The following is a 57,671-nucleotide window of genomic DNA, read 5'->3' as shown; positions in this document are numbered from 1 at the left end:
GAGAACTCGTCGGGCGAGCGGACGTCGACCAGGTTCAGCGAACCGATCGCGGCCACCACGTCGTCGCGGTACGCGCGGATGGACGGGTCCTGCTCCTTGGCCTGGTACGTGGTCGCGGGCCGCTCGGGCACCGCCGCCACCAGGTCGCGGGAGTCGAGTTCCCACTTCTTGCGGCCGCCGTCGAGCAGCTTGACCGACTCGTGGCCGTAGAGCTTGAAGTACCAGTAGGCGTAGGAGGCGAACCAGTTGTTGTTGCCGCCGTAGAGGACGACGGTGTCGTCGTTGGCGATGCCCTTGGCGGAGAGCAGCGCCTCGAAGCCCGCCTGGTCGACGAAGTCACGGCGGACCGGGTCCTGCAGGTCCTTCTGCCAGTCGATCCGGACCGCGTTCTTGATGTGGTTCTTGTCGTAGGCCGAGGTGTCCTCGTCCACCTCGACGATGACCACCTTGGGGTCGTCGATGTGGGCCTCGACCCAGTCGGCGTCCACCAGGACGTCACTGCGGCTCATGTTGTTCTCCTCCGGGGCAGTGCGGATGTGCGGTGCGCGGGTGCCGCGCCGGGGCGCGACGGCATGCGGGGGTGCTGTGCGGTGTGCGCGGGGGCACGGGCAGAGCGGGGCCGGCAGGGGGCCGGGGGCCTGTGCGGCCGACTCCGGCGCGGGCGGCTGCCGCCCCTAGGGCATGCGACAGAGCATGGCGGCCACGCGGCACAGGTCGACTGCCCGCCGCTTGGTGAGGTCCGCCTGTCGCTTCATGCACCGATCGTAAGGAAATGAACCGCTGGGTGTCACCGGCGTATCAACTATCGAGACAGGATTGTCCGGATGTTGGAATAGACATGCGAAAACGCGCCCGCGGGTGCGAACGCGTTTTCGGAACGGCCGTCTCAGTTGGCGAGAACGACATCCTTCCCGGCCGCGGCCACGGTTATGCCCTCGGGGCCCGTGGTCACGTCGGTGAGCGAAATGCCCGAGGGGAGGTGCGTCAACTGGGTGGTGAAGTCGATCTGCTGGCGGACCTGGTCCTCCAGGCCCAGCGCGGTGAACGCCTTCGGCAGCCCCTCGGCGTGCAGCCCGATCTGGTCGGCGCCGCGGACCGTGACCTGGCTCAGCACGCTCAGCTGCGACTGCATGAACGAACCGGTGAGCTTCACCATGGCCCGGCCGTTCTTGTCCGTGCCGCCGTAGCCGACGGTGATGCCCTTCGGGGCGGACTTGGTGAGGTCCGCGTAGGTGATGAACGCGCTGCCGTCGGCGGTGTCGGCGACGGCCCGGGTGAAGTCCCCGGAGAGCTTCACCCCGTGCAGGTCGGCGTGGAAGGTGTCGATCCGGACCGCCTGCTGCCCGTCACCGGTGGCGATGTCGTCGGCGGTGATCGTGACGTCGTGCAGCTTGCCGCCGGCCACCTGAGTGAGGAACGGGAACCCCTCGATCGACACCTTCGGCCTGGTCGCCAGCCCCTCACTGCTCTGCGCGCGCTCGGCCGCCTTGCTCTCGGCGACATGGACCGCGATCCGGTCCGCCACGACGAACAGGCCGCCGAGGATCACCACGACGATCAGAACTATTCGCGCCACTCGCATGCGTCGGCTACTCCCCCGCTTGATTCCGCTGGTTTCGATGTTCCGAGGGTTCGGATGGTTCGGAACTGAACCTTCTGCTTCCCGAAACGCCTGACGGGCAGCGGGGCCGTACGGTTCCCCCGCAGGTCGAACCGTTATGCGAGAAGTTCCCCGTGCACCCGCGCCGGTCAGCTCAGGGCACGGCCCAGCACGTAGGCGAAGGGCGCGGCGGCGGTGAGCGGCAGGGCGACGCCGGCGGTGAAGTGGACGAAGCGGGACGGGAAGTCGTAGCTGGCGGCGCGCAGACCGATCAGCGCACCGGCCCCGCAGGCCGCGGCGAGCAAGGCGCCGTGCGGGCCGCCGAAGCCGGTGGCCGGGCCGGTCACCGCGCCGGTGACGGCCGCGACGGCGAGCGCGAGCACCAGGGAGACGGGCAGGGGCAGCCGGAGGGTCAGCGCGCGGACCACGGTGGCCGTGGCGACCGCGATCGTGCCCACCACCACCGGGTCGGTGCCGGCGTGCGAGGTCGCGGTGGCCAGGTAGCAGGCGGCCAGGACGGTCAGCAGCGCCGAGGCCGAGGTGGCGGTGAGCGAGGAGAGCCGTTCGTCCGGGCTGCCGTGGTGGCGCAGTTGCAGGACGAGCACCAGCAGCAGCCACACGCCGAGGGTGCCGGCCATCGCCAGCGGGGCGTGCTTGCCGTCGACCGCGAGCACCGCGATGTCCGCGGTGACGCCGCCGAGGAAGGCCAGCGCGATGCCCTGCCGGGCCGGCCACATGCCGTTGAGCCGGAACCAGCCGGCCGCGGTGACCGCCTGCAGCACCACCAGTACGACGGTGAGCCCGGGCTTGCCGACCGCGGCGCCGCCGGCCAGCAGCAGCCCGAGGACGGCGGTGAGCCCGGCCGGCTGGATGCCCGGCGGGATGATCGGCGAGCCGGTGCGTACCGGGGCCTGCGGCCCGGGCGCCGGCTCCTCGGTCACCGGCAGGACCGCGGTGTGCTCGGCGCCGCCCTGGGCGTACGGCCGCGGGTCGGCGTACGCGTGCGGGTGCGCCTGCTGCCGCGGGCGGGACGCGGAGTGGGCCTGGGCCTGGGCGGCCTGCGGGTCGGGCCACTGCTGCGGGGCGCCGTACGGATAGCCGCCCGCGCCGGCGTGCTCCCAGGTCCCGGCGGGTGCGGCCTCCCAGGACTGCTGCGCCCCGGTCCAGCCGTCCGCCGCGGCGGGCTGGTGCCCCGCCCAGCCGCCCCCGGCGGCCGGCGGTCCGTATCCCGCGCCGGGGTCCTGCGGCGCGGGCTCGGGGGCGTGACCGCCGCCGTAGCCGTAGCCCTGCTGCCCGTAACCCTGCTGCTGTCCGTACTGCTGCTGTCCGTACTCCTGGTAGCCGGCGGCCGGGTCGTAGCCGGTCTGTCCGGCGGGGTCGTGGCCCGGCGGATAGCCGTAGCCCTCGCCGGTCGGGCCGTACTCCCCGTTGTCCGGGGTGGAGCCGTAGTCGTGGGTACTCATGATCATCCTCCCGCGAACGGTGGGAGGACCTCCACCGTGCCGCCGTCTGGCAAGGGGACCGCGTTGTGGTCGCGGGTGCCGACGGGGGTGCCGTCGACGAGGAAGGAGCAGCGCAGCAGCACCCGGGCGAACCGCGGGTCGCCGGCGTGCCGTTCGCGTGCGGCGGCCAGGGCTTCGGCGAGGGTCGCCGCGAGGTACGGCTCCTCCGCCGTGCCCGCTGCGGCCTTCGCGGCGGCCCAGTAGCGGATCGTGCCCGCGACCTGCCGCGCGGCCGTGCCGGGTGCAGCCATCACGCTCCCGTCCTTCGCCGTCGCCGGTGTTGCCCGTGCGTTGCTCGTTCGCTGTCCGTGCGTTGCTCGTGCCGTGCCGCCGTCCATCATGGCCCGTCCTGGTCAGTTCCCGGGAATCCCGGTGGCCCGCTCGGTCAGCCAGTCGCCGATCCGGGTCAGCAGGGCGGGCTCCGCGGCGTTCTCCGCGTGGCCGAAGCCGGGCACGATCCACAGTTCCGCGCTGGCCGCGCCGGCCGCCGCGGCCAGCGAGTACGGGTGGTCCAGCGGGAAGTAGCCGTCGCGGTCGCCGTGCACGATCAGCAGCGGGGTGGGCGCGATGTACGGCACGGACTCGACCGGTGAGCGCGGGACCGGGTCCCAGTCCGCCGCCCTGATCCGCGTCTTGAGCCCGTACCGCGACACCAGCCGCCCGGCGGGCCGGGTGATCGCCCAGTGCACCCGCCGCATCGGGGCGGTGCCGCGGTAGTACCAGCGCGCGGGTGAACTCACCGACACCACGGCCTGCAGTCCGCTTCCCGGTGGCTGCCGCGGCCGGCCCGGTGCCGGAAGCGCTTCCTGGGCACCCGCCTCTCCCGCGTGCCGCAGCACCACGGAGCCGCCCATCGAGAAGCCGACCGTCGCCACCCGCCCGTACCCCAGCTCCCGCGCCCACCGCACGGCCGCGTCCAGGTCGAGGACTTCCAGGTCGCCGACAGTGGAGCGGCCGCCGGAACGGCCGTGGCCGCGGAAGGAGAAAGTGATGACGCCCCCGTAGGCGCTGAAGTGCCGGGCCACCCGGCGCACCGCGGGCCGGTCGAGCGCCCCGGTGAAGCCGTGCGCGACCACGACGGCCAGCTGTTCGCCGAGGTCGGGGGCGTGCACCAGGGCTGCTGGTCCGTCCGGCTGACCGGCCGGCCTGGCGGCTCCCATCGGGAGGTGTTCCGCCTCGATCCGGATGCCGTCGGAAGTCAACAGGACCGCACGCGCGCCACCCGAAGTGATCGGAAAAACACGCAAAGGCTTGTCGTCGGTCTCGGCACGGCTGCTCATGTGGGCTATTCTTCCGTGCAAGAGGACCTGGGCAATGTCGCCCCCGGGTCCTTTCGTGCTTTCCGGCACGGGATGCGTCACCTGGCGTGTCATGTGCGGAGACGACCGACGGGAGCCGCCCGGTGAGTTCACTTCTGCTTCTGACCAACGCCCTTCAGCCCTCCACCGAAGTCCTGCCCGCGCTCGGCCTGCTGCTGCACAGCGTGCGGGTGGCGCCGGCCGAGGGCCCCGCGCTGGTGGACACCCCCGGCGCGGATGTGATCCTGATCGACGGCCGCCGTGACCTCCCGCAGGTCCGCAGCCTGTGTCAGCTGCTCCGCTCCACCGGCCCCGGCTGCCCGCTGCTGCTGGTGGTCACCGAGGGCGGTCTCGCCGCGGTCACCGCGGACTGGGGCATCGATGACGTGCTGCTGGACACCGCGGGCCCGGCCGAGGTCGAGGCGCGGCTGCGGCTGGCGATGGGCCGCCAGCAGACCACCACCGACGACAGCCCGATGGAGATCCGCAACGGCGATCTGTCGGTCGACGAGGCCACGTACAGCGCGAAGCTCAAGGGCCGGGTCCTCGACCTGACCTTCAAGGAGTTCGAGCTGCTCAAGTACCTGGCGCAGCACCCCGGCCGGGTCTTCACCCGCGCCCAGCTGCTCCAGGAGGTCTGGGGCTACGACTACTTCGGCGGCACCAGGACCGTGGACGTGCACGTGCGGCGGCTGCGCGCCAAACTCGGCGTGGAGCACGAGTCGCTGATCGGCACCGTGCGGAACGTGGGCTACCGCTTCGTCACCCCGGAGAAGGTCGAGCGGGCCGCGGAAGAGGCCGCGCGCAGCGAGGCCGCACAGGGACGCGGACCCGCGGTGGACGCGGCGCGTACCGCCGCCGACACCGAGGACCGCGCATCCGCTGAACAGACCGTATGAACATCTCTGTGGCGGCCGGATAGACACGCGTAGACTCCGCACGTGCCCAAGGTGACGCGCGACGACGTGGCCAGGCTGGCGGGGACCTCCACCGCGGTCGTCAGCTACGTCATCAACAACGGACCCCGGCCGGTAGCCCCGGCCACCCGCGAGCGGGTGCTCGCTGCCATCAAACAGCTCGGCTACCGCCCGGACCGGGTCGCGCAGGCGATGGCGAGCCGGCGTACCGACCTGATCGGACTGATCGTGCCGGACGCCCGGCAGCCGTTCTTCGGCGAGATGGCACACGCCGTCGAACAGGCGGCGTCCGAGCGCGGGAAGATGGTGCTGGTCGGCAACTCCGACTACCTCGACGAGCGCGAGGTGCACTATCTGCGGGCGTTCCTGGGCATGCGGGTCTCCGGGCTGATCCTGATCAGCCAGGGCCTGACCAGGAACGCCGCCACCGAGATCGACGCCTGGGACGCCCGGGTGGTGCTGCTGCACGAGCGGCCCGAGGCGATCGACGACATCGCGGTGGTCACCGACGACATCGGCGGCGCCCAGCTGGCGACCCGTCACCTGCTGGAGCACGGCCATGAGTACGTGGCCTGCCTCGGCGGGACCGAGGCCACCCCGGTGGTCGGCGACCCGGTCACCGACCATGTGCTCGGCTGGCAGCGGGCCATGCAGGAGGCCGGCAAGTCCACCGAGGGGCGGCTCTTCCAGGCGCCGTACAACCGCTACGACGCCTACCAGGTGGCGCTCGGGCTGCTGGCGGGTCCTGACCGGCCGCCGGCCATCTTCTGCTCGACCGACGACCAGGCGATCGGGGTGCTGCGGGCGGCCCGCGAGCTGCGCATCGAGGTGCCGGACGAGCTGGCGGTGGCGGGCTTCGACGACGTCAAGGAAGCCGGGCTCGCCGATCCGCCGCTGACCACGGTCGCCTCGGACCGCAAGGCGATGGCCAGGGCGGCGGTGGACGCGGTGCTCGACGACTCGCTGCGGGTGCCCGGCGCCCGGCGGGAGCGGCTGCGCACCTTCCCGTCCCGGCTGGTGGTACGGAACTCCTGCGGGTGCCACACCCCGGCTTCGTAGCTCCCGCCGGGGCGGCGCCGAGGGCGCCGGCCGATCTTCCTTACATCGGGCATACCTACTTCTGTCGGGCTTCTCAGCGTGTGCTCAGGAAGCTCTCATGATCCGGGCGCACAGTCATTGTCATGACCGAGAGCAACCGCTACAGCGGCGAACCCCAGGACCCGCACGACCCGCAGCCACCGCTCTATTTCGGCCCGCAGACGCCCCCCGCCACCGAGGGGGACACCTCGGCCACCGGTTTCCCGCCGCCCCCTCCGTACGCCCCCGCCGAGCCGCCCACCCACAAGCGGCGCCGGGCCGGGCGGCCGATCGCGCTCTTCGCGGCCGTGGCGGTCGCGGCCGGGGTGATCGGCGGCGGTGCGGGCGCGCTGATCGGCAACCAGTCGGACAGCCACAGCTCCACCACCGCCGCGGCGACCGGCGCGGTCAACGCGGCGCTCAACGGAACCGTGGCCGGGGTGGCCAAGGCGGTCAGCCCGAGCATCGTGGAGATCGACGCGACCTCCAACTCCGGTGAGGCGATCGGCAGCGGCGTGATCATCACCGCCGATGGCCAGATCGTCACCAACAACCACGTGGTGGCCGGGTCGGACACCATCAAGGTCACCTACAGCAACGGCAAGTCGGCCACCGCATCGGTGGTCGGCACCGATCCGCAGAAGGACCTGGCGCTGATCAAGGTGAACGGGGCCAGCGGGCTGCCCGCGGCCACCCTCGGCGACTCCTCCGGGCTGGTGATCGGCGACCAGGTGGTGGCCATCGGCTCCCCCGAGGGCCTGGCCGGCACGGTCACCAGCGGCATCGTCTCTGCGCTGAACCGTGATGTCACGGTGCCGGTCGAGGACGGCCAGAGCCAGTCGCAGCAGGGCAACGGCAACCAGTGGCCGTTCTCCTTCGGCGGCAACCAGTACAACGGCAGCACCGGCAGCTCCACCACCACCTACAAGGCGATCCAGACCGACGCCTCGCTCAACCCGGGCAACTCCGGTGGCGCGCTGATCAACATGAGCGGCCAGATCGTCGGCATCAACGCGGCGATGTACTCGGCCGACTCCTCCTCGGGCAGCGGCTCCTCCAGCGCCGGCAGCGTCGGCCTCGGCTTCGCGATCCCGATCAACACCGTCAAGTCCGACCTCGCGAACCTGCGGGCCGGCGGTTCCGGCGACACCAGCAATGGCAGCGGTGGCAGCAGTGGAAACAGCGACAGTGGCAACGGTCAGAACAGCAGCGGCGACAGCAGCGGCTTCGGCAGCGGCTTCTGACCCGGCCGGCGGCGCGAGCCCCCTCGTACCGGCTCCCGGCGGCTCCTGCCCGCCGGGGCCGGGGCGTGCGAGGCTGGGCACAGCAGAGATGTCCGGCCCGATGTCCGTCAGCGAGGTACCCGACACCATGAGCACCGGTGAGAGCGGCGAGGCACCCGCCCGCATTCTGATCGTGGACGACGAGCCCGCCGTGCGGGAGGCGCTGCGCCGCAGTCTCGCCTTCGAGGGGTACGACACCGAACTGGCCGCGGACGGCATGGCCGCGCTGGAGCAGGCGGCGGCGCACCACCCGGACGCGATCGTGCTGGACGTGCTGATGCCACGGATGGACGGGCTGACCACCGCCAGGCGGCTGCGCTCCGCCGGGGTGACCACCCCGATCCTGATGCTCACCGCGCGGGACACCGTCGGCGACCGCGTCACCGGGCTCGACGCCGGCGCCGACGACTACCTGGTCAAGCCGTTCGAGCTGGACGAGCTGCTGGCCCGGCTGCGGGCCCTGCTGCGGCGCAGCTCCTACGCGGCCGGGCCGGCCGGCAGCGAGCAGGACCACGCGCTCACCTTCGGCGACCTGCGGATGGACGCCGCGACCCGTGAGGTGACCCGGGCCGGCCGGCCGGTCGAGCTGACCCGTACCGAGTACACCCTGCTGGAGCTCTTCCTCAGCCACCCGCGCCAGGTGCTCACCCGCGAGCAGATCCTCAAGTCGGTGTGGGGCTTCGACTTCGAGCCGTCGTCCAACTCCCTGGACGTGTACGTGATGTATCTGCGCCGCAAGACCGAGGCGGGCGGCATGCCGCGGGTGGTGCACACCGTGCGGGGGGTCGGCTACGTGCTGCGCGCCCCGGACGGCGGGCATTCATGAACAACCTGCCCCTGCGGTCCCGGCTGACGATCCTGACCGCCTCCGCGGTGGCGGTCGCGGTGGCGCTGGCCGCGCTCGCCTGCTGGCTGATCACCCGCAACCAGCTCTCCAACCAGCTCGACTCCTCGCTGAAGGCGGTACGGCCCGACCCGACCCAGCTGGTGGCGGCGGCCCAGAACTGCCCGGCGAACCCGCAGGGCGGGCAGGTCGCGCCCAGTTTCTACACCGTCCGGCTGATCGCGCCCGACGGGAAGGTGTGCCTGGTCTTCGGCGATTCGCCGATCCCGGCGACGGCCGCGGACATCGCGGTGGCCGACGGCCGGGACCGGATCAGCGTGCACGACGCCACGGCGCAGAACGGTACGCCGATGCGGGTGGTCACCTACCAGGACCACCTGCGGTCCATCGGTTTCACCGCTTCGGTGGCCCGCCCGCTCACCGAGAACAACCACGCGCTGGACACCCTCGCCTGGGTGCTGCTCGCGGTGACCGGCGTCGGTGTGCTGGGGGCCGCGTCGGCCGGCCTGTGGATCGCCCGGGCCGGGCTGCGGCCGGTGGACACGCTCACCGGGACCGTCGAGCACATCGCCCGCACCGAGGACCTGAACGTACGGATCCCGGTCGAGGGGCACGACGAGATCGCCCGGCTGAGCACGTCCTTCAACGCGATGACCGCCGCGCTGGCGTCGTCCCGGGACCGGCAGCAGCAGCTGATCGCCGACGCCGGGCACGAACTGCGCACCCCGCTGACCTCCCTGCGGACCAATATCGAGCTGCTGGAGCGGAGCGAGGCGACCGGGCGGGCGCTGCCGCCGGAGGACCGGCGGGCGCTGCTCGCCTCGGTGAAGGCGCAGATGACCGAGCTGGCGTCGCTCATCGGCGACCTGCAGGAGCTCTCCCGCCCGGACGCGGTCCGCACGCCGGACGTGGTGCCGCTGCACGAGGTGACCGGGACCGCGCTGGAACGGGCCAGGCTGCGCGGACCGGATCTCAAGCTGGTGGCGGACGTACGGCCCTGGTTCGTACGGGGCGAGGCCGCCGCGCTGGAGCGGGCGATCGTCAACCTGCTGGACAACGCGGTGAAGTTCTCGCCGCCCGGCGGGGAGATCGAGGTACGGCTGGCCGGCGGGCAGCTGACCGTACGGGATCACGGTCCGGGCATCCCGGCCGAGGAACTCCCGCATGTCTTCGAGCGGTTCTGGCGCTCGCCGACCGCCCGCTCGCTGCCGGGCAGCGGGCTGGGCCTGTCGATCGTGGCGCGGACCGTGCAGCAGTCGGGCGGCGAGGTGACGCTGACCCCGGCGCCGGGGGGCGGCACGCTGGCCACCCTCCGGCTGCCGGGGGCGCCGACCGCGCCGCCCGACGACCCGGCGATCACCTGATGACGGTCACCCGGTTCGCGGCCGGCGGCGCGAGCGGCGCCGACGCGGAGGAGTGCGCGGTCAGGTAGGCGGCGAGGGCGGCCAGGTCGTCGCCGCCGACCAGCGGGTCGGTGCCCTGCCCGAGCGCGGTGAAGCCGTCGCCGCCGCCGGCCAGGAAGTTGTTCTCCGCGACGCGGTAGGAGGCGGCCGGGTCGAGCGGGGTGCCGTTGAGTTCCACCGAGCCGACCACGACCTGGTCGGCGCCGGTCTTCGTCCGGTCCAGGGTGTAGGTCAGGCCCTGCGAGATCTGCAGGATCTTCTCCGCGTTGCCGGCGTTGGCCCCGCTGACCTGCTGCTGGAGCGCGGTGATGAGCTGGGCGCCGGTGAGCGTGGTGAGGTTGACGGTGTTGCTGAACGGCTGCACCGCGAAGCCTTCCGCATAGGTGACGACACCGTCGCCCTCGCTGCCGGTGGCCGGGTAGACCAGGTCGGTGCGGATGCCGCCGGGGTTGGTGAGAGCCAGCTGCACGTCAGGGTCGAGGGTCCTGCCGTACTCCAGCTGGGCATCGGCGATCAGGTCGCCGAGCGGGGTCTCGCCCTCGCCGCGGCCGATGTCGCCGCTGATGTATCCGATGGTGCGGCCGGCCACCGGCGCGGCCAGGGTGCTCCAGCGGGCGATCAGCGCGGTCATGTCGGCGGCCTTGGGCTGCACGCGGTTCACCACGTGGTTGCTGCCCTTGACCGAGGTGCGCACGATGTCGTGGGTGCGCAGGTCGTACTTCATGTCCAGCTCGGTGTAGAGCCGGCCGAAGGAGGAGGCGCTGCTGACCAGCCGGGGGCGGCCGGCCGGGTCCGGAATGGTGCACACGTAGCTGTTGTGGGTGTGGCCGGTGACCAGGGCGTCCACGTCCGGGCTGATCTTCTTGGCGATGTCGACGATCGAGCCGGAGATGCCGGTGCCCGCGCCGCCCGCGTCGCAGTCGTAGTTGTAGTTCCCTGAGACCGGTACGCCGCCCTCGTGGATCAGGGCCACCACGGCGTTGACGCCCTGAGCTTTGAGGATCTTGGTGTACTTGTTGACGGTCTCGGCCTCGTCGAGGAACTTCAGGCCCGCGACGCCGGCCGCGGTCACGATGTCCGGGGTTCCTTCGAGGGTGACGCCGATGAAGCCGACCTTCACGCCCTTGACGTTCTTCACGGTGTAGGGCTGGAGGAGCGGGCGGCCGGTCCTGTCGTTGATGACGTTCGCCGACAGGTAGGGGTAGTCGGCGCCGTCGAAGGGCTTGCCCTGCTGGTAGCAGCCGTCGACCGGGTGGCAGCCGCCGTTCTGCAGGCGCAGCAGTTCGCCCTTGCCCTCGTCGAACTCGTGGTTGCCGACACTGGTGACGTCCAGGCCGATCTTGTTCATGGCCTCGACGGTGGGCTCGTCGTGGAAGAGGCCGGACAGCAGCGGGCTCGCTCCCACCAGGTCGCCGGCCGCGACGGTGAGCGAACGGTCGTGCCCCTTGCGGGCGGTGCGCAGGCTGGAGGCGAGGTACTCGACACCGCCGGCCGCGACCGCCTTGACGGTGCCGTCCGGCTGGAGCTCGTTGACGCTTCCGGAGGAGCCGGCCGGCGGCTCCAGATTGCCGTGGAAGTCGTTGAGGGCGAGGAGCTGGAGGTCGACGGCGGGGTCCGGCTTGGGATGGCCGTGGCCCTGGTGGCTGCCGCCCCCGCCGTGACCGCCGTGTCCGTCGTGGCCGTGGGCGGGTGCGGGACAGGCCGCGATCAGGGTGCCGACCGCCGCCAGGCTCGCCACACCCACCGAGATTCTGCGTGCCAGAGACATGAGTCCCCTCGGGTCCTTGGGTCAAGTACGGGTCAAGAGCTGTTCATGCGCTGGGCAGCATAGGGTCAACGCGCGTAGCGCGACAGGGGGTTGCCGGTTAAGTCCCGGTTACCACCGGGGTGGGGCGGCATGGGCGGTCGCCCGCCGCGCCGGGCGACCGCTCCGCTCCGCGCGGGGAGGCGGGCAACTCCCGCGCCACCGCTGACTCCAGCCCGCATCGTCTCGGCATGCGGAACAAGCTGTCTCACTCCCCGGATGTTCGGTCATAGTTGGTGGGACCATCCACCGAGGAGGTGCCGTCCGCTGTGCGACGTTGGATGATGCTGGCGCTGGGGACCGCCGCGCAGACCGCGGCCTGCGCGTTCGTCTACGGGATTCCCTATCTGGCCGACGACCTGCGCAAGCAGGAGCAGTTGACGCTGACTCAGGTGGGACTGCTGGTGGCCTGCCCCACCGCGGGGCTGGTGCTCGCGCTCTATCTGTGGGGCGCCGCCGCCGACCGGTGGGGGGAGCGGGTGGTGATCGCGCTCGGGCTGGGAGCCGCGGCCGGCGCGCTGGCCGCGGCGGCGTGGGGCGCGCACGGGATGGTCGCCTTCGGGGCCCTGCTGGTGCTGGCCGGCGCCGCGGGGGCCTCGGTCTACTCGGCCAGCGGACGGCTGGTGATGGGCTGGTTCGCCGCGCGGGAGCGGGGGCTCGCGATGGGGATCCGGCAGACGTCGACGCCGCTGGGGATGGGGCTGGCCGCGCTGGCGATGCCACCGCTGGCCGCCGCCCACGGGCTGACCGGGGCGATGGGTTTCCTCGCGGTGCTCTGCGGCGTCATCGCGGTACTGATCGCGGTCTTCGCCGCCGATCCGGCCCGCGCCAAGGGGGCCGCCGCCGGGCCCGCGCCCAATCCGTACCGCGGTGACCACACCCTGTGGCGGATCCACGGCTCGGCGGCCCTGCTGGTGGTGCCGCAGTTCACCGCGGGCGCGTTCGCGCTGGTGCTGCTGGTGGACGTACGCGGCTGGTCGCCGGTGCACGCAGGGCAGCTGATCGCGGTCGCCCAAGGGCTGGGCGCGGTGTCCCGCATCGTGGTCGGCCGCTGGTCGGACCGGATCGGCGAGCGGCTGCGTCCGATGCGGCGGCTGGCCGTGGTGACCTCCGCGGTGGTCGCCGCCACCGCGCTGACCACCGCTTTCCCCTCACCGCTCACCGCGGTCCTGCTGGTCGTGGCCATCGCGCTGACCGCGAGCACCAACGGGCTCTCCTTCACCTCCACCGCCGAGCTGGCCGGTCCCGCCTGGTCCGGCCGCGCCCTCGGCGTCCACAACACCGGCCAGAACCTGACCGCCGCCGTCGTACCGCCCGCCATGGCCGCGATCATCTCGGCGACCGCGTACTGGCCCGGCTTCGCGCTCGCCGCCGCCACCGCGGGCGTGTCCGCGCTGATCGTCCCGGTGACATCGCGCCGGGCCGCGGCCCGGGTGGCGGCCGAGTCCGCGCCTGAGTCAGAGGCCGGGTCGGCGCCCGGGTCAGCGGCGGGCTCGGCTGCCGACGGGACGATCAGCGCCTGACGGCCGCTTCACCGGTGGCGACCACCGGAGCCGGCGGCCGGCGCCGTACGATCGCGCTATGAGCGACCGGCGAATCGAGGCACTGTCCGAGCTCCAGCAGAGCGCCGCCGCGGCGGTTGTGGAGCTGATCAGGACCGCCGCTGCCGCCGACGGGCGGCCCGCGGTCTCCGAGCAGGGAATGCTGTACATCCGGCGGGGCAGCGCCCCCGGCGTACGGCATCTGCTGCTGTGGACACCCGGCGACACGGGTGACGAGCTGACCGGCTACGCCCAGATCGACGGCACCGACCCGGTGGAGGCACCGGCCGCCGAGTTCCTGATCCACCCGGACCGCCGCTCGCAGGGCCACGGCCGGGCGCTGGGCGAGGAGCTGCTCACCGCCACCGGCAAGCGCCTGCGGGTGTGGGCGCACGGCGGCCACCCGGCGGCCCGCCACCTCGCCGTCACCCTGCGGCTGAAGCTCTTCCGCGAGCTGCGCCAGATGCGCCGCCCGCTCGACGCGCGGCTCAGCGGGCTGCCCGAGCCGCGGCTGCCGGAGGGCGTCACGGTACGCACCTTCGTCCCCGGCCAGGACGAGGCCGCCTGGCTCGCGGTCAACGCCGCGGCCTTCGCCCACCACCCCGAACAGGGCGGCCTCACCCTGCGTGACCTGGAGGACCGGGAGGCCGAGCCGTGGTTCGACCCGGCCGGCTTCTTCCTCGCCTGCCGCGGCGCGGTCCTGGCCGGCTACCACTGGACGAAGGTGCACGCCGAGGAGGGCCTGGGCGAGGTGTACGTGGTCGGGGTCGCGCCCGGCGAGCAGGGCAGCGGGCTGGGCAAGGCGCTGACCTCGATCGGCCTGCGTCACCTCGCCCGGGACCGGGGCCTGACCACGGCGATGCTCTACGTGGACGCCGACAACGCGCCCGCGGTCGCCGTCTACGAACGCCTGGGCTTCACCGTGCACGAGACCGACCTGATGTACCGCACCGAGAACTGACCCCGGGGGGCGGACCACCGAGCGGGTCGCGATCGCCTGCCGGCGGCAGGCGAGCCCGCGGCCGTCCGGGTCCGCCCGCGGGCCTGCGCAGCGGCCGGCACGGTCTTCCGCCGGCCGGCGGAACGGCCGGGCACGGTCCGCCGCCGGCCGACGGAACGGCCGTTTCCGGCCTGGTGGCGGCGCCGGGAACGGCTCCCCACCAGGGCGTACCACGGGCGGGCACGGTGCGTTCCGGCGCCCCTGCCGGAAGCACCCCGCTTGCCTGACGGCCATGCGCTCGTTACCGGCGATTCAATCGTGCTTGCGAGCATCGCAGGATGCAGCCCGCTGCCCCTCCCCCCACTCCCCCGCCCGACCTGCCGGAATCGGCGGACACCCGGGACAATGGAGCGACGGCTGGGCGACGCCTCGGAAAGGCCGCCGGTCGGTCGTACGACGTGCCGGAACCGGAGGAGGGCTCGCAGACCATGGCCCAGACGAATCACCCCAGTGTCCCCTCGCAGCCTCACACGCCCGAGGGGGACCCCACCGCCGACGTCGCTTTCCGGCCGCGCGTCGTGCCCGACCTGTCGCCCGACCTCCCTGACCTGGCCTCGGCCGGTGAGGAGTACGGCGACGAACTGCCGCAGGGCCGTTTCCTGGACCGCGAGCGCAGCTGGCTCGCCTTCAACGAGCGGGTGCTCGAACTCGCCGAGGACCCGACGACCCCGTTGCTGGAACGCGCCAATTTCCTGGCGATATTCGCGAGCAACCTCGATGAGTTCTTCATGGTGCGGGTGGCCGGCCTCAAGCGCCGGATGGCGACCGGTGTCGCCACCCGTTCGGCCGCAGGGCTCCAGCCGCGTGACGTGCTGGACGGAATCCTGACCAGGTCCCGCGAACTCATGGCCCGGCACGCCGCCTGCTTCCAGAACGACGTGGCCCCGCAGCTCGCCGACGAGGGCATCCATGTGATCCGCTGGGGCGACCTGACGGAGAAGGAGCAGGCCCGGCTGGCCACCCTCTTCCGGCAGCAGATCTTCCCGGTGCTGACCCCGCTGGCCGTCGACCCCGCGCACCCCTTCCCGTACATCTCCGGCCTGTCGCTGAACCTCGCCGTCGTGGTCCGCAACCCGGTCTCCGGGCACGAGCACTTCGCCCGGGTGAAGGTGCCGCCGATCCTCTTCCGCTTCCTGGAGGCCGGGCCGCAGCGGTACGTGCCGCTGGAGGACGTGATCGCCGCCCACCTCGACGAGCTCTTCCCGGGGATGGAGGTCCTCGACCACCACATGTTCCGGGTCACCAGGAACGAGGACCTGGAAGTCGAGGAGGACGACGCGGAGAACCTCCTGCAGGCCCTGGAGAAGGAGCTGATGCGGCGCCGCTTCGGGCCGCCGGTACGCCTTGAGGTCGAGGAGTCGATCGCCCCCCGGGTGCTGGACCTGCTGGTGCACGAGCTGAAGATGAAGCACACCGAGGTCTATCCGCTGCCCGGGCCGCTCGATCTGACCGGTCTGTTCGCCATCGCCGGCCTGGACCGCCCCGAGCTGAAGTTCCCGCGGTTCATCGCCGGCACCCACCGCGACCTCGCCGAGGTCGAGTCCGCGTCCCCGCCGGACATATTCGCCGCCCTGCGCGAGCGGGACGTGCTGCTGCACCACCCGTACGACTCCTTCTCCACCTCGGTGCAGTCCTTCCTCGACCAGGCCGCCGCCGACCCGGACGTGCTGGCGATCAAGCAGACGCTCTACCGCACCTCCGGCGACTCGCCGATCGTGGACGCGCTGATCGACGCGGCCGAGGCGGGCAAGCAGGTGCTGGTGCTGGTCGAGATCAAGGCGCGCTTCGACGAGCAGGCCAACATCAAGTGGGCCCGCAAGCTGGAGGAGGCGGGCTGCCATGTGGTGTACGGGCTGGTCGGCCTGAAGACGCACTGCAAGCTGTCGCTGGTGGTCCGCCAGGAGGGCGAGACGCTGCGGCGCTACAGCCACGTCGGCACCGGCAACTACCACCCCAAGACCGCCCGGCTCTACGAGGACCTGGGCCTGCTCACCGCGGACCCGCAGGTGGGCGCGGACCTGTCGCACCTGTTCAACCGGCTCTCCGGCTACTCGCGGCGTGAGGCGTACAACCGGCTGCTGGTCGCCCCGCGCAGCCTGCGGGACGGGCTGATCCAGCGGATCGTGGCGGAGATCGACCACCACAAGGCCGGCCGGCCCGCGTACGTACGGATCAAGGTCAACTCGATCGTCGACGAGGTGATCATCGACGCGCTCTACCGTGCCTCGCAGGCCGGGGTCCCGGTGGACATCTGGGTCCGCGGGATCTGCGCGGTACGGCCGGGGGTGCCGGGGCTCTCGGAGAACATCCGGGTGCGCAGCATCCTCGGGCGCTTCCTCGAACACTCCCGGGTGTTCGTCTTCGGCAACGGCGGCGAGCCCGAAGTGTGGCTCGGCAGCGCCGACATGATGCACCGTAACCTCGACCGCCGCATCGAGGCGCTGGTCAGGGTCGCCGACCCGACGCACCGCGCCACCATCGGCCGCCTGCTGGAGACCGGGATGTCGGACTCCACGTCCTCCTGGCACCTGGCGGCCGACGGCAACTGGACCCGCCACAGCACCGACGCCGACGGACGGCCGCTGCGGAACATCCAGGAGATGCTCATCGACGCCCGGAGGCGCCGGCGTGGCCCATCAGCAGCGACCTGACACCCTCGCGGGCATCGCTTCCGACCCGCCCGGCGCCGCGACGGCGGGCGGCCGGGGCGCGCCGGACGGCCCGCGCGAGCACACGGACGACACCAACACGGGGAGCAACACGGTGGCCACCGGCGAAGCGGCAACGGGCGACCACCCGGCCGGTCCAGCACCCGCCCCCGGCGCCCCGGCGCCCGGGACGGACCCGGAAGCCGCAGCGGGCGGCAGGGTCCCGGAGGGTGCCGCGGGGGGAGCCGGGCGGAAGGGCACCGGTCCCGTGGGGTCCTCCGGGCGCGGCGGGGGAAGCGGGACCGCGGGGGACGTCCTCACCGGTTACCTGTGCGATCAGGCCACCACCTTTCTGCGCGGGCTCAGCCTGCGTGGGGAGAGCGAGGCCGACGCGGACACCCTGCTGCGGCGCAGCGCCCGGCGGATCGCCGGCGTGCTGCACACGTACGCCCCGCTCACCGACCCCGCCTGGTCGGAGCCGCTGCGCGCGGAACTCGGCTGGCTGTCGGCCACGCTGGGCCGTGAACCGCAGTACATCGAGCGGCTGGCCAGGCTGCTGGAGGCGCTGCGCCGGCTCTCGGCGCCCGGCGCCCCCGAACCCGTACTGGCCGGCGCCGACGCACTCGGCGGCGCCCTGCCCGAACCGCCCCCGCCGGCGGCGAACGGCTCGGGCCCGCTCGCCCTGGGCGCCGCCCGCGCCGCCGCCCTGCTGGAACGGCAGCTCACCCTGGCCCGCACCCGGGCCCACTCCGCCACGCTCCAGGCGATGGGCTCCTCCCGTTTCCACGGCCTGGCCGACTCCATCGCGGTACTGGCCTCCGAGGTACCGCTGAGCCCGACCGCCGACGGGCCGGCCGCCGCCCTGCTGCCGCCGCTGGCCACGCAGGCGTACCGGCGGCTCACCGACGCCGCCGACACGCTGCCCCTGCACCGCGCCGCGAACCCGTACAACGCCGAGGCCATGCGCGCCTCGCTCGGCGCCGAACTGACCGCGGACCTGCAGGACACGCCCTGGCACCAGGTACGGATCCTGCTGCGGCTGAGCCGGTACGCGGCCGAAGTGCCGGAGTCGGGGGCGCCGGGCGACCCGCGGTTCGCCGAGGCGGACCTGCTGCTGCGGCGGCACCGGGAGGCCGCCGAGTCCGCGGCCGCGGTGGCCGCCGCGGCCCGTACCCCGCGGATAGCGCCGGCCACGGCGTACGCGCTGGGCGTGCTGCACGCCGACCAGCGGCACGAGGTGGAGGCCGCCAGGTTCGCCTTCTCGCTGGTGTGGCGGCAGGCCGCACTGCCCGCGCAGGCAGGACCCCGCGCCCGGTGAGCGGGCACGCAGGGGACCCGACGACCGTGCACGCGGCCGGCGTGGTGCTGTGGCGCCGCTCGCCGTACGACGGCGCCATCGAGATCGCGCTGATCCACCGCCCGCGCTACGACGACTGGAGCCTGCCCAAGGGCAAGGTGAAGCGGGGGGAGGAGACGGCCGCCGCGGCGCTGCGGGAGACCCGCGAGGAGACCGGTCTCGAGTGCGTGCTGGGGGCGCCGCTGCCGGTCACCCGCTATCTGGTGGAGGGCCGCCCGAAGGAGGTCCGTTACTGGGCCGCGGAGGCGGGCGCGGGCTCCTTCGAGGTCAATCACGAGGTGGACCGGATGGTGTGGCTGCCGCCGACCGCCGCGCTGCACCGCCTCACCCACGACCGGGACCGCCCGGTGGTGGACGCGGCACTGCGCACCCTCGCGGACTGAAGGGCCGAGCGGACCGAGCGGACCGAGCGGGCCGAGCGGACTGCGCCGGCTGAACCGGCCGAACCGGCCGAACCGGCCGAACCGGCCGAGCGGGCCCACCGGCCTCCGTCCCCGCGCCGCCGGAGGTGAACCCTGGATGAACAGCACGCGAATCCGCGCCGAAACCCGGTACGGAACCCGCCTCCGTACCCCTCCCGCACCCCCTCTCCCGGGGCCGTGACCCGCCCGTGACCCCCGTGATCGGGTCGTGATCGGGGCGTTACCGCGCCTTTTCTGTTAACCCCGCGTGTCACTCTGACGACGTGCGGCTCAAGATCCACAAAGTCCGCCACCACCCTGATGGACGAGGTTCACCTCGCGTTCACCGTCTCCCGAGGGTCGCTTCACCTGATCTGCCTAATTTCGGCCTTACCGGTGAGCATCACGTCGCCGGGTGGATGCAGATACAACAACCCTCTGCTTCGCCGTCCACCGGCGGGCTCTCGGAAGGAACACTCGAAGGTGAAGCTTCAGCGTAAGAGCGGGCTCCGTGCCCTGACCGTCGGCGCGGTCGCGATTACCGGCGCGCTGGTCCTGACCGCCTGCGGTTCGGACAACAACGACGACAGCAGCTCCACGCCGTCGAGCAGCGGTCAGCCGTCGACCAGCGCCGCGGCGAACGCGGGCTCGATCTCCTGTGAGAAGGGCCAGATCCTGGCCTCGGGCTCCACCGCCCAGCAGAACGCCATCGACTCCTGGGTGAAGAACTACCAGCAGGCCTGCCCCGGGTCGACCATCAACTACAAGGGCTCCTCCTCCGGTGAGGGCATCGTCGACTTCAACCAGGGCACGGACGCCTTCGCCGGCTCCGACTCCCCGCTGAAGGACACCGAGATCGCGGCCTCCAAGAAGGTCTGCACCGACGGCCAGGGCATCAGCATCCCGATGGTCGGCGGCCCGATCGCGGTCGGCTACAACCTCCCGGGCGTCGACAACCTGGTGCTGGACGCGACCACCCTGGCGAAGATCTTCAACTCGCAGATCACCACCTGGAACGACCCGGCGATCAAGGCCCTCAACCCGAGCGCCACCCTGCCGAGCAGCAAGATCCAGACCGTCCACCGCCAGGACGAGTCCGGCACCACGGACAACTTCACCAAGTACCTCAAGGGCGCGGCCCCGGCCGCGTGGCCCTACGAGCACGCCAAGGCGTGGGCGGGCAAGGGCGGCCAGGCCGCCGCCAAGTCCGCCGGTGTGGCCAGCCTGGTGAAGCAGACCGAAGGCGCCATCGGCTACTTCGAGCTCTCCTACGCGACCGCCAGCAGCATCCCGACGGTCAAGATCAACACCGGTGCCTCCGCGCCGGTCGAGGCCACCTCCGCCAACTCCTCCGCGGGCATCGCCTCCGCGAAGGTCGTCGGCACCGGTGCGGACCTGTCGCTCGACCTGAGCGCCGCGTACGTCACCAAGACCGACAACGCCTACCCGATCGTCCTGGTGACCTACGAGATCGCCTGCGACAAGGGCAACAAGCCGGCCACCCTGCCGCTGACCAAGTCCTTCCTGAACTACATCGCGAGCGCCGACGGCCAGGCGCAGCTCACCGCGCAGGGCTACGCGCCGCTGCCCGACGCGATCGCCACGAAGGTCCGCTCCACCATCAGCGCCCTCAGCTGATCCACGCCGGCGGGTCCCGTGGCCAGACCCTTGGCCACGGGACCCGCCGTGCATCCGGTGCACCGCCGCCGGGGGAGCCGCCCGGCTCTCCCACCCAGACCGGAGAACTCCTATGACAACCACCGCTCCACCCACCTCCGCACCCCCCACCACGACCCGGACCGTCACGCGCCCGGGCGACCGGATCTTCGCCGGGATGTCCCGCGGGTCCGGCATCCTGCTGCTCGTGGTCATGGCCGCGATAGCCATCTTCCTGACCGTCCGCGCGGTCAGCGCGATCAGCAAGGACCACACCAACTTCCTGACCACCTTCGAGTGGAACGCCAGCCTGACCCCGCCGTCCTTCGGCGTCGCGGTCCTGGCCTACGGCACGGTCGTCAGCTCGATCATCGCGATGCTCATCGCGGTCCCGATCGCGGTCGGCATCGCGCTGTTCATCACGCACTACGCACCGCGGCAGCTCGGCGGCCCGATCGCCTTCGTGATCGACCTGCTCGCCGCCGTGCCCAGCATCATCTACGGCCTGTGGGGCGCGCTCTTCCTGGTGCCGCACCTGCACGGCCTCAACCTCTGGCTGGACAACTACTTCAGCTGGACGGTCATCTTCGCCAAGGAGGACCCCAACTCCTCGGCCCGCTCGCTCTTCACGGTGGGCATCCTGCTGGCGATCATGATCCTGCCGATCATCACCAACGTCAGCCGGGAAGTCATCCGCCAGGTGCCCAAGATGCACCAGGAAGCGGCGCTCGCGCTCGGCGCGACCCGGTGGGAGGTCATCCGGCTCTCGGTGCTCCCCTTCGCCCGCTCCGGCATCATCTCGGCGTCCATGCTGGGCCTGGGCCGCGCGCTCGGCGAGACGATGGCAGTCGCCACCGTGCTCTCCGCCTCGCCGCAGCTGTCCGCACACCTGCTGGACCCGATCGGCGGCACCTTCTCGCAGAACATCGTCGCCAAGTTCGGTGAGGCCGACGAGTTCGGCCGGGACGCGCTGATCGCCTCCGGCCTGGTGCTGTTCGTCATCACGCTGCTGGTCAACGGCGCCGCCCGGATCATCATCCAGCGCCGCAAGGAGTACTCGGGGGCCAACGCATGACCGACATCACGCAGGACCGGCCGCCGGTCGCGCCCGCTCCCCGGAACCACCTCGCCACCCGCCGGCTGCCCGGCTGGTCCACCCCCGCCATCGCGGTCGGCGCCATCGCGGTCGCCTGCGCCATCGGCGCCGCCGCCGGCCTGGACAGCCAGATCCAGTGGGGCCTGATCGCGCTGGTGCTCTTCGTGGCCGGCAACTTCGCGATCACCGCCCGGGTCGAGGGCACCCGCCAGGCCAAGGACCGGGTGGCCACCAGCCTGGTCTGGGCGAGCTTCATCCTCGCCGTCATCCCGCTCTACTCGCTGGTCCAGACGACGATCAGCAAGGGCGTGAAGGTCCTCGACGGCTCCTTCCTGACCCACTCGATGAACAACGTGCTCACCATCGGTCCCGGCGGCGGCGTCTACCACGCCATCATCGGCACCCTGGAGCAGGTCGGCATCGCCACCGTCATCGCCGCCCCGCTGGGCATCCTCACCGCGATCTACCTGGTCGAGTACGGCAAGGGCATGCTCGCCAAGTGGGTCACCTTCTTCGTGGACGTCATGACGGGTGTGCCGTCGATCGTCGCGGGTCTGTTCATCCTGTCGATCTGGTTCGTGATCTTCGACAAGGCACCCGCCTCCGGCTTCCCCGGCGCGCTCGCACTGGCGATCCTGATGATGCCGGTCGTGGTCCGCTCCACCGAGGAGATGCTCAAGCTCGTCCCGAACGAGCTGCGCGAGGCGTCCCTGGCGCTCGGCGTCCCGAAGTGGCGCACCATCACGAAGGTGGTCCTGCCGACCGCCGTCGGCGGTGTCACCACCGGTGTGATGCTGGCCATCGCCCGTATCTCCGGTGAGACGGCGCCGATCGCGCTGCTGGTCTTCGGCAGCAACATCATCAACAACAACCCGTTCAGCGGCCCGCAGTCGTCGCTGCCGTACTTCATCTACGAGCAGTACGGCAACGGCAACGACGCGAGCTACAACCGTGCCTGGGCGGCAGCCCTCGTCCTCATCGCCTTCGTGATGATCCTGAACCTGGTGGCCCGCGGCATCGCCCGCTGGAAGGCGCCGAAGTCCCGTTGAGCGGCCCCCGCCGCGCGACCGGTGACCCGGTCGAACCAGCAGAAAAGAAGTGATCCCCATGGCCAAGCGAATCGACGTCAGCGGCCTCTCCGCCTTCTACAGCAACCACAAGGCCATCGACGACATCTCGATGACCGTCGAGCCCGGCTCGGTGACGGCCTTCATCGGCCCGTCCGGCTGCGGCAAGTCGACCTTCCTGCGCACCCTGAACCGTATGCACGAGGTCACCCCCGGCGGCCGCGTCGAGGGCAAGGTGCTCCTTGACGACGAGAACCTCTACGGTCCCGGCGTCGACCCGGTGACGGTACGCCGGACGGTCGGCATGGTCTTCCAGCGGCCGAACCCGTTCCCCACCATGTCGATCTACGACAACGTGGCGGCCGGCCTGCGGCTCAACGGCATCCGCCGCAAGGGCGAGCTCGACACCATCGTGGAGAAGTCGCTCAAGGGCGCCAACCTCTGGAACGAGGTCAAGGACCGCCTCAACAAGCCCGGCTCCGGTCTCTCCGGCGGCCAGCAGCAGCGGCTGTGCATCGCCCGCGCCATCGCGGTCGAGCCGGACGTCCTGCTGATGGACGAGCCGTGCTCGGCGCTCGACCCGATCTCCACCCTCGCCATCGAGGACCTGATCGGCGAGCTGAAGTCCAAGTACACGATCGTCATCGTGACCCACAACATGCAGCAGGCCGCACGCGTGTCGGACCGTACCGCCTTCTTCAACCTGTCGGCGGTCGGGCAGCCCGGCAAGCTCATCGAGATAGACGACACCGAGCGGATCTTCTCCAACCCGTCCGTCCAGGCGACCGAGGACTACATCTCCGGCCGCTTCGGGTGACACAGACCGCCGTGCGGTGCTGCATGGCGGTGCCACCGCAGGGCGCAGGCCCCGCTTCCCGGCCGGGAAGCGGGGCCTGATCCGTCTCCGGGCCGGTCAGCCGAAGATCAGCCGGATCAGGTAGTACCCGGCCGCGGCCACCACACCGGCGGCCGGCATGGTGATGAACCACCCGGCGACGATGTTCTTCGCCACCCCCCAGCGGACCGCCTTGACCCGCTTCGTGGCCCCCACGCCCATGATCGCCGAGGTGATCACATGGGTGGTGGAGACCGGCGCCTGGAAGAGGTACGAGGTCGCGTAGAGGATGCCGGCCGAGGTGGTCTCGGCCGCGAAGCCCTGCGGCGGGTCCAGGTCGATGATGCGGCGTCCCAGCGTCCGCATGATCCGCCAGCCGCCCGCGTACGTGCCCAGCGACATCATCAGCGCGCAGACCAGCTTCACCCAGACCGGGATGCCGAAGCCCCGGGACGGGTCGTGGATGACCAGCGCAAGCACCACCACGCCCATCGTCTTCTGCGCGTCCTGCAGACCGTGGCCGAGCGCCATCGCCGCCGCCGAGATGGTCTGCGCGATCCGGAAGCCCCGCTTGGCCTTGTGCGGGTTGGCCCGCCGGAAGAACCAGAGGATCGCCAGCATGATCGCGTAGCCGACCACGAAGCCGACCACCGGCGAGACGAACATCGGCACGATGACCTTGTCGACCACCCCGGACCAGTGCACCAGCACGCCACCGGCGAGCGCGGCGCCGACCAGGCCGCCGAACAGCGCGTGGGTGGAGCTCGACGGCAGCCCGAAGTACCAGGTCAGCAGGTTCCAGACGACGGCGCCCGCCAGGCCGGCGAAGAGCACGCCCATCCCGGCGTTCCCGTGGGGCGTGCTGATGATGCCCTTGCTGACGGTGCCGGCCACCCCCTGACCGAGGAAGGCGCCCAGCAGGTTCATCACCGCGGCCATCGCCAGCGCCGCCTTGGGTGTCAGCGCCCGGGTGGAGACCGAGGTGGCGATGGCGTTCGCCGAGTCGTGGAAGCCGTTGGTGTACGTGAAGAAGAGCGCGACCCCGACGGTCACGATCAGAACAAAGGTGTCCACGGGTGGTCAGGACTCCTTGACCGCGATGGTCTCCACCGTGTTCGCCACGTGCTCGAAAGCGTCCGCCGCCTCTTCCAGCACGTCCACGATCTGCTTGAGCTTGAGGACCTCGATGGCGTCGTACTTCCCGTTGAACAGCTGTGCGAGCAGCTTGCGGTGGATCTGGTCGGCCTGGTTCTCCAGGCGGTTGACCTCGATCCAGTACTCGGTCAGGTTGGACATCGTGCGCAGGTTGGGCATCGCCTCGGCGGTCAGCTCCGCGGCGCGCGCCAGCACCTCGATCTGCTGCTCGACCCCCTTGGGAAGCTCCTCCACGTTGTAGAGGACGACCAGGTCAACGGCCTCTTCCATGTAGTCCATGATGTCGTCGAGAGAACCCGCGAGGGTGTAGATGTCCTCCCGGTCGAACGGGGTGATGAAGGAGGAGTTGAGTTGGTGGAAGATCGCGTGCGTCGCGTCGTCGCCCGCGTGCTCCGCCGCCCGCATACGCTCCGCGATCTCCGGCCGGGTCGCCGAATCGGCCCCGAGCAGTTCCATGAGGAGCTTCGAACCGGTGACGATGTTGTCCGCGGATGCGGCGAACATGTCGTAGAAGCTCGTCTCCCTGGGGGTCAGACGAAAGCGCACGTTGAGGTCCTCGGGGTGCTCGGTTTCGGTCTCGTTGATGCTAGGTGCATCATCCAGCCACGGTTGACCGGTGTCACCCAGTGTCGCCCATGAGGCCAAACCTCCTGACAGGGGATGCCTCGCACAAGGTATCGATTCGGTAAGCTATACCCATCGGGGGTATAACGGGACAGAAGGGCGGGCAGGCCGGATGACCTCGGAAAGCGTCGCGGGGGAGAGTGTGGAGCCGCACGGGCCGCATGGCTACAGCCATGACAAGGAGTCCCACCTCAAGAGGCTGCGCAGGATCGAGGGCCAGATCCGGGGCCTGCAGCGGATGGTCGAGGAGGACGTCTACTGCATCGACATCCTCACCCAGGTCTCGGCGAGCACCAAGGGGCTGCAGTCGTTCGCCCTGCAGCTGCTGGAGGAGCACCTGCGGCACTGCGTGGCCGCGGCGGCGGTCGGCGGCGGCCCGGAGATCGACGAGAAGGTGGCGGAGGCGACAGCGGCGATAGCGCGGCTGCTGCGGACCTGAGGGCGGCTGACGGCTGGCGCGGGATGACGCGAACGCCGGCCGGCGTGGGTGGCGGCTGGCGGGGGCGCTGGCGCCGGATGATGTGGGTGCCGGCTGACGAGGGTGCCGGCTGACGTGTCGGCTAGTTGGCGGTCGGCGCGCTGGGCGCGACGTCCAGGACCTCGTCGATCCGGGCGAAGCTGAGCCGGTCACCGTCGGCGGTGGACGCGGCGATCATCAGCTCACCGCACAGTTCGATCTCCATCAGCGCCACCGGGTCGTCCTGCACCGAAGTTCCGGGCGAAGGCACCATGCGCGTACCACCTCCTCGCTCACGAATCGCCCCCTGACCCACTCGGCCGTACTCCAGGGTAGGGACCACACGTGCTCCGGCGCATGGCACGGATGGGCCATTTCGATGAGGCCCGATCCGGCGGGGCCCTTACTGCGGTTGGGCAGAAACGATCTTTCCGGACCAGATGTCCGCAGCTCGGGGCATGATCACCGGCACCGCGGTGCCGAATCCGTCGAAGCGGGTGGTAGAGACCACCGTCACATTGTGCCCGGCCCCCCGCCTCGTCCCGGCGGCGCTGAAAGTGAACCGCTGGCTCAGCTCCCGCAGCCGCCCGACCGAGTCCAGCCACGCGTCGAAGGGCACCCGGGTCACCGTGAACCCCTTCGCCGCCGCCTCCAGCGGACCCCGGTCGGCCGCCGGCGCGGCCTGCGCGGCGCGGGCGATGTCGGCGGTGCCCCGGTAGTGCCGCACCCGCACCCCGTCCCGGGTCTCCGCTCCGACGAAGGTCACCGGCCCGGCGCCGCGCAGCAGTTCGGCCGCGGCCAGCGGTTCTGTGGCGCCCCCGGTCACCAGATTCCCGTCCGGCAGCCGGGTGGTGTCCACCCGCACCCACTTGCCGGCCGGCACCCCGGCGCCCCGGTCCTTCATGTAGAGCGCGCCCGGTGTCAGCAGTTCGGTGAGCGGCTTGTGCTCCGCCACCCCGGCCGCGTCCTCGGGCAGGTCCAGCGTCAGCCGCCCCTGCCGGCGGGCGTAGTCGAACCCGCCGGTGCCGGTGATCGTCAGCCAGGTGCCGCCGCTCGCCATCCGCATCGACGTCCGCACCCGTGAGCTGCCGGCCCGTACCAGCACATCGGGCGCCGCCCCCACGGCCCTTGCCGCCGCGACGCCCTGCGGCTCACCGCTCGGCCCCTCGGCGGCGGCGCCACTGCCGGCGCAGCCGCCGAGCGCCCCGGCGAGCGCGAGGGCGGCGACCGCCGCGAGTGCCGTACGGGCACCCGGGCTGCCCAGGCTGCCCGGTGGCCCGGACGCGGGCGCAGGCGCGGGCGCCGATCCGCCGGGCACGACCTCCGCCGGAAACCTTCCTACCGCTGCCACGATCACCCATCCGTCCCTGTACGGCCGGGCGCCGGGCAGGCGACCGGGGCCTCGTTCCGCTTAACGACGGTCTTGAGTACGCCGTCACGCCCGTTACGGTGGAGGGGTGCGCGATGTGGTCGCTACCGAACCCCCCGCCCTTTCCCCCTCCGCCGCTGATGGCAGCACCGCCGGGTCCACGGGGAGCGACCGGGACGAAGCCGGGCACCGTACCTCCGTCACGGAACGCGGTGCCTTCGTGTCGGCGCGCTGTACGTGCGGCTGGCGCGGGCCGGCCCGCCGGTCGCGTGACCGGGCCCGGCGGGACGCGGGGGAGCACGGGGGCGTTTGAGGGCGGGCGCTCTGACGGAAGCCCGGCCGAGGGTCCCGGGGTAGCCGCGGGCGAGCCCGGGCCCTGCGCGGTACAGCTCACCGGCGACGCCGTCGGGGAGGTCCCGCAGCGCCGGATCGCGTCCCCCTCCTCCCAGCCCTGCCGCCCTTCCGTCACCCGAGGGCCTGCCGGGGGCCGTTGACCGGCGAAAATCGTCGCAACCGGAACCCCGGCTGCGTCGTCTTGGGTTACCGGAGGTGCGCGTGGGCAGTAGGCACCTGCCGCCGGGGTCGGCCCGACCCCGTGCGCGGACGTGATGCGGCGGTGGAGCAACGGTGAACCAGACAGCCACGGAACAGGCCGGCCAAGCGGACCCGGCAGACCGGGTGGACCCGGCGGACTCGACGGACCTTCCGGCACGGCCGGCCCCCTTCGGGTCGGCGCCCGCCCGCCCACCGGCCCGCCGTACCGCGCTCATGGCCGGCGGCGCCGTACTCGCCGCCGCCTGGCTCTCCGGCTGCACCGGTGACGGCACCGGCGACGACGCGAAGGCCGGCGCGGCGTCCAGCACCGCCGCCGCCACCAGCACGCCGCCGCACTCCCCCTCCCCCAGGCCCACCCATGTGAAGGCGGACTGGAAGGCACTCGGCTCCTCCCTCGACGGCGACCTCGTCCTCCCCCAGGACAGCGGCTACGCGACCGGCCGCCGCCTCTACAACACCCGCTACGACAACCTGCGCCCGGCCGGCATCGCCTACGTCACCGGCGCCGAGGACATCCGCGCCTGCCTGGACTTCGCCACGCGCACCGGCACCGTGCCGGTGGTCCGCAGCGGCGGCCATTCATACGCGGGCTGGTCGAGCGGCGACGGACGCCTGATCATCGACGTCTCCCGGCTCAACTCCATCCGGCTGGACGGCACCAACGCCACCATCGGCGCCGGCGCCAAACTGATCGACGTCTACAGCACCCTGGGCGACCAGGGCCGCTGCGTCCCCGGCGGCTCCTGCCCCTCGGTCGGCATCTCCGGCCTCACGCTCGGCGGCGGCCATGGCGTACTGAGCCGTTCCATGGGCCTGACATGCGACAACCTCATAGGCGCCACGCTCATCACACCCGACGGCCGCACCCACGAGGTCTCCGCCGACGCCGAACCCGACATCTTCTGGGCGCTGCGCGGCGCGGGCAACGGCCAGTTCGGCGTCGTCACCTCGCTCCGCTTCAGCACGCACGCGACGCCCGACGTCGTCACCGGCTACCTCACCTGGCCGTGGAGCCGGGCCGCCGCGGTGATCCGCTCCTGGCAGTCCTGGGGCCCCGACCAGCCGGACCCCATCTGGTCCGCGCTCCACCTCGACTGCGCGCCCGGCGGCTCACCGACCGTCTCGGTCGCCCTGATGTCCACCGGCTCCCGCGACGAACTCGCCGCCGCCGCGGACCGGCTGGCCGACGCCCCGGGCGGGCCCGGGCCCGCCTCCTCGGTCTCCCTGCGGCCGCACGCCTTCCTCGACGCGATGTTCTCCTACGCCGGCTGCTCGGGCCTCTCCGCCGCCCAGTGCCACCTGGCGCCGGCCGGGCACCTGGGGCGCGAGACCTACACCGCCCGCTCGGACTTCTACGACAGCCGGCTCTCGGCCGCCGGCATCGACACGCTCCTCGCCCAGACCCAGCGCCTGGCCAACCAGTCCGGCGGCGGCGCGGGCAGCATCGCCCTCACGGCGCTCGGCGGCGCGGTCAACCGCCCCTCCCCCACGGCCACCGCCTTCTCCCACCGCAGGTCCCGCGTCCTGGTCCAGTACCTCGCCTCGGACCACCTCGCGGACACGTCCTGGCTCGACACGACCCACGCGGCCATGCGCCGTTACGCCTCCGGCGCGGCCTATCAGAACTACACCGACCCCACCCTCAAGAACTGGCGCACCGCCTACTACGGCCCCAACGCGTCCCGCCTCGCCACCCTCAAGTCCCACCTCGACCCCAACCACCTCTTCACCTTCCCCCAGTCCCTCTGACCGACCGAGCGCCCGGGGAAAGGCCGACCCTGCGGTCACCGGTTGACGGTCTGGATCTCCTGCACCTGCACGTCCTGCTGGGAATCGGAGAACCCGTCGTCCATGGGCGTGCCCCCGGGCTGCACATCCGCGGTGGGGGTCCAGGTCACGCGCCAGGTGATCTCGGCACGCAAGGGATAGGTGGTCCCCTGAGTGGCCTTCCGGTAGGTGATGTTGCAGTCCGCGCCGGCACTGTTCACCTTGTAGCCGCCGTTGGCGTCACCGAAGGTGTAGTCGCAGCTGGCAGGGTCCGCATACGAGGTCCCGGCCTCGACATGCAGGCTGTAGGGAACAGCCACCACGGTCGCCGCCACGGGGCCGACCTGGGCGGTCACGGAGACTTGGCCCAGCGCCCGGTCGAAGCTCACATACGTCGGCAGGTTGACCTTCTGATTCTGCGCGTCGGGGCTGAGATCCACCTTGCGCGTCGGCAGAGTCATCTGCCCGTACGCGGCCTGCGCAAGAACCTGCGGCGACACCGGCAACGGCGGCGCGGGATCATTCGGTCCCTGCCACAACCAGCCCTCGTTGTAAGGGCACAAGGGGGTGTCGTTCCTCTCCAGCGCGTGCTGGTCCCAGGCAAGCACCCACCAACTGCCGTCGTCCCCCTGGTGGTACTTGATCTCGTTCATCTTGGACTGAACTTGGTTGTAGTAGTTGGCGACGGTGTCGGCACGGGACTGCCCGGCACTGATGTACCGCCGGTCGATCTCGGACTTGAACTCTTCCGGCGTCATGCTCTCGTACCAGCACACCGGCGGCGTCCAGTTCACGTTCGACGACCGCACCGGCTTCGAATCGTCGCCGGGGGCGCCACCACCCCGGTGCGTGTACGTCACGTGCGAGTAGTAGGTCGTACCATCGCCCCCGGTGTCCGTGGTCTTGCTGTCGCCCTGGTCGACCCCGTCGCCGGCGGACGCCGTCCCTATGGCCAGGGACAGCAGCGCCGCGCACGCCACCGCGACAACGGAGCAGCGGCTCGAACGGGTTGTCAGGAAACCGCGCACTGCTTCGCCCCCTTCAGCCAACTGTGGTCAAAGGCCTGCCACTCGCCTGACGACGACTTGGACATCAGCAAGGTCCACTGCCGGAAATCCGAAGGTGAGGGCGAGGTGACGTGGACCCTGCCCGTTGTGAAATCCTTCGAGTAGGCCTTGCGCTGGTCCTCGCAGTACGTGACCTGCATGGCGCCGCCCTGAACGGACTTCACGACAGGGTTGTAGTAACGGTAGACGCCCGTGATGACGGTGCCGCCCTTGATCTGGCTGATCAGCGAGTCGGCGTAGGAGGCACCGCGTTCACCGGTCCAGAAGCGGGAGAAGTTCGGCGTCACCTTGGTACGGGGCTGCACTTCAAGTTCGAGAACCGACTTCGCGGCGTAACTGGCGTCCTGGAGGACGAGTTTGTCCTCGGCCTTCGCGCTGTCGAAGCCGGTGAACTCCACCGTCAGGTCCGGCGGGAGGTTGAACTTCGGGGCGTCAGGGCCCGTCGGAGGGGTCGGCGTCGGGGTCGATGAGGTCGTGGTCGGCGCCGCTGCCGTCGTCGCTGACGGCTGGATCTTGTCCGCGCTGTCCGACCCGCCCCCGCCGCAGGCGGTCAGCAGCAGGCCCGCCGAAGCGGCGAAGGCGACGGCAATGGGCAGGGAAGAGCGGGTCACTTCGGAGTCCCCCGTGAATCGTCCGGTTCCGGTCGGTTGCGCTTCGCTTCGACCCTACCGGCGCGAGCGATGGGGCTGTAGGGGCCGACCCCGATCGGTACCTGTTCGCATCACGCTTCACACCGCCTTCACCGAAGTCGGCCCGTCAAGGCACCCCCCGCCCCGCACTCGCCCGCACTCGCCCGCACTCGCCCGCACTCGCGCCGCCGGACTTTGCTCTCCTTTGCCCTCCGGCGGTTGTTCGGTTCCCAAAAGACTTGAGAGGTTGGTGGTTTCCGCCAGATCTCGCCGGGAGGGCACGAACGGATGACGGACCTGAAGGTCTCGTACGACCATCTGGAGGACTCCGCCCGCAATCTCAAGGCGATCCAGCGGGAGTTGGACGACACCAAGCACCACCAGGCGGACATCGCGGACGAGTTGGGCTCCGGCGACATGATCCACGCGATGCACGACTTCGCCGCGAACTGGGATTACCACCGGCACAAGTTGCTCGAAAAGATCCAGGCCATGGGCGAGATGACGGAGAAAACCCTGGACGCGTTCAAGGACGTCGACGAGAAGCTCAAGAACGGTCTGACGAAAGCGGAATGACCGAGCGGCGGTCGCGCGGGCCCGTACCGCGGTTCGCGCAGGGGGAGAGGAACGCGCACGTATGGCCAGGGCGGCAGATTCCGAGTGGATCGTGCTCGACGAGGCACAGGACCCGATACCCGGGGATCCGCAGGAGATCCGTACCGAGGCGACTCGGCTCGGAAAGATGGCGGGAACCATCCGCGACCAGATCGCCCTGCTGAAGACCATCGCGGGCGACGACAACATCGGCCGGTTCGCGGACGAACTCCGCGACAGCGCGGCCGAGTTGCAGGGCGGCCTGGACAAGGTCGCCACCCGCTACGAGCACGTCTCCGGCTATCTGGCCCACTGGGCCGACGACCTGGAGGACTGCCAGTCCGACTCCCTGCGCGCGCTGGCCAGAGCCCAGGCGGTCGCGGCCACCGCGAACGCGCCCGACGCGAAACCCGCCCCGGGCAGCCCACCGCCGCGCCTGACACCGGCCGAGGAGCAGCAGAAGGCCGCCGACGACCGCGCCAAGCACGCCGCCCAGGGTGAGTTGGCGGACGCCAAAGCCCAACTGGCCCGCACCAAGGACCACCGCGACGCCCGAGCGAGCCACTGGAAGCAGAAGATCGAGAACACCGAGCACGACGGCCTCAAGGACAGCCGCTGGGACGGGTTCAAGGACTTCGTCCACGAGCACGCCGAGATGATCAAACTCCTCGCCGACATCTGCACGTGGATCGTCACCGCGCTCGTCGTCGTGTCTCTCTTCATCCCCGGCCTGGACGTGGCCACCTGGCTCCTCGCCGGCCTGATGTTCGCCGCCCTGGCCGGCCACGGTTCCCTGGCCCTCACCGGCGACGGCTCCTGGATCGACGTCGGCCTCGACGTCTTCGCCCTGGCGACCCTGGGAACGTCGGTTCTGACGAAGAGTTTCCTGACGGGTTCCACGGAGTTCGCGGAGACCATAGCGAGTGGCCTGCGGGGCACGGCGGAGGCGGGCGCCAGCAGCGCGGCCCGCGCTGCGGCGAAAGGCGCAGGGCTCGTGGAGGAGTTCGACCAGGCGGGCCTCAACCGGACCTGGTCTCCTTTCGTGAACTACGGCCGGGCCGTCGGCGAGAAGTTCCTCGCGGCCGGCGAGAACACGGTGATCGAGAAAGTGTCGAAACTGCGATCGCTCGCCGAGACGTTCCCCGACACCCGGCTCTTCCCGAACGCCCTCGCTCGCGGCACAAGTTTCATGAACACCATCCGGCTGGCGAACGGCGCCGCGAACGTCGTTGACGAATTCGGCCACTGGGCCGGCGGCAGCGACCTGGTCAACTGGATCGGCAACGGTTTCGCGGGCGGCGTCGCGCACCCCGATCTGGAAGGTGAAACCTCCCCGCACTGGGACGAGTTCGGCCGCCTCAAGGAACTCACCACCTCGGAGATCGGCTCGTGACGGCGACCGGCGCGATACGCGGCTACCGCATCGTGGTCCCGCGCGAATGGCAGAAGATCCCGGTCCAGCGGGGCACCGACAAAGCGCTCACCGCCCTCCTCGACCAGGCGTTCGCCAAGCACAGCCGTGACCAGGTCGCCCCGTACCGACGGGAGTTGGAGGCCCGGCTGAAGAGGCTGATCGCCCAGGCACGGCAGAACGCCGGCGTCGATCTCTACCTGCCCTTCGGCCGGCCCGAGAAGAACCTGCCGGCCTCCTTCCTCGTCTCCTTCGTGGAATTCGGCAAGCCCGATGCGCCGCAGCCGGGACAGGTCCTGGCCGAACTCCTGTCGGCCGGCGAAGGAGGGACGCCGGTCGAACTCGACGGCACCGCCGGTATCCGTACCGAAAAGGTGTACGCCGCCGACGCCGAGCGCGGGGTCGACCATCCGTCCCGGCGCGTCGAGTACCTGCTGCCGGCACCGGGGAGGGCGGACGGCTGGCTGCTCTCGTCGTTCTCCACTTTCGGAGCCGGCAGCCCCGACGACGGCACCGCGAAGCTGCTGTGCGCACTGTTCGACGCCATCATGGGCACGTTCCGCTGGGAACCGGCACAGGAGAACGTATGAGTTTCGAGACCCGTGAGGCGACCGATAACTGGATCACGGTCGACTACGACCGGTCCCGGTGGTTTCCGATGCCGGTGAGCTTTCCCGGAACCAAGTGGGCGGATGAGGCGGAGTGGGCATTCGACTATGCCAGGGATCGCTTTCTGAGGGCCGGACGCACCCTGACGAAGAAGATCGTCAAGAATGAGGTGCTGCCGTTCGCGGAGGCCCTGCTGCTGGCCCGCGACAACGCGATCGGACACATCGGAGCGCACGTGTTCTACCTGCACTGCCCCGACTACACCAGGCTGCCCGTGCTCGCCGCCATCGCCATGTGGAAACGGGACGGCACCCGGGAGGAAGCGTTCCAGCACTATGCCTACTGGGGCACCAAGAGCGCCACGAGCGAGGCGACAGCGGAATGGTTCGAGACCGAGGCGCTGGGCACCGGAGTCAGGTCCCGATGGAGTGGTGACCTGGGCAACGGACCGTACGAACAGGTCAACTACGTCTTCCGCGACGACACATACGACACCGACGTCCACATCTTCCTCATGGCCTGGGACCACGACCGCTTCGTCGAAGTCGCAGCCGACCTCGACCAGCTCGTCCGCGGCATCCGCTGCGTCCCCGACGACGGGAGCTGACCGGACGGCCCACTACGCCGCCAAGCCCTTGTCGTCCGCGCGCTGTTGAGGGGCGGGGGACGGGATCGCCGGGCCGCCGGGGCGGCGGATGAGGAAGGCCAGGCGGGTGGTGGTCAGGGACGTGGTGAGGGCGGTGAGGAGGGCCAGGGCGAGGGGGGCCAGGAGGAGGCACGTCGCGGCGCCGAGGGCGAAGCCGCCGACGACGTCGGTGGGGTAGTGGGCGCCGAGGTAGATCCGGCTGATCCCTTCGGCGAGGGCGACCAGCAGTGCCGCGGCGCCGAGGCGGCGGCTGACCATGAACAGGCCGACGGCGACCGCACCGGTGAGGGCCGCGTGGTCGCTGACGAAGGAGTAGTGGTGGCCGCCGTGCACCAGGACGTCGAGGCCGTCGTGCTCGGTGTACGGGCGGGGCCGGTGGACGAAGGCGCGGACCGGGATGTTGAGCAGGAGGGCGAGGCCGCCGGCCAGGACCGCCCACAGCACGCCGGCCACCGCGGCGGGCGCGTCCGCCGAGCGCCGGGCCACCCGCCACCAGCACCAGCCGGCGAGGACGGCGGCAACGGCGATCAGCCCGTAGTCGCTGAGGAATTGGACCGCCCTGTCGACGCCGTGCGGCGCCTGCTTGGCGAAGTCGTTGATGTCACGGAGCAGGCTGATGTCAGGGTTCACGCTGTCGTTAGCGACCTTGGCCATAGCGGTGGTGCCCCTTACGTACGGTGCCAGGCTGGCTGGGCTCGTCCGCAACCCCCGTCGCTTGCGTCCCGCGCCATTCTCTCCCGTACAACTCGCGACACGGTACGTAGCGTTCCGGTCTTCGCCAGATGATCACCATGCCGTTATACAAGGGTGACCAGCGAGAAGGGACAAACCGGCGCCGATCGGCGAGGCTCAGGCCACGACCTCACCGAACGCATACGTCACATCCGCACCATCCACCGGGGGGGTACGACTCAGGCCGCGGCCTTCGTCGGCAGCGCCTGCGCCCCCGCCTGGGTCACCCGGGTCGCCCCGATGTAGTCCGCCGAGTCGATCGGGTCGAAGCGGATCACCGCACCCGTGTGCGGCGCGTCGATCATGTACCCGCCGCCGACGTAGATCCCGACGTGATGGATCGTCCGCGGGTCGTTGAGGTCGGTGGCGAAGAACACCAGGTCCCCGGGGAGGAGTTCGGACCGGGCCGGGTGCGAACCCGCGTTCCACTGGTCGTTGGCGACCCGCGGCAGGCTGATGCCGACCGACTCGTACGACGCCTGCGTCAGCCCCGAGCAGTCGAACCGCCCGCCCTGCGCCGCGGTGCCCTCGCCGCCCCACAGGTACGGCTTGCCGAGCTGCTGCTGGGCGTAGTAGATCGCCGCGGCCGCCTGCTGGGAGGGCGCCAGCCGGCCGACCGGGGCGGCGAAGCTCTTCTCCAGCGTGCGGATGGTCTTCACGTAGTTCTGGGTCTCGGCGAACGCCGGGACCCCGCCGGCCTGTATCACCGCGTACGCCCCCGCGTTGTAGGAGGCGAGCATGTTGTCCGTGACGTCACCCGGCACGTTCTTCACATAGGAGGCGAGCTCGCAGTCGTACGAGGCCGCCGACGGGATCGCGTCCTGCGGGTCCCAGACGTCCGTCCTGCCGTCGCCGTTGCCGTCCACGCCGTGCGTCGCCCAGGTGCCCGGGATGAACTGCGCTATCCCCTGCGCCTGCGCCGGACTCTGCGCCCGCGCGTTCCAGCCGCTCTCCTGGTAGAGCTGGGCGGCCAGCAGCGCCGGGTTGATCGCCGGGCAGAGATTGCCCCACTTCAGGACGATCGGCTGATATATGGCCGGTACCGTACCCTTGGCCAGAGTGACCGCCCCGCCGCCGTTCCTGGCAAGGCCGGCCGCGGCCGAAAACGTACCCACCACCAGCAACGCCAGGAACGAACAGCACAGGCCCGCACCGACGATGACGGTGAGCCAGACCTTGCGCGCCACAGCCGCCCGCCCCTTCCTGAGCGCTCAGTTCCCGCCGGTCGCGCGCCGTACCGCCCGCTCGCGTCCGGGGTCCGCGGTCCCGTACGTTGTCGTACGTTCCCATCGTTGCCCTGCGGTCACCCGCGTGATACACAGAGTAGTCGTCTACATCCTTCGAACAATGGTCCGCCAACCAGTCTGACGGCTGCGGACCGATTTGCACGGACGATCCGCCGAGAAAGTCGCTGAGTCGACATGCAACAGCGGATTCCTCCGTCAGACTGGGTCCTGGCCCCTTGCGCCCCGGCGAGGGAGTCAACTGATCGAGCGGGGTGGTGAGTTACATGTACCTGGCAGCCGCGAAGGGCGACATCAACACCATCATCGGTGGCATCGCCCCCGACTGGGGTCCCTTCGGATCCCTCGGCAATGAAGCACGTGTGATGATCGAGGTGGTGATGGCGACAGCGATCCTGCTGTGCCTGGCCATCGCGATCTGGGGCGCCGCGAAACAGCGGATCGGCGCCACCGCACTGCGCGACACCTTCAGCGCGGAGCAGGGCAAGGGATTGATCATCGCCGGACTGACCGGCGTGTTCATCATCGGTTCACTCGGCACGCTGTTCACCATCGTGTACGGGATGGCCGTCTAGCCCGGTCGGCTCAGCCGGTACCCGCCGGTCCGAGCGCAACATTCCGGAGCCCGTCCCCGGCTCCGCCTTCCCCTCCGAGGCTGCGTGCTGATGCCCACTCAACCAAGCAGCGGTGCCGTCCGCGACAGGCGTCGCTCCGGCGTGCCCGCGGGCCCGGTGCCCGAGGGGGCGACCGCGTGGTGAACACCGGTCAGGACGGACCCGGGACCCGGACCCGGCTGCCCGAGGGTCCGGCGGGGCACGGCGGCGCTCCGCGCCGGGGCCAGCCCCGGCGTGCCCTGGTGACGGTGGTGAGCATCGTCGTCCTCCTCATCGCGGCGCTCGCGTTCGCCAACCGCGGCGGGCACGATTCCCCCGGCACCGCGTCCGGGGCGCCCTCGACGGGGTCCTCAGGGACCTCGGGGTCCTCAGGGTCCTCAGGCGCGAAGGACGGCGCCCCCGCCGCCACCGCCCCCTCCGGCGAACGCCCCGTCAGCGGCAAGACCAACGGCATCCCTTCCGGCTTCCCCCACACGGCGGAGGGCGCCCAGTCGGCCGCGGCGAACTACGCGGTGGCGCTCGGCGGCGTCGACATGTTCAACACGGGCCGCCGGCACGCCATCGTCAGCACCGTCTACGCAGCGGATGTCGCGGCCGCCTCGCAGAGTCAGCTCGACAAGGTCTACTCCGACCCCGCGTTCCTGCAGCGGATCGGCCTCCAGCCGGACAGCACCGCGCCGAAGGGCACGACCTTCGTCTCCCGTACGAACCCGGTCGGCACCAAACTGGTGCAGTACACAAGCGCATCCGCGACCGTGAGCATCTGGTACTCGTCGCTCTTCGGGCTGGCGGGTGAAGGCTCGACCAACCCGGTCACCGAGAGCTGGTTCACCAACACTTTCGAGATGAAGTGGGCCGCGGGCGACTGGAAGATCACCGACTTCCAGCAGAAGGACGGCCCCACCCCCGTCGGGCGGGACCAGGCGGCGTCATCGGCCCAGGACATGACCGACGCAGTGAACGGGTTCGGAGGCTTCACCTATGCCCGATAGTCCGGCTCTCCTGCCCGGCGCTGCCGCGTGCCCACAAGGCGGCGCGTGCCCACAAGGCGGCGCGGGCCGTGCGACGACGCGTCGCCGGGCCCTCACCGTGGCCTCGGTGCTGGCGACCGCCCAGACGACCGCCGTACTGCTGGCCACACGCGTCCTGGCCGCTCCGGGCGACCCGACGACAGTCCCTCGCCCCTCCGCGACCGGTACCGACCCGTGCGACCTCATCCGCGGTCCCGCCAAGGACTACTGCACCAAAGGCGACCCCGGCGCCCCCGCGAAGACGACGAATCCGGTGGATTCGCTCGACCCCCTCACCTCCCTCGGCAAAGGCTGCGCCGACGCCGCCTCGTGGACGATCGACAAGCTCTCCGGCGCCGTGACGAAGACCACACAGGTGGACTTCACGAACACCTCGTTCCTGCGGCAGTACGCCGTCGTGTTCGCCGCCTCCACGATCCTGACGCTCGTGCTGTGGCTGCTGGCCGTGGCCAAGCGGGCCGTGCGCGGGGTGCCGCTCACCGAGGCGCTGACCGAGGCGGTGGGCTTCCTGTGGCTGACCGTGCTCGCCTCCGCCTTCACCCCGCTGATCCTCTACACCGTGGTGTCGGCCACCGACGCCGTCACCGACGTGATTTCCTCGGGCACCAAGTCCAACACCGACGTGTTCTTCGGCTCGTTCTCCGGCGCCCTGACGAAGGGCACCGACATCGGCGGCGGCCCGATCATGCTGATCCTGGTCTCGCTGGTGTCCGTGGTCGCCGCCGGAGTGCTCTGGCTGGAACTGGTCATCCGGGCCGCCCTGCTCTACGTCGGCGCGCTGCTGGGGACCGCGGTGTACGCCGGCCTGGTGGACAAGAACATGTGGCACAACGTGCGCCGCTGGGCCGGGATCATGATCGCCGTGATCATGGTGAAGCCGGTGATCGTGATCGTGCTGGGCCTGGCCGGCGCGCTGTCGTCCAGCAACGGCGGCCCGGACGCGTTCTCCGCGGTGGTGTCCGGTCTTGCCATCATCCTGCTGGCGATCTTCGCGAGCTTCATGATCTACCGGTTCGTCCCCGGCTTCGGCGACGACGTGGTCAATCTGCGCAACAGCCGCAAGTCGGCCGGCGGCCAGAGCGGCGCCGCAGCGGTGATCTCCTCCCCCGCCGCGCTGGTGAAGCAGGGCATCAAGACGCACAGCGCGCGCGGCGGCCCGCAGGAGCAGGCCCAGGGCGGCGGCCAGCCGGCCAACCCGATGTCCGGCGGCATGGCCGCGCACAGCAACCGGGGCGGCGGCGGAGGCGGCCAGAGCGCGAGCCCGCCGCCCGGCAATCCGCTCAGCGGCTCCCCGTTCCGATCGTCCCCCGGCGCCAACCGGGGCCAGGCACCAGGCTCGAACAACGGCACTTCGCAGGGAGGTGATCGCCGGTGACGACCCAGCCCTTCACCCAGCCACGACGCACGTATCTGATCGGCAAAGCCCGGCCGAACGCGATCGTGGGCAAGAACCGGGAAACCGGTGAGATCGCGCTGATCATCGTGGGCGCCGGCCTCGGCATGATGTTCGGCCTGCTCGTGCCGGTACTCCTGCTGCGCATCGTCGGCCTGGTCGGCTTCCCCACGCTGGCCCTGGCCGCGGTGTACATGCCGTATCGGCGGCGTACCTTCTACCGCTGGTTCGAGATCAACCGCACCTTCCGCCGTACGCTGCGCACCACCCCCACCTACCGGTCCGCGGTCCAGGAGGCCGGGGTCGGACTCGACGGACGCGAGGTGGAGATCGGGCCGCCGCCGGGGATCGGGCGGATCACCTGGCTCGCCGCGCCGTTCGGGCCGGACGAGATCGCGGTGCTGCTGCACGTGGACCGGCGCACGGTCACCGCGGCCATCGAGATCGAGGGGCCCGGCGTCGGGCTGCGGGACAGCGAGGACCAGGAGGCGCTGGTCGAGCGGTTCGGCACCCTGCTCAAGCACGTGGCCAACGGCGACGGCTTCGTGACCCGGCTCCAGATGCTGGCCCGTACGCTGCCCGCCGACCCGGACGCGCACGCCAAGGACGTCGCCCAGCGCGGCGACCCGGAAGCGGACCGCTGGCTCAAGGACTCCTACGAGCAGCTGCAGTCGATGGTCTCGACCTCCTCCGAGCAGCACCGCGCGTATCTCGTGGCCTGCATGCACTTCACCCGCGAACTGGCCGCCGAGGGCAACGCGATGGCCCGCGCCACCTCGGTGCGCGGCCACAAGGTGGACAAGGACGCCGGGCTCGCCGCGGTGATGGCCCGTGAGCTCAACGACATCTGCGCCCGGCTCGCCGAGGCCGACATCCGGGTGCGGCAGCCGCTGGGCCAGGCCCGGCTGGCGTCGCTGGTGCACTCGATGTACGACCCGGATCACCCCATAGACCACATCCAGGCGATGACCCGGCGCAATGCCTGGCCGGCCGAGCTGGACGCCACCGACCCGACGTTCCTGCAGGCCAAGACGCGCGAGTCGTCGACCCGGGCGCCCTGGCACCACGCCACCGCATGGGTCAAGGAGTGGCCGATGACACCGGTCGGTGTGAACTTCCTGGCCCCGCTGCTGGTGCACACCCCCGATGTGATCCGTACGGTCGCGGTGACCATGGACCTCGAACCCACCGACGTGGCGATCGAACGGATGCTGACCGAGAAGACCAACGACGACGCCGAGGCCAGCCGGGCCGCGAAGATGAACCGGGTGGTCGACCCGCGGGACGTCGCCCACCACGGCCGGATCGACCAGCGCGGTGAGGACCTCGCCAGTGGCGCCGCCGGCGTCAACCTGGTCGGCTACATCACGGTCTCCTCGCGCTCCCCGGAAGCGCTGGCGCGCGACAAGCGCACCATTCGTGCTTCCGCCGGTAAGTCGTATCTGAAGCTTGAATGGTGCGATCGTGAGCACCACCGGGCATTCGTTAATACGTTGCCGTTCGCGACCGGCATCCGCCGCTAGCCCGCCCGTACGAGGAGGCCACTGCCCATGCCAACGCTGGACCCTCTGGCGGCCATCACCGATGCGTTCACCGGCTTCCTCTTCGGCCGGGTGGAGACGACCCGGCTGCCCGTCCGCACCTCGACCGGCCAGGCGCAGGCGGTCTACCTGCCGACCGCCGCGCCGGGCCTGGGTGACTCCGGTGTGATCATCGGCCGCGAGGTGTACTCCGGCAAGGGCTACATCTACGACCCCTTCCAGCTCTACGGCCAGCAGCTGCCCGCCCCGCACTGGCTGGTGCTCGGCGAGTCCGGCAACGGCAAGTCGGCGCTGGAGAAGACGTACGTCCTGCGGCAGCTGCGGTTCCGCGACCGGCAGGTGGTGGTCCTGGACGCGCAGGGCGAGGACGGCGTCGGCGAGTGGAACCTGATCGCCAAGGCGCTCGGCCTGACCCCGATCCGGCTCGACCCGACGGCCGCGCTCAACGGCGGCATCAAGCTCAACCCGCTGGACCCGGCGATCACCGTCACCGGCCAGCTGGCGCTGCTGCGCACCATCATCGAGGTCGCGATGGGCCGCGGCCTGGACGAGCGGTCCGGTTTCGCGCTGAAGGTCGCGCACGCCTTCGTGGTCGAGACGGTGACGGACCGCCAGCCGATCCTCACCGACATCGTGGAGCGGCTGCGGCACCCGCAGCCGGAGTCCGCCGAGGCGATGAACGTCGACCTGGACGACGTCCGGGCCTGGGGCCTGGATGTGGCGCTGGTGCTGGACCGGCTGGTCGACGGCGACCTGCGCGGCATGTTCGACGGGCCCACGAGCGTCGACATCGACCTGGACTCGCCGCTGATCGTCTTCGACCTCTCGCACATCGACCGCAACTCGATCGCGATGCCGATCCTGATGGCGATCGTCGGCGTGTGGCTGGAACACACCTGGATCCGCCCGGACCGGAAGAAACGCATCTTCCTGGTCGAGGAGGCCTGGCACATCATCAACTCGCCGTTCGTGGCGCAGCTCTTCCAGCGGCTGCTGAAGTTCGGCCGCCGGCTCGGCCTGTCGTTCGTCGCCGTCGTCCACCACCTGTCCGACGTGGTCGACGGAGCCGCCGCCAAGGAGGCCGCGGCGATCCTCAAGATGGCCTCCACCCGGACCATCTACGCGCAGAAAGCCGACGAGGCCCGCGCCACCGGAAAAGTGCTGGGCCTGCCACGGTGGGCGGTGGAGATCATCCCGACGCTCACCCCGGGTATCGCGGTGTGGGACGTCAACGGCAACGTCCAGGTGGTCAAGCACCTGATCACCGAGACCGAACGGCCGCTGGTGTTCACCGACCGCGCGATGACCGAGACCTCACTGGAGCACGCGGCGGACCTGGAGGCCGAGGCGGAAGCGGAGGCCGAGGCCCGCGCCGAGGCGCACGCGGCGGCCCAGGTCGCGCTCGCCAAACAAATGGCAGACGACGCGGTGGCGTGAGCGGGGACCGCCCAAGAGCACAGACGGGGACGAGATGGCGCAGCGCAAGAAAGGGTCCTCGGGCGGCCTGCCGGACGGTCTGATCGTCGGCATCATCGGCTTCCTGCTCGGGGTGACCGTGCTGGTGTGGACGGCCACCGGCATCGCCGGAGTGCTCTCGCACGGCGGCTGGCCGGACCAGGCGCACTTCACCCGCACCCCGCAGGCGATGCGGTCGCTGATCAGCGAGCCGCACGACGTGGCGGCGGCCTGGCCACAGACGCCGCCGGGGCAATTGCCCGGCTCCGGGCTGTTCTGGGGCGTGTTCATCGGGCAGTTCATGGTGCTCTTCGTGCTGGCCGTGTGGGTGCTCAACGTGGTGGCGCGGCTGCGGTCGCGCGACGAGCGGGGGGTGCGCCGGGCGCCGGAGCCGGTGGAGGAGGCGCCGCTGCCCGAGCCGCGCCGGGCCGCGGGCCGCCCGGCGCCGGCGAAGGACGGCGACGGCCTGGACGCCTGGTTCCGTACGGTGCCGCGGGCCGCGCCCTTCATCGCCGACGACACCCCCACCGCGGTGCTCTCCGAACCCGCGCCGCGCCCCGCGCCGGCCGCCGAGCACCTGGCCGACGGGGAGGTCACCCGCACCTACGCGCTCTTCGCCGCGCCCCGCGGCGACAAGGCGAAGCGCATCACCCAGCCCGCCGTGCTGGCCGCCGCGGGACCGGTCGTCGTCACCACCGCGGACCCGGACACGTACCACCAGACGGTCGGCAACCGCGCGAAACTCGGTCCGGTGCACGTCTACGACCCGGCGCATCTGCTGGATGTCCCGGGGCGGCTGCGGTGGGCCCCGCACGGGGGCTGCGAGCGGCCAGGGACCGCGCGGATACGCGCTGCTGCGCTGCTCGCCCCGCTGCGGACCGAGCGCGCGGACGAAGCGATCGTGCACGAGACCGCGGCGACACTGCTGCGCTGTCTGCTGCACGCGGCGGCCGTCGACGGGCAGCCCTTCCGCCAGGTCCAGCGGTGGGCGGCGGGCGGCGCGTCCGCAGGGGAGCCGGTACGGATCCTGCGCACCGACACCGCGGCGGCGTCCGGCTGGAGCGGCGAGCTGGAGTCGGTGCTGCACGCGTACCCCGAACGCCGGGACGCCGCCCAGGCGTTGATCCGGCATCTGCTGGAGCCGCTGAACTCGGTGCACATCCGCGACGCCTGCAATCCGGCCAGGACCGGTGGCCTCGACCTGGAGTCGTTCACCTCGGAACGGGGAACGCTGTACGTAGTGGGCGAGCGGATCGAAGACCCCAGATCCCACCCGGGTGCGATGCCCCTGCTCACCGCACTCCTCTCCAGCGTGGTCGAGCACGGCCGGTGCATCGCCGCAGGGTCATCCGCCGGCCGGCTCGACCCACCACTGACCTTCGTGCTGGACGACGTGGCGGCGCTGGCCCCGGTGCCTTCGCTCCCCGACCTGCTCGCCGAGGGCCACGCCGCGGGCCTGCCCACCCTCGCTGTCCTCCGCTCCCCCGAACAGGCCCTGGCCCGGTGGCAGTTGCCGCTCTGGCAGCACGCGGACATCCGTCTGGCGCTGGGGGACGAGACCGCCGGCACCCTCCCGCCGTCCGTCCCGGACGCGGTCCGCATCCGCTGAGCTCACCAGCACGCAGGCGTACGAGCGGGCGGGCGCACGGGCGCACGGGCTCGCCGACCCACAAGCGGGCGGGCGGACCGGCCCGGAAAACCGGGGGATGCGGCGTGGCCGCCCCTGTTACGGTGCGGGAACCGGCCGCGGGACTCCGGTGCGACTTCCGGAACCTGCCTCTACAGCAATGATTCGCAGCTCGCGCCCTCACACCCCGGCCGGCCTTTCATACGATCCGGCGCCCGCACCGCCGGCGCACCGCAGCAGGGGGGAACACGCCGTGTCCGAAGGGCTGGTCGCCGCCGAGGACGTGCTGCTCTTCGTCAACGCGGCCATCACCTCCACCGGGCAGCGGGAGTTCCACAGCGACGCGGACGAGCAGCGGATGTCGCTCGGCTTCCTGCACGCCTATCTGCTGGGCAACTACCGGGCGTTGTACGCGGCGACGCTCGCCCTCGACATCAACGACCACAACGCCGCCCTGATCGTCCGCCACCTGCTGGAGACGGCCGGCGACGCCGGGCCGGAACAGCGCCGGGTCGAGGGCGCGTTGATCGCCCGGCGGCTCGAACTGCTGCCGCCGCAGCGGGTGTACGGGCTCTTCGCCGCGCTGCGCCGCGCCAGGGTCAACAACCGGCGGACCCGGGCCATCATGCGGGACTGGCTGGCCGGGCGGCCCGATCCGGCCTTCGACGCGGTCAAGTACCGCAGCGGCCTGAAGAGCGCCCTCCGCCATGCCCATCTGCCGCCCCGCACCGATGAGTTGGGGCCCTTTCTCTTCGCGCCCCGCTCCCGGGCCCGGTACGGCACCCCGCTGCTGGAGACCTGGCGCCGCGCGCACTACGAACAAGCGGCGCTCTACGAGCTGCCCTACACCGTCGCCGAGGGCTTCGCGGCCCGGCACGGCATCGCCCGGGACACCTTCCTGGCGCGGATCGCTCCCCGGCTGACCGCGCTGGAGCGGCTGCGGCTGCAGGAGTCGGGCGGCGCGGCGGTACGGACCGACCTGGGGCGGATGCCGCTGACCCGGCTGGCTTCCTATGTGCTCGGGCTGCCGCTCGACCAGCGGGCCGCCCGGCGGGCCGAGCTGACCGGGGCGCTGCGCGGTGCCGCCCGGCGGACGGCCGGTGCGGCGGCGGGGAGCTGGGGGCGGGTGACGGCGGTGCTCGACGACTCGTTCTCCGCGTACGCCTCGGGCAGCAAGCGCCGCCGCCCGCTGGCTGTCGCGCTGGCCGCGCATTTCCTGCTGGAGGCGCTGGCCGGCACCTACACCGCCCACTGGACCTCCGGCCGCCGGGACGCGCTGCTCGCCCACCCCTACGGCCCCACCCCGCTCGGTTCCCGGCTGCTGGACGCGCTGGAGACCGGCCCCGAGCGGCTGCTGATCGTCTCCGACGGCTGGGACAACGCCCCGCCGGGTCTGGCCGCCGAGGTGCTGCGGGTCTGGCGCGCCCGGATCGACCCGCACGCCCGCACCGCGATCGTGCACCTCAACCCGGTCTACGACGCGGGGGACTTCGACGTGCGCCGGCTCTCCCCGACCGTCCCCACCGCCGGTATCCGCGACGCGGAGGACCTGCCGTCCCTGGTCGAACTGGCCGCCTTCGCCAGCGGCCGCACCGGCCTGCCCGAACTGCGGGCGCACCTGGACGCGCGGATCGCCGCGTTCCTGACCCCGCGGGAGGCATCCCGGTGACCGGCACCCTCCGCCTCGACCTGGCCGGCCTGGAGACCCGCCCCGCCCAGGTCTGGGGCGGCGTCCGCCTCGTCCCGCTGGTCCGCCCCGAACCCCTGCCGGGCCTGCGGCTGCACGCCCGGCTGTACGGCGAGGGCCACGGCGTGGTCCACGACGGCCGGACGTCGTACCGCTCCTACATCCCGCACGGCTTCGTCGCCGACTGGGGTACGGGACCGGTCGCCGCCTACGGCACCCAGGTCGCCGAGACCGAGCCGTCCGCCTGCGTACCCGTGCGCGTCCACCGCCGGATGGTCAGCCGCGAGGCCAAGCGGCGGCTGCGGTTCCTGCCGCTGCACCTCGCGCTGGAGGGCTACTTGAGCCTGCACTTCGGCGGCCCGCCGATCGCCTGGGCCGAGTGGTCGCAGCGTGCCCTGCGCAACGGCCTGTCCCCGCGTGCCGAGGAGGCGTACTCCGGCGCGGCCGTCCGCGGACTCGGCGACGCCCTGCGGGTGTTCGAGATCCACCCGGGTCAGTGCGGTGTCCTGGTGTACGCGGCCGACGCGCTCGCCGCCGCCTTCGCCGTACCCCACCCGGACGACTACCGGGCCCTGCACACCAGCCTGCTGCTCGACCTCTACGGCGAACTCATCCACCACTACGCCCTGTTGAGCGGCCCGGTGCCGGACTTCACGCCCCGCCTCGGCCCGGTGAACAGCATGGCCGCGCTGCGCGCCGCCGTCGCCCGCGAGGAGCGGGCCTGGCGGGACTTCCACGACGACACCATGGCGGCGGGCCTGCTCGGCCACGACTGCACTGCGCGAACCGCGTACAGCATGGGCGAGTTCACCCTGCACCGGTTCCTGCCGGTCTTCCGCCCGCGTGCGGAGAACCACATCGGCGAGGCGATCACCGGGCCCGGCGGCCGGATCGCGTACCTCAAGACGTTCCGGCTCTCCGAGACGCAGGTCCGCCGCGGCCACCTGCTCTCGCGGCTGGCCGCCCGGGACTGGCACCTCCGGGCGGCGGCAGCCGATCTCGGGCTCACCGAGGGGCAGTTGGCGCTGCGGCTGGAGTCCGCTGGCTTCGGCCACCTGCTCCGCCAGGACGTCCTGGACGGCTTCCGGGCCGGGAACCGCTGAGCCGGCTCATCCGAAGGTGAAGGAGTAGGCGCTCAGGCCCGGCGAGAAGGTCAGCTTCAGGACACCGTGCTGTTCGGCCGCCCCGCCCACCACCGTATAGATGTCCGGCGCCCCGGCGATGGTGAAGGTCTTCGTCTTCCCGGCGAAGGTCGCGGTGACCTCGCCGGTGCCGCCGACGTCCAGATAGACGTCGTCCGCCGCGAAGTTCAGCTCCATCGTCGCCCCCGGGCCCGACGTCAGGTCCTCGTCCGCGACCACCCAGGAACCGCCGAGCGCGAACTCGTCCGGCGGGACCGAGGCGGGCAGTGTGAAGGAGCGGGCACCGGAGTCCAGCGGCCCGTTGGCGATGCCCTGGGCCCGCTGGGCACCGAGGTACGTCTCCGGCGTCTGGTCCGGGTCGGTCGGGGTCCGGTCCGGCACATCCGTCGTCTCGGGCAGGTCGGCCCCCGGACGGGCCGCGGTCAGCAACTGCCGGATCAGCGACTCGTCCCCGCCGTAGTCGCCCTCGCCGATGGCCACATGCCGTACCTCACCGGTCGAGTCGATCAGATAGGACGCCGGCCAGGAGTCGTTCCCGAAGGCGTTCCAGGTGGCGTAGTCGTTGTCGAGCGCCACCGGATAGGTGATGTGCAGCCGGGCCGCACCGGCCTTCACATTGGCCGGCACATGCTCGAAGGCGTACTCAGGGGTGTGCACGCCGATCACCACGAGGCCCGCGTCCCGGTAGGCGCGGTACCAGGCTTCGGTGTGCGCGATGGCCCGCTGGCAGTTGATGCAGGAGTACGCCCAGAAGTCGATCAGCACCACCTTGCCCCGCAGATCGGCCTGGGTCAGCGGCTTGTCACCGGGGGTGTCGAACCACTGCTGGATCCCGGTGACGGCCGGCGCCTTCCCGCAGTCGAGCAGCGTCGCGGACATCGTGTTGGCGCAGGTCGCGAGGGCCGCGCTCTGCTGCGGACCGAGCCCCTTGATCGCCCCGGCCTTGTCCAGCGCCTGGTTGATCCTGGCGGTGTAGTCCGGGACCGCCCGCTGGATCGCGTCGGTGACATTGAAGGTGAGCGCCACCGCCAGCGCGATGACGACCAGACCCGCCACGAACCGCACCGACCGCTGCCGTTCCCGGAACGCCCGCACCCGGTCCGCGACCCCGCGCCCGGCCAGCGCGAAGAAGAGCAGCGGCGCCGCGGTCCCGACGGCGAACGCGCAGGTCAGCGCGATCGTCTTGGCCCCGATCGCGTGGGTCGCGCCCGCCACCGTGATCGCGGCGAGCACCGGCCCGGCGCACGGCACGTACACCGCCCCCAGCGCCAGCCCCAGCACGAAACCGCCGTGCCCGCCGCCGACCTGCCGCCGCCCCAGATAGGAGAAGGGCCGCTCCAGCAGGTCCTGGATCCGCGGGAACATCATCGCGACGCCCAGCACGGTCAGCACCACCAGCCCCGCCCACCGGATGGTGTCCGACGGCAGCGGCAGCGCGCTGAGCACCAGCGTGCCCAGGAGAGTGAACACGGCGAAGCTGAGCGCCAGTCCGGCCACCACGAGATACGGCCGCCGGCTGCTCCCGGACTTCGCGGCGGCAGGCCCCGCACCCCCGCTGAGGAAGACCACCGGCAGCACCGGCAGCACGCACGGCGAGATACCGGTGATGAACCCGCCGACCAGACCGATCAGCACCAGGGTGACCACGACGACCTCCGGAAACGGCCGGCCGCCACTGTCCAGGCGCGGGGCGGATCCGGTTTCCCCCGTACGCTAACCCCGCCGCCTGTGCGCAGCGCCGTCCGGCGGCGGCGGTCACCGATCCGTAAGATCCCCTGGGCCTTTTCTTGGGCCGCGGTTGGTGCGGCCGTGGCGCGGAAGCGGCCCCGCGCCACGTGTCAGCCCTGGCGCGGCCGGCCCACCGACTCCCGCAGCACGATGTGCGTCCCCAGCAGATGCCGCTGCTGGGCGCTGCTGCGCGGCCCCTCACCCGCCGCTTCGGCGAGCGCCAGGCGGACCGACTCGCGGCCCAGTTCGTACGCGGGGATGTTCACCGTTGTCAGCGGCGGGTTCAGGTCCTGGGCGAGACCGTCGTTGTTGTAGCCGACGACGGAGATGTCCGCGGGTGTGCGCAGCCCCTGCTCGCGCATCGCGGCCATCGCGCCCGCCGCCGCCTGGTCGTCGCCCGCGAAGACCGCGGTGAAGGCGGGCCGGCCGCCGCACTCGTCGAGGATCTGCCGCATCGCCGCGTAACCGTGGGCGCGGCCCAGGCCCTGCCCCGCTGTCCGCTCGGCCGCCGGGCCCAGGCCGTGGTCGGCGAGCGCCCGGCGGTAACCGGCGATCCGCGGCTCGACCGTGGAGTGCCCCGGCATCATCCCGAGGTAGAGGATGTCCCGGTGCCCGGCCGCCAGCAGATGACTCACCACCGCGTACGCGCCGGCCTCGTTGTCGTACTCGACCACCAGCACCGGCATGTCCGGGCTCGGCGCGGGCCGCCCGCACAGCACCAGGCGGGACCCGGCCGCCGCCAGCCCGTGCGCGTACTCCGTCAGCCGGGCCCGGTACCGCTCGTCCTCGACCGCCCCGCCGACCAGCACCACGAACTCGCTGCGCTGCTCGCGCATCATCTGCACCAGCGCCAGTTCACGCGCCTCGTCCCCGCCGTGGCTGCACACCATGCACAGCCGGCCGCGCGCCGCCGCCTCCTGCTCCACGCCCTGGGCGACGCCGGCGTAGAAGGCGCTGTCCACCGAACTCACGATCACCGCGACCGTCTTGGGCCCGGTCCCGGCCAGCGCCCGGGCCCGGCCGTCGATCACGTAGTCGAGGTCCTTCACCGCCCGCAGCACCTTGGCGCGGGCCGCCGCCGAGGTCGGGTAGTTGCCGGCCAGCACCCGGGAGACGGTGGCCACCGAGACGCCCGCCCGGCCGGCCACGTCGCGGATGGTGACCCGGCCACGGTGCGCGGAGCGGGCGGGGGGACCGACCGTGTCATGCCCTGGTGAAGTATCCGCCATCCCCGCCCGTCCGAAGGTCCGTTGCGCGACGCGCGCCGCCCGCGCCGCCGCCCAGCGTACTGGCCCCAGATCCGGCGGCGGCCGGTGCTGCGCCGCCGATGCGCCCGCCCGTCAGCGGCCGGTCCAGCGGCCCTGTCAGTGGTTCGACGCGTAGTCCTCGGCGTACTCCGCCGCGATCCGGTCGAGGCCCTGGCCGCGCATCTTCTTCAGCGCGTCGTCCCACGCGCTCATCGGCTTGTGACCGGAGACGACCGCCCCGATCGCGTCGGTCCTGATCGTGTCGATGGCCGCGCCGACCCGGCTCTGGGCGTCCGACTGGAGACCGAACCGCGGGTTGCGCACCAGCATCGGCGCGACCTTCGTCTGCCAGGCGTGGTTGCGCCTGACGTCGTCCGGCCGGCCCGGCAGATAGAGCACCTGTGGCGCGTCGCACAGGTACTTCACGGGGAAGTTGACGTTGCTCTCGGACAGACCGCGCTTGGTCGGAATCGGGTCCCCGGCGGCGTTCCGGGTGAAGTGCGTGCCCTCCACACCGAAGTGGTTGAGCTCGTACTCCTTGGTGCCGAACGGCGCCGCCAGATAGTCGAGCACCCGCAGGATCAGCTTGATCCGGTCCGGGGTGGTCTTCTTCAGCGCGGTGTAGCCCCACGCGCCCTTGGCCCGCTGCATCCCGGGCTTCGCACCGTTGGACGGGGTGTACGGGACCGCCGCGTCCAGCACGAACGCGTTGTCGATGCTCGGGACGCTGGTGGACAGCGCACCGAAACCGTCCGGCATCGAGGCGACCGTCCCGTTGTAGAAGAAGGTCTTGCAGTCCACCGTCGAAGTGCCCAGCACATTCGGCTCGAAGAGACCCGCCTGCCGCAGCCGCGCCATGTACTCCAGGCCCGCCCGGTACTCGTCGGTGGTGTACGCGCTGACGAACTCCCCGCCGTCCACCTTCCACTCCTGCGGCGCCCCGAAGGCCATCGTGTGCACGTCGTGCCCGAAGAGCAGCGGCGCCGACGAACCGAGCCCGTACTTCTTCCCGTGCGTGGCCGCCTTCGCCACCGCCAGGAAGTCGTCGGCACTCCAGCCGTCCTTCATCCCCGACGCGGTGAACACGTCGTTGTTGATCCACAGGCAGTTCCCCGGCGCCGACCGCTGCACCGGGACGCCGTACAGCCGCCCGCGGATACGGCCCATGTCCTGCCACACATAGGCCGGCAGATTGGCCAGATTCGGGTACGCCTTGATCGCGTCACCGCTGATGTACGACGACAGGTCCGCGCACTTCGCGGCGACGAACTCCGCCTCACGCGGCAGCGTGTGGCCGCCACCGAAGTTGATCACGTCCGGCAGGTCGTTGCCCGCCATCATCGTGGCCATCTTCGTCATGTAGTCGGAGTCGGGTACGACCGTGTACTCGAGGGTCACCCCGAGCGCCTCGTTGATCGCCGCCCAGAACTTGTTCTGCCCCGGCGACCCCGGCGGAGTGCCGTAGGTGATCGTCATGACCTTGATCGTCTGGCCGCTGCCCGGCTTCTCGTGCACCGCGTCGGCCAGCTGCTGCGGATACTTCAGATACCCCGGCTGAATGCCGTCGGCGGTGCCCGGCAGATCCGGCGCAGGGCCGGCGAACGGCAGATACGCCGGCCACGGGGTCAGCGACTTCCCGGCGTTGCTCACACTGTGCCCGCCGCCCGACGTCGAGCAGGCGGTCAGCAGAGTCGGTGCGGCCAGAGCGGCGCCACCTGCGGCGATCGAGCGCAGCAGGGTACGCCGCGAGAACGACGAGGTACTCACGGTGGTCCTTTCCCGAGGTCAGGAGTGGGGGGTCAGCTCTTGATGGCGCCGGTGAGCACGCCCTTGGTGAAGTACTTCTGCAGGAAGGGGTAGACGGCGAGGATCGGCACCGTGGCCACCACCAGCACCGCCATCTGGATCGTCTGCGGCGCCGCGACCTGGCTCGCGTCACCGGCCCCGGTGTCCGCCAGCTGCGCGCCGCCGATCACATACGTCCGCAGCACCTGCTGGAGCGGCCAGTGCCCGGACTCCAGATAGATCGACGCGTAGAACCAGGCGTTCCAGTACGAGACCGCGTAGAAGAGCCCGACCACCGCCAACGCGGCCTTGGACAGCGGCAGTACGACCCTGCGCAGGATCAGCCACTCGCCCGCGCCGTCCAGCCGGGCCGCCTCGTACAGCTCCGCGGGCACCGACTGGAAGAAGCCGCGCAGCACCACCAGATTGAAGACGTTGATCAGCACCGGCGCGATCAGCGAGGCGTAACTGTCCAGCATGTGCAGGCCCTTGACCAGCAGGAAAGCCGGAATCATGCCGGGCGGGAAGAGGAAGGTGAACAGGATCAGCAGCAGCACCGGCTTGCCGCCGAACAGATCCGGCCGGCTCAGCGCGTACGCCAGACCGATCGTGCACGCCAGACTCACCGCGGTGCCGATCACGGTGACCCCGGCGCTCACCCACAGCGCGTGCCCGACGATGCCGCCCTGGAAGATCTCCCGGTACGCGCGGAGCGTCGGGTGCTCCGGCCACAGCACCCAGCCGCCGCCCGCCACCACGTCCTTGTTCGACGACAGCGACGTCGACACGATGATCAGGAACGGCACCAGCACGATCAGCACCACCACCGCGAGCGCCACCGCCTTCGCGCCCTGCGTGACCGGCTTCGGCTTCTCCTTCCAGGCCGGACGGGACGCCCTGGCCGGCACCGTCGCCGCAGTCGCCGTGGTCGCCGCGCTCATCGGTAGACCCCCTGCTCGCCGAGCCGGTGCGCCACCTTGTTGGCGGCGAAGACCAGGAGGGCGCCGATGACGCCCTTGAAGAGGCCGGCCGCCGCGGCATAACCGAAGTCGCCGCCGACCAGGCCCTTGTAGTAGACGAAGGTGTCGATGATCTCGGCCGCGTCCGGGCCGACCGACGCCCGCTGCAGCAGCATCTGCTCAAAGCCGACCGACAGGATGTCGCCCAGCCGCATGATCAGCAGCAGCACGATGATCGGCCGGATCGCCGGCAGCGTGACATGCCAGAACCGCCGCCACGGACCGGCGCCGTCGATCGCCGCCGCCTCGTAACTCTGCTCGTCGACCTGGGCGAGGGCGGCGAGGAAGACGATCGTGCCCCAGCCGGAGTCCTTCCAGATCACCTGCGCCACCACCAGCGGCTTGAAGGCGGTGGGATTGCCGATGATGTCCACCGTGTGCAGATGGGCGTCGCCGAGCAGCGAGTTCATCAGCCCGGTCTCCCCCAGCACCTGCTGGAAGACCGCCACCACGATCACCCACGACAGGAAGTGCGGCAGATACGCCACCGACTGCACGAAGCCGCGGACCGCGTCCCGGGTCAGGCTGTGCAGCAGGACGGCCAGACCGATCGGCACCGGGAAGAAGAAGACCAGCTGCAGCAGCGCTATCCACAGGGTGTTGAGAACCGCGTGCCAGAAGTCCGGATCGGCCAGCATCACACGGAAGTTGTCGACGCCGTTCCACTGGCTGGCCCACAGCCCGTCGAAAGGCACGTAGTCCTTGAACGCGATCACGTTCCCGGCCAGCGCGCCGTAGTGGAAGAGCAGGAAGTACGCCACGCCGGGCGCCATCAGCGCCAGCAGCACCAGGTCCCTGCGCAGCCTCCTGCGCCGGGAGCCGCGGCTCACCGGTGGTCGTGCGACAGGCGCGCCGGCCGCGTCCGCGCGGCCGGTGGCGTCCCGTTCGGCAATCGCCATCGCGTCCTCCTCGACGCTCAAGGTGGCACGGAACCTAAACCGGTTACTACGACGGGTCAACCCCTCGCGCATCAGCAGAAGCGGACACAACACCGCTGACAGGGCGGTTCGTTGACGACCGACGAGGTCAGGCTTAATCTCCACGGGTTCAGGGAAGTAACCGATTACCCGCCGGTCAGTCGGCTCACCCGCCCCGCGCGGCGGCCGGCGCCCACACCGGCGGACACGTCGCGGACACGTGAGGGGCAGACATGGCGGACCGGCCGAACCTGGCACTGGCGATGCGCCCGGACATTCTGGACCTGGTCCTCCCGGCCCCGCTGCGCGCCCGGCTCGACAGCCTGGCCGACGTCCGGCCGGGACCGCCGGTCACCGACTGGTCCACCGCCGACCTCGCCACCACCGACCTGCTGCTCACCGGCTGGGGCTGCCCGGTCATGGACACCGCCTTCCTGGACCGCGCCCCCCGGCTCGCCGCCGCCGTCCACGCCGCCGGCACCGTCAAAGGCCACATCAGGCCCGAGGTCTGGCAGCGCGGCATCGCGGTCTCCTCGGCCGCCGACGCCAACGCCGTCCCGGTCGTCGAATACACCCTCGCCACCATCTGGCTGGCCGCCCGCCGCACCCTGGGCGCCGCGGCCGGCTACCGCACCGGCCGCTACCCCGGCTACCGCGAACGGCAGGGCGCGGACGGCGCCGTGGTCGGCGTCATCGGCGCCTCCCGGATCGGCCGCGGCGTCATCGCCCGCCTGCTCACCACCCCGGCCGGCTTCCGCATCCTGCTCGCCGACCCCTACGTCACCGCTGCCGAAGCCGCCGCGCTCGGCGCGGAACAGGTCGACCCCGACGAACTCTGCCGCCGCTCCGACATCGTCACCATCCACGCCCCCGACCTGCCCGAGACCCGCCACCTCCTGGACGCCCGCCGGCTGCGGCTGCTCCGGGACGGCGCCGCGGTGATCAACACCGCCCGCGGCCGCCTCATCGACACCCAGGCGCTCACCGCCGCGTGCGCCGCCGGCCGTATCGACGCCTACCTCGATGTCACCGACCCCGAACCCCTCCCCCCGGACCACCCCCTCCGTGCCCTCCCCAACGTCCTGCTCACCCCGCACATCGCCGGCTGCCAGGGCACGGAGGTGCAACGCCTCGGCGCGTACGCGGTGGACGAGGTGGAGCGGTGGATCAAGGGGGAACCGCTGCTGGGCGCGGTGCGGGCGGAGGAACTGGACCGGATCGCGTAAAGGGGCGGTGCGGTCGCGTGCGGTCGCGTGCGGGACCGCGACCGGCGGGCACCGGGTCCTGGCAGTTCGCGTCCTCGCCGTCTGCTGAGCCTTGAACGGACCGGGGCGGCTACTCCGGCTTCCGGAGCAGCACCATCTCGTACTCGGTCGATACGTTGTCGAGCGGGGACACCATCGTCTCCCCGGTACGTACGAAGCCGCGCCGGCAGTAGAACGCCTCGGCCCGCGGATTTTTCTCATGCACCCAGAGGTGCAGCCGGTCGGCCCGCTCCCAACTCCAGGCAACGGCGGCCTCGAAGAGCTCGTCGGCAAGCCCGGTGCCACGGGCCTCGGGCCGCAGATAGACGGCGTTGATACTCAGGTAGTCGTCCCGTTCGATCACCACCACGGCCATCCCGGCCCACTCCGCGTCCGGATCCCCAGCGGCTACCGCCACGAATTGCTGGGCCCCGACACCGGAAGCCCGACGCCGCCAGTGCTCATCGCTCAGCGCCGCCTCCTCGGCGTAGCTCCGGGCGAAGGCCACCGAAGCCACCGGGTCCTGGAGCGACGCGAGCCGGAGGTCCCGGCTCCGCTCCCACTCGGCCGGCGCCGCCGGCCGCACCTCGTAACGCGTCACCTCGTCATTCGCCACGGTTCGACCGTACAACGCAAAAAAAGCCCGGGCCCCCGATTAAATCGGGGGCCCGGGCTTCTAATAATTGTTCGGCGGTGTCCTACTCTCCCACAGGGTCCCCCCTGCAGTACCATCGGCGCTGAAAGGCTTAGCTTCCGGGTTCGGAATGTAACCGGGCGTTTCCCTAACGCTATGACCACCGAAACACCATGAAACACACACCAACCCACCCCGAAAACCCAGGGGCAGGGATTGGTGGCTGGTTGTTTCAGAACCACACAGTGGACGCGAGCACACATGGACAAGCCCTCGGCCTATTAGTACCGGTCAGCTCCACCCCTCACAGGGCTTCCACATCCGGCCTATCAACCCAGTCGTCTCCTGGGAGCCTTACCCCATCACGTGGGTGGGAGCCCTCATCTCGAAGCAGGCTTCCCGCTTAGATGCTTTCAGCGGTTATCCCTCCCGAACGTAGCCAACCAGCCATGCCCTTGGCAGAACAACTGGCACACCAGAGGTCCGTCCGTCCCGGTCCTCTCGTACTAGGGACAGCCCTTCTCAAGACTCCAACGCGCGCAGCGGATAGGGACCGAACTGTCTCACGACGTTCTAAACCCAGCTCGCGTACCGCTTTAATGGGCGAACAGCCCAACCCTTGGGACCGACTCCAGCCCCAGGATGCGACGAGCCGACATCGAGGTGCCAAACCATCCCGTCGATATGGACTCTTGGGGAAGATCAGCCTGTTATCCCCGGGGTACCTTTTATCCGTTGAGCGACGGCGCTTCCACAAGCCACCGCCGGATCACTAGTCCCTACTTTCGTACCTGCTCGACCCGTCAGTCTCACAGTCAAGCTCCCTTGTGCACTTACACTCAACACCTGATTGCCAACCAGGCTGAGGGAACCTTTGGGCGCCTCCGTTACCCTTTAGGAGGCAACCGCCCCAGTTAAACTACCCACCAGACACTGTCCCTGATCCGGATCACGGACCGAGGTTAGACATCCAGCACGACCAGAGTGGTATTTCAACGACGACTCCCCAATGGCTGGCGCCACTGGTTCACAGTCTCCCACCTATCCTACACAAGCCGAACCGAACACCAATATCAAGCTATAGTAAAGGTCCCGGGGTCTTTCCGTCCTGCTGCGCGAAACGAGCATCTTTACTCGTAGTGCAATTTCACCGGGCCTATGGTTGAGACAGTCGAGAAGTCGTTACGCCATTCGTGCAGGTCGGAACTTACCCGACAAGGAATTTCGCTACCTTAGGATGGTTATAGTTACCACCGCCGTTTACTGGCGCTTAAGTTCTCAGCCTCGCCACACCAAAGCATGACTAACCGGTCCCCTTAACGTTCCAGCACCGGGCAGGCGTCAGTCCGTATACATCGCCTTACGGCTTCGCACGGACCTGTGTTTTTAGTAAACAGTCGCTTCTCGCTGGTCTCTGCGGCCACCCCCAGCTCAAGGAGTAAATCCCATCACCAGGAATGGCCCCCCTTCTCCCGAAGTTACGGGGGCATTTTGCCGAGTTCCTTAACCATAGTTCACCCGAACGCCTCGGTATTCTCTACCAGACCACCTGAGTCGGTTTAGGGTACGGGCCGCCATGAAACTCGCTAGAGGCTTTTCTCGACAGCATAGGATCATCCACTTCACCACAATCGGCTCGGCATCAGGTCTCAGACTTCATGTGCGACGGATTTACCTACCGCACGCCCTACACCCTTACCCCGGGACAACCACCGCCCGGGCTGGACTACCTTCCTGCGTCACCCCATCGCTTACCTACTACCCCATCGGATCAGCGGCTCCACCACTCCCCATCACTCCGAAGAGATCAAAGGCGGCTTCACGGCCTTAGCATCAGAAGATTCAGTACTGGGCGTTCCAAAGCGGGTACCGGAATATCAACCGGTTGTCCATCGACTACGCCTGTCGGCCTCGCCTTAGGTCCCGACTTACCCTGGGCAGATCAGCTTGACCCAGGAACCCTTAGTCAATCGGCGCAAGAGTTTCCCACTCTTGTATCGCTACTCATGCCTGCATTCTCACTCGTGAACCGTCCACCACTGCCTTCCGGCGCAGCTTCACCCGGCACACGACGCTCCCCTACCCATCACAACGGGCGTTAACCCTTCACGCTGCAATGACACGACTTCGGCGGTACGCTTGAGCCCCGCTACATTGTCGGCGCGGAATCACTTGACCAGTGAGCTATTACGCACTCTTTCAAGGATGGCTGCTTCTAAGCCAACCTCCTGGTTGTCTCTGCGACTCCACATCCTTTCCCACTTAGCGTACGCTTAGGGGCCTTAGTCGATGCTCTGGGCTGTTTCCCTCTCGACCATGGAGCTTATCCCCCACAGTCTCACTGCCGCGCTCTCACTTACCGGCATTCGGAGTTTGGCTAAGGTCAGTAACCCGGTAGGGCCCATCGCCTATCCAGTGC

The 57,671-nt window shown here is 70.7% G+C and carries 49 protein-coding genes and 2 rRNA genes (2 of these 51 running past the window's edge); 29 read left to right on the top strand and 22 right to left on the bottom strand.

Annotated features, from left to right (window positions below):
- The 5 genes from OG552_RS20075 to OG552_RS20055 all read right to left on the bottom strand — a co-directional run.
- Window positions 1–509, bottom strand: the 5' portion of a protein-coding gene (locus OG552_RS20075) for a sulfurtransferase (protein ID WP_329134857.1). The gene continues 328 nt to the left of window position 1, outside the view; only the first 509 of its 837 coding nucleotides appear in the window; it begins with the start codon at window positions 507–509; the stop codon falls past the left edge of the window.
- A gap of 377 nt (window positions 510–886) precedes the next feature.
- Complete coding sequence (locus tag OG552_RS20070; protein WP_329134856.1) at window positions 887–1,582, bottom strand: LmeA family phospholipid-binding protein; 696 nt, start codon at window positions 1,580–1,582, stop codon at window positions 887–889.
- Window positions 1,583–1,749: 167 nt separating this feature from the next.
- Window positions 1,750–3,063 carry a hypothetical protein gene (locus OG552_RS20065; RefSeq protein WP_329134854.1) on the bottom strand — a complete coding sequence of 438 codons (1,314 nt, stop codon included), beginning with the start codon at window positions 3,061–3,063 and terminating at the stop codon, window positions 1,750–1,752.
- Window positions 3,064–3,065: 2 nt separating this feature from the next.
- On the bottom strand, window positions 3,066–3,353 hold the full coding sequence (locus OG552_RS20060; protein ID WP_329134852.1) for a MoaD/ThiS family protein: 288 nt from the start codon (window positions 3,351–3,353) through the stop codon (window positions 3,066–3,068).
- A 102-nt stretch (window positions 3,354–3,455) separates the two neighbouring features.
- Window positions 3,456–4,382 carry an alpha/beta hydrolase gene (locus OG552_RS20055; RefSeq protein WP_329134850.1) on the bottom strand — a complete coding sequence of 309 codons (927 nt, stop codon included), beginning with the start codon at window positions 4,380–4,382 and terminating at the stop codon, window positions 3,456–3,458.
- A gap of 122 nt (window positions 4,383–4,504) precedes the next feature.
- On the opposite strand from OG552_RS20055, the gene OG552_RS20050 reads away from it, so the two are divergent.
- The 5 genes from OG552_RS20050 (at window position 4,505) to OG552_RS20030 (ending at window position 9,885) form a co-directional block, all read left to right on the top strand.
- Window positions 4,505–5,299: a response regulator transcription factor gene (locus OG552_RS20050; RefSeq protein ID WP_329134848.1), complete on the top strand. Its 795-nt coding sequence runs from the start codon at window positions 4,505–4,507 to the stop codon at window positions 5,297–5,299.
- A gap of 42 nt (window positions 5,300–5,341) precedes the next feature.
- Window positions 5,342–6,376: a LacI family DNA-binding transcriptional regulator gene (locus OG552_RS20045; protein ID WP_329134846.1), complete on the top strand. Its 1,035-nt coding sequence runs from the start codon at window positions 5,342–5,344 to the stop codon at window positions 6,374–6,376.
- A 122-nt stretch (window positions 6,377–6,498) separates the two neighbouring features.
- Window positions 6,499–7,638: a S1C family serine protease gene (locus tag OG552_RS20040; protein WP_329134844.1), complete on the top strand. Its 1,140-nt coding sequence runs from the start codon at window positions 6,499–6,501 to the stop codon at window positions 7,636–7,638.
- A 127-nt stretch (window positions 7,639–7,765) separates the two neighbouring features.
- The gene (locus tag OG552_RS20035) at window positions 7,766–8,503 is read left to right on the top strand and encodes a response regulator transcription factor (protein WP_329140957.1); all 738 of its coding nucleotides are present in this window, start codon (window positions 7,766–7,768) and stop codon (window positions 8,501–8,503) included.
- Window positions 8,500–9,885, top strand: a complete 1,386-nt coding sequence (locus tag OG552_RS20030) for a sensor histidine kinase (protein WP_329134842.1) — start codon at window positions 8,500–8,502, stop codon at window positions 9,883–9,885. The genes OG552_RS20035 and OG552_RS20030 overlap by 4 nt, the downstream gene beginning before the upstream one ends.
- Here the strand turns inward: OG552_RS20030 and OG552_RS20025 are convergent.
- Window positions 9,878–11,692: a bifunctional metallophosphatase/5'-nucleotidase gene (locus OG552_RS20025; protein ID WP_329134839.1), complete on the bottom strand. Its 1,815-nt coding sequence runs from the start codon at window positions 11,690–11,692 to the stop codon at window positions 9,878–9,880. The two genes, OG552_RS20030 and OG552_RS20025, sit on opposite strands and share 8 nt — an antisense overlap.
- A 305-nt stretch (window positions 11,693–11,997) precedes the next feature.
- Here OG552_RS20025 and OG552_RS20020 point away from each other — a divergent pair, with 305 nt between their 5' ends.
- From OG552_RS20020 to pstB, 9 genes are all read left to right on the top strand, one after another.
- Window positions 11,998–13,251: an MFS transporter gene (locus OG552_RS20020; protein WP_329134838.1), complete on the top strand. Its 1,254-nt coding sequence runs from the start codon at window positions 11,998–12,000 to the stop codon at window positions 13,249–13,251.
- A gap of 58 nt (window positions 13,252–13,309) precedes the next feature.
- A complete protein-coding gene (gene mshD / locus OG552_RS20015) occupies window positions 13,310–14,230 on the top strand; it encodes a mycothiol synthase (RefSeq protein WP_329134836.1) in 921 nt (306 codons plus the stop codon).
- 467 nt (window positions 14,231–14,697) lie between these two features.
- The gene (locus OG552_RS20010) at window positions 14,698–16,920 is read left to right on the top strand and encodes an RNA degradosome polyphosphate kinase (protein WP_443070981.1); all 2,223 of its coding nucleotides are present in this window, start codon (window positions 14,698–14,700) and stop codon (window positions 16,918–16,920) included.
- A 265-nt stretch (window positions 16,921–17,185) separates the two neighbouring features.
- Complete coding sequence (locus tag OG552_RS20005) at window positions 17,186–18,235, top strand: CHAD domain-containing protein (RefSeq protein WP_329140955.1); 1,050 nt, start codon at window positions 17,186–17,188, stop codon at window positions 18,233–18,235.
- On the top strand, window positions 18,232–18,657 hold the full coding sequence (locus tag OG552_RS20000; RefSeq protein ID WP_329134832.1) for an NUDIX hydrolase: 426 nt from the start codon (window positions 18,232–18,234) through the stop codon (window positions 18,655–18,657). Before OG552_RS20005 ends, OG552_RS20000 begins: the two co-directional genes overlap by 4 nt.
- 501 nt (window positions 18,658–19,158) lie before the next feature.
- Entirely contained in the window at window positions 19,159–20,313 is a 1,155-nt protein-coding gene (pstS, locus tag OG552_RS19995) for a phosphate ABC transporter substrate-binding protein PstS (RefSeq protein ID WP_329134831.1), read from the top strand.
- A gap of 112 nt (window positions 20,314–20,425) precedes the next feature.
- On the top strand, window positions 20,426–21,406 hold the full coding sequence (gene pstC / locus OG552_RS19990; RefSeq protein WP_329134829.1) for a phosphate ABC transporter permease subunit PstC: 981 nt from the start codon (window positions 20,426–20,428) through the stop codon (window positions 21,404–21,406).
- A complete protein-coding gene (pstA, locus tag OG552_RS19985; RefSeq protein WP_329134826.1) occupies window positions 21,403–22,476 on the top strand; it encodes a phosphate ABC transporter permease PstA in 1,074 nt (357 codons plus the stop codon). Before pstC ends, pstA begins: the two co-directional genes overlap by 4 nt.
- 58 nt (window positions 22,477–22,534) lie before the next feature.
- Window positions 22,535–23,311: a phosphate ABC transporter ATP-binding protein PstB gene (gene pstB / locus OG552_RS19980; RefSeq protein ID WP_329134824.1), complete on the top strand. Its 777-nt coding sequence runs from the start codon at window positions 22,535–22,537 to the stop codon at window positions 23,309–23,311.
- A gap of 96 nt (window positions 23,312–23,407) precedes the next feature.
- Here the strand turns inward: pstB and OG552_RS19975 are convergent, their stop codons facing one another.
- Window positions 23,408–24,403 carry an inorganic phosphate transporter gene (locus OG552_RS19975; protein ID WP_329134822.1) on the bottom strand — a complete coding sequence of 332 codons (996 nt, stop codon included), beginning with the start codon at window positions 24,401–24,403 and terminating at the stop codon, window positions 23,408–23,410.
- A gap of 6 nt (window positions 24,404–24,409) precedes the next feature.
- Complete coding sequence (locus OG552_RS19970; protein ID WP_329134820.1) at window positions 24,410–25,030, bottom strand: DUF47 domain-containing protein; 621 nt, start codon at window positions 25,028–25,030, stop codon at window positions 24,410–24,412.
- Window positions 25,031–25,220: 190 nt separating this feature from the next.
- Between OG552_RS19970 and OG552_RS19965 the strand changes: the two genes are divergently transcribed.
- Window positions 25,221–25,547, top strand: coding sequence for a metal-sensitive transcriptional regulator (locus OG552_RS19965; protein ID WP_329134818.1), 327 nt, complete (start codon window positions 25,221–25,223; stop codon window positions 25,545–25,547).
- Window positions 25,548–25,668: 121 nt separating this feature from the next.
- On the opposite strand, the gene OG552_RS19960 is transcribed toward OG552_RS19965, so the two are convergent.
- Both OG552_RS19960 and OG552_RS19955 read right to left on the bottom strand, forming a co-directional pair.
- Window positions 25,669–25,839: a hypothetical protein gene (locus OG552_RS19960; RefSeq protein ID WP_329134816.1), complete on the bottom strand. Its 171-nt coding sequence runs from the start codon at window positions 25,837–25,839 to the stop codon at window positions 25,669–25,671.
- A gap of 129 nt (window positions 25,840–25,968) precedes the next feature.
- Window positions 25,969–26,916 (bottom strand): hypothetical protein, encoded by a 948-nt coding sequence (locus OG552_RS19955; RefSeq protein WP_329134814.1) that lies wholly within the window; start codon window positions 26,914–26,916, stop codon window positions 25,969–25,971.
- Between the two features lie 786 nt (window positions 26,917–27,702).
- On the opposite strand from OG552_RS19955, the gene OG552_RS19950 reads away from it, so the two are divergent.
- Window positions 27,703–29,238: an FAD-binding oxidoreductase gene (locus tag OG552_RS19950; RefSeq protein ID WP_329140953.1), complete on the top strand. Its 1,536-nt coding sequence runs from the start codon at window positions 27,703–27,705 to the stop codon at window positions 29,236–29,238.
- Window positions 29,239–29,273: 35 nt separating this feature from the next.
- Here the strand turns inward: OG552_RS19950 and OG552_RS19945 are convergent, their stop codons facing one another.
- The gene (locus OG552_RS19945; RefSeq protein ID WP_329134812.1) at window positions 29,274–30,284 is read right to left on the bottom strand and encodes a hypothetical protein; all 1,011 of its coding nucleotides are present in this window, start codon (window positions 30,282–30,284) and stop codon (window positions 29,274–29,276) included.
- Window positions 30,269–30,934: a hypothetical protein gene (locus OG552_RS19940; RefSeq protein ID WP_329134810.1), complete on the bottom strand. Its 666-nt coding sequence runs from the start codon at window positions 30,932–30,934 to the stop codon at window positions 30,269–30,271. Before OG552_RS19940 ends, OG552_RS19945 begins: the two co-directional genes overlap by 16 nt.
- 306 nt (window positions 30,935–31,240) lie before the next feature.
- Here OG552_RS19940 and OG552_RS19935 point away from each other — a divergent pair, with 306 nt between their 5' ends.
- The 4 genes from OG552_RS19935 to OG552_RS19920 all read left to right on the top strand — a co-directional run bounded on the left by OG552_RS19935 (window position 31,241) and on the right by OG552_RS19920 (window position 34,173).
- Window positions 31,241–31,528: a hypothetical protein gene (locus OG552_RS19935; RefSeq protein ID WP_329134809.1), complete on the top strand. Its 288-nt coding sequence runs from the start codon at window positions 31,241–31,243 to the stop codon at window positions 31,526–31,528.
- A gap of 61 nt (window positions 31,529–31,589) precedes the next feature.
- Window positions 31,590–32,939 (top strand): hypothetical protein, encoded by a 1,350-nt coding sequence (locus OG552_RS19930; RefSeq protein WP_329134807.1) that lies wholly within the window; start codon window positions 31,590–31,592, stop codon window positions 32,937–32,939.
- The gene (locus tag OG552_RS19925; protein ID WP_329134805.1) at window positions 32,936–33,547 is read left to right on the top strand and encodes a hypothetical protein; all 612 of its coding nucleotides are present in this window, start codon (window positions 32,936–32,938) and stop codon (window positions 33,545–33,547) included. The genes OG552_RS19930 and OG552_RS19925 overlap by 4 nt, the downstream gene beginning before the upstream one ends.
- A complete protein-coding gene (locus OG552_RS19920; protein ID WP_329134803.1) occupies window positions 33,544–34,173 on the top strand; it encodes a hypothetical protein in 630 nt (209 codons plus the stop codon). The genes OG552_RS19925 and OG552_RS19920 overlap by 4 nt, the downstream gene beginning before the upstream one ends.
- A gap of 12 nt (window positions 34,174–34,185) precedes the next feature.
- Here OG552_RS19920 and OG552_RS19915 read toward each other — a convergent pair whose 3' ends face one another.
- Together OG552_RS19915 and OG552_RS19910 are read right to left on the bottom strand one after the other, a co-directional pair.
- The gene (locus tag OG552_RS19915; protein ID WP_329134802.1) at window positions 34,186–34,866 is read right to left on the bottom strand and encodes a phosphatase PAP2 family protein; all 681 of its coding nucleotides are present in this window, start codon (window positions 34,864–34,866) and stop codon (window positions 34,186–34,188) included.
- Between the two features lie 257 nt (window positions 34,867–35,123).
- Complete coding sequence (locus OG552_RS19910) at window positions 35,124–36,131, bottom strand: C40 family peptidase (protein WP_329134800.1); 1,008 nt, start codon at window positions 36,129–36,131, stop codon at window positions 35,124–35,126.
- Between the two features lie 323 nt (window positions 36,132–36,454).
- Here OG552_RS19910 and OG552_RS19905 point away from each other — a divergent pair, with 323 nt between their 5' ends.
- The 8 genes from OG552_RS19905 to OG552_RS19870 all read left to right on the top strand — a co-directional run bounded on the left by OG552_RS19905 (window position 36,455) and on the right by OG552_RS19870 (window position 46,639).
- Window positions 36,455–36,763 carry a hypothetical protein gene (locus tag OG552_RS19905; protein ID WP_329134798.1) on the top strand — a complete coding sequence of 103 codons (309 nt, stop codon included), beginning with the start codon at window positions 36,455–36,457 and terminating at the stop codon, window positions 36,761–36,763.
- 176 nt (window positions 36,764–36,939) lie between these two features.
- Entirely contained in the window at window positions 36,940–37,794 is an 855-nt protein-coding gene (locus tag OG552_RS19900) for a hypothetical protein (protein WP_329134796.1), read from the top strand.
- A gap of 97 nt (window positions 37,795–37,891) precedes the next feature.
- A complete protein-coding gene (locus OG552_RS19895; RefSeq protein WP_443070980.1) occupies window positions 37,892–39,208 on the top strand; it encodes a hypothetical protein in 1,317 nt (438 codons plus the stop codon).
- Window positions 39,205–40,749 carry an SCO6880 family protein gene (locus OG552_RS19890; protein WP_329134792.1) on the top strand — a complete coding sequence of 515 codons (1,545 nt, stop codon included), beginning with the start codon at window positions 39,205–39,207 and terminating at the stop codon, window positions 40,747–40,749. Before OG552_RS19895 ends, OG552_RS19890 begins: the two co-directional genes overlap by 4 nt.
- 27 nt (window positions 40,750–40,776) lie before the next feature.
- Complete coding sequence (locus tag OG552_RS19885; protein WP_329134791.1) at window positions 40,777–42,204, top strand: ATP-binding protein; 1,428 nt, start codon at window positions 40,777–40,779, stop codon at window positions 42,202–42,204.
- 34 nt (window positions 42,205–42,238) lie between these two features.
- Entirely contained in the window at window positions 42,239–43,831 is a 1,593-nt protein-coding gene (locus OG552_RS19880) for a type IV secretory system conjugative DNA transfer family protein (protein WP_329134789.1), read from the top strand.
- 178 nt (window positions 43,832–44,009) lie between these two features.
- On the top strand, window positions 44,010–45,518 hold the full coding sequence (locus OG552_RS19875) for a hypothetical protein (protein WP_329134787.1): 1,509 nt from the start codon (window positions 44,010–44,012) through the stop codon (window positions 45,516–45,518).
- Window positions 45,515–46,639 carry an ARPP-2 domain-containing protein gene (locus OG552_RS19870; protein WP_329134784.1) on the top strand — a complete coding sequence of 375 codons (1,125 nt, stop codon included), beginning with the start codon at window positions 45,515–45,517 and terminating at the stop codon, window positions 46,637–46,639. The genes OG552_RS19875 and OG552_RS19870 overlap by 4 nt, the downstream gene beginning before the upstream one ends.
- A gap of 6 nt (window positions 46,640–46,645) precedes the next feature.
- Here the strand turns inward: OG552_RS19870 and OG552_RS19865 are convergent, their stop codons facing one another.
- The 5 genes from OG552_RS19865 to OG552_RS19845 form a co-directional block, all read right to left on the bottom strand.
- On the bottom strand, window positions 46,646–48,325 hold the full coding sequence (locus tag OG552_RS19865; protein ID WP_329134782.1) for a cytochrome c biogenesis protein DipZ: 1,680 nt from the start codon (window positions 48,323–48,325) through the stop codon (window positions 46,646–46,648).
- 191 nt (window positions 48,326–48,516) lie between these two features.
- A complete protein-coding gene (locus tag OG552_RS19860) occupies window positions 48,517–49,554 on the bottom strand; it encodes a LacI family DNA-binding transcriptional regulator (protein ID WP_329134780.1) in 1,038 nt (345 codons plus the stop codon).
- 216 nt (window positions 49,555–49,770) lie between these two features.
- Window positions 49,771–51,420 (bottom strand): extracellular solute-binding protein, encoded by a 1,650-nt coding sequence (locus OG552_RS19855; protein ID WP_329134778.1) that lies wholly within the window; start codon window positions 51,418–51,420, stop codon window positions 49,771–49,773.
- A 32-nt stretch (window positions 51,421–51,452) separates the two neighbouring features.
- Window positions 51,453–52,379 carry a carbohydrate ABC transporter permease gene (locus tag OG552_RS19850; protein WP_329134776.1) on the bottom strand — a complete coding sequence of 309 codons (927 nt, stop codon included), beginning with the start codon at window positions 52,377–52,379 and terminating at the stop codon, window positions 51,453–51,455.
- A complete protein-coding gene (locus tag OG552_RS19845) occupies window positions 52,376–53,230 on the bottom strand; it encodes an ABC transporter permease (RefSeq protein WP_329140951.1) in 855 nt (284 codons plus the stop codon). Before OG552_RS19845 ends, OG552_RS19850 begins: the two co-directional genes overlap by 4 nt.
- A 377-nt stretch (window positions 53,231–53,607) precedes the next feature.
- Between OG552_RS19845 and OG552_RS19840 the strand changes: the two genes are divergently transcribed.
- Entirely contained in the window at window positions 53,608–54,600 is a 993-nt protein-coding gene (locus OG552_RS19840; RefSeq protein WP_329134774.1) for a hydroxyacid dehydrogenase, read from the top strand.
- Between the two features lie 109 nt (window positions 54,601–54,709).
- Here OG552_RS19840 and OG552_RS19835 read toward each other — a convergent pair whose 3' ends face one another.
- From OG552_RS19835 to OG552_RS19825, 3 genes are all read right to left on the bottom strand, one after another.
- A complete protein-coding gene (locus OG552_RS19835) occupies window positions 54,710–55,234 on the bottom strand; it encodes a GNAT family N-acetyltransferase (protein ID WP_329134772.1) in 525 nt (174 codons plus the stop codon).
- Between the two features lie 69 nt (window positions 55,235–55,303).
- A 5S ribosomal RNA gene (gene rrf, locus OG552_RS19830) occupies window positions 55,304–55,420 on the bottom strand.
- Window positions 55,421–55,513: 93 nt separating this feature from the next.
- A 23S ribosomal RNA gene (locus OG552_RS19825) occupies window positions 55,514–57,671 on the bottom strand (it continues 984 nt past the right edge of the window).

The sequence above is a fragment of the Streptomyces sp. NBC_01476 genome (assembly GCF_036227265.1).
Lineage (GTDB): Bacteria > Actinomycetota > Actinomycetes > Streptomycetales > Streptomycetaceae > Actinacidiphila.
The sequence above is the reverse complement of the archived record's forward strand: the minus strand, read 5'-3'. Positions and strand labels throughout refer to the sequence as shown.

Bases quoted from the DNA above. Each gene is read 5' to 3' on its own strand.
- OG552_RS20060 (WP_329134852.1), bottom strand. From the start codon at position 3,353: ATGGCTGCACCCGGCACGGCCGCGCGGCAGGTCGCGGGCACGATCCGC.
- OG552_RS20040 (WP_329134844.1), top strand. From the start codon at position 6,499: ATGACCGAGAGCAACCGCTACAGCGGCGAACCCCAGGACCCGCACGAC.
- OG552_RS19950 (WP_329140953.1), top strand. From the start codon at position 27,703: ATGGCCGGCGGCGCCGTACTCGCCGCCGCCTGGCTCTCCGGCTGCACC.
- OG552_RS19905 (WP_329134798.1), top strand. From the start codon at position 36,455: ATGTACCTGGCAGCCGCGAAGGGCGACATCAACACCATCATCGGTGGC.
- OG552_RS20025 (WP_329134839.1), bottom strand. From the start codon at position 11,692: ATGTCTCTGGCACGCAGAATCTCGGTGGGTGTGGCGAGCCTGGCGGCG.
- OG552_RS20070 (WP_329134856.1), bottom strand. From the start codon at position 1,582: ATGCGAGTGGCGCGAATAGTTCTGATCGTCGTGGTGATCCTCGGCGGC.
- OG552_RS19880 (WP_329134789.1), top strand. From the start codon at position 42,239: ATGGCGCAGCGCAAGAAAGGGTCCTCGGGCGGCCTGCCGGACGGTCTG.
- pstA (WP_329134826.1), top strand. From the start codon at position 21,403: ATGACCGACATCACGCAGGACCGGCCGCCGGTCGCGCCCGCTCCCCGG.
- OG552_RS19935 (WP_329134809.1), top strand. From the start codon at position 31,241: ATGACGGACCTGAAGGTCTCGTACGACCATCTGGAGGACTCCGCCCGC.
- OG552_RS20035 (WP_329140957.1), top strand. From the start codon at position 7,766: ATGAGCACCGGTGAGAGCGGCGAGGCACCCGCCCGCATTCTGATCGTG.
- OG552_RS19875 (WP_329134787.1), top strand. From the start codon at position 44,010: ATGATTCGCAGCTCGCGCCCTCACACCCCGGCCGGCCTTTCATACGAT.
- pstB (WP_329134824.1), top strand. From the start codon at position 22,535: ATGGCCAAGCGAATCGACGTCAGCGGCCTCTCCGCCTTCTACAGCAAC.
- pstC (WP_329134829.1), top strand. From the start codon at position 20,426: ATGACAACCACCGCTCCACCCACCTCCGCACCCCCCACCACGACCCGG.
- mshD (WP_329134836.1), top strand. From the start codon at position 13,310: ATGAGCGACCGGCGAATCGAGGCACTGTCCGAGCTCCAGCAGAGCGCC.
- OG552_RS19850 (WP_329134776.1), bottom strand. From the start codon at position 52,379: ATGAGCGCGGCGACCACGGCGACTGCGGCGACGGTGCCGGCCAGGGCG.
- OG552_RS19915 (WP_329134802.1), bottom strand. From the start codon at position 34,866: ATGGCCAAGGTCGCTAACGACAGCGTGAACCCTGACATCAGCCTGCTC.
- OG552_RS20065 (WP_329134854.1), bottom strand. From the start codon at position 3,063: ATGAGTACCCACGACTACGGCTCCACCCCGGACAACGGGGAGTACGGC.
- OG552_RS20055 (WP_329134850.1), bottom strand. From the start codon at position 4,382: ATGAGCAGCCGTGCCGAGACCGACGACAAGCCTTTGCGTGTTTTTCCG.
- OG552_RS20030 (WP_329134842.1), top strand. From the start codon at position 8,500: ATGAACAACCTGCCCCTGCGGTCCCGGCTGACGATCCTGACCGCCTCC.
- OG552_RS20010 (WP_443070981.1), top strand. From the start codon at position 14,698: ATGGCCCAGACGAATCACCCCAGTGTCCCCTCGCAGCCTCACACGCCC.
- OG552_RS19920 (WP_329134803.1), top strand. From the start codon at position 33,544: ATGAGTTTCGAGACCCGTGAGGCGACCGATAACTGGATCACGGTCGAC.
- OG552_RS19930 (WP_329134807.1), top strand. From the start codon at position 31,590: ATGGCCAGGGCGGCAGATTCCGAGTGGATCGTGCTCGACGAGGCACAG.
- OG552_RS19960 (WP_329134816.1), bottom strand. From the start codon at position 25,839: ATGGTGCCTTCGCCCGGAACTTCGGTGCAGGACGACCCGGTGGCGCTG.
- OG552_RS19965 (WP_329134818.1), top strand. From the start codon at position 25,221: ATGACCTCGGAAAGCGTCGCGGGGGAGAGTGTGGAGCCGCACGGGCCG.
- OG552_RS19845 (WP_329140951.1), bottom strand. From the start codon at position 53,230: ATGGCGCCCGGCGTGGCGTACTTCCTGCTCTTCCACTACGGCGCGCTG.
- OG552_RS19840 (WP_329134774.1), top strand. From the start codon at position 53,608: ATGGCGGACCGGCCGAACCTGGCACTGGCGATGCGCCCGGACATTCTG.
- OG552_RS19885 (WP_329134791.1), top strand. From the start codon at position 40,777: ATGCCAACGCTGGACCCTCTGGCGGCCATCACCGATGCGTTCACCGGC.